General features: G+C 72.0%; 52 protein-coding genes (1 of these 52 running past the window's edge). 31 read left to right on the top strand and 21 right to left on the bottom strand.

Features of this window, described 5'->3' with window-relative positions:
* Positions 1–2,198: cobyrinic acid a,c-diamide synthase CobB (locus tag Air01nite_RS41790; protein ID WP_203705675.1), on the bottom strand; the 2,198-nt coding region annotated here is incomplete at its 3' end.
* A gap of 142 nt (positions 2,199–2,340) precedes the next feature.
* On the opposite strand from Air01nite_RS41790, the gene Air01nite_RS25030 reads away from it, so the two are divergent.
* The 3 genes from Air01nite_RS25030 (at position 2,341) to Air01nite_RS25040 (ending at position 4,338) form a co-directional block, all read left to right on the top strand.
* Positions 2,341–3,141 carry an SURF1 family cytochrome oxidase biogenesis protein gene (locus tag Air01nite_RS25030; protein WP_203705677.1) on the top strand — a complete coding sequence of 267 codons (801 nt, stop codon included), beginning with the start codon at positions 2,341–2,343 and terminating at the stop codon, positions 3,139–3,141.
* A gap of 73 nt (positions 3,142–3,214) precedes the next feature.
* A complete protein-coding gene (locus tag Air01nite_RS41285) occupies positions 3,215–3,799 on the top strand; it encodes a hypothetical protein (RefSeq protein ID WP_239090959.1) in 585 nt (194 codons plus the stop codon).
* Between the two features lie 86 nt (positions 3,800–3,885).
* A complete protein-coding gene (locus Air01nite_RS25040) occupies positions 3,886–4,338 on the top strand; it encodes a protein-tyrosine phosphatase family protein (RefSeq protein ID WP_203705679.1) in 453 nt (150 codons plus the stop codon).
* 6 nt (positions 4,339–4,344) lie between these two features.
* Here Air01nite_RS25040 and cobC read toward each other — a convergent pair whose 3' ends face one another.
* The gene (cobC, locus tag Air01nite_RS25045) at positions 4,345–5,382 is read right to left on the bottom strand and encodes an Rv2231c family histidinol phosphate aminotransferase CobC (protein ID WP_239090960.1); all 1,038 of its coding nucleotides are present in this window, start codon (positions 5,380–5,382) and stop codon (positions 4,345–4,347) included.
* Positions 5,383–5,475: 93 nt separating this feature from the next.
* Between cobC and Air01nite_RS25050 the strand changes: the two genes are divergently transcribed.
* The 3 genes from Air01nite_RS25050 (at position 5,476) to cobA (ending at position 10,044) form a co-directional block, all read left to right on the top strand.
* Positions 5,476–7,632 carry a transglycosylase domain-containing protein gene (locus Air01nite_RS25050; protein WP_203705684.1) on the top strand — a complete coding sequence of 719 codons (2,157 nt, stop codon included), beginning with the start codon at positions 5,476–5,478 and terminating at the stop codon, positions 7,630–7,632.
* A gap of 53 nt (positions 7,633–7,685) precedes the next feature.
* Positions 7,686–8,744, top strand: coding sequence for a nicotinate-nucleotide--dimethylbenzimidazole phosphoribosyltransferase (gene cobT, locus Air01nite_RS25055; protein WP_203705685.1), 1,059 nt, complete (start codon positions 7,686–7,688; stop codon positions 8,742–8,744).
* 73 nt (positions 8,745–8,817) lie between these two features.
* Positions 8,818–10,044: a uroporphyrinogen-III C-methyltransferase gene (gene cobA, locus Air01nite_RS25060; protein WP_203705686.1), complete on the top strand. Its 1,227-nt coding sequence runs from the start codon at positions 8,818–8,820 to the stop codon at positions 10,042–10,044.
* 50 nt (positions 10,045–10,094) lie between these two features.
* On the opposite strand, the gene otsB is transcribed toward cobA, so the two are convergent.
* Positions 10,095–12,695, bottom strand: a complete 2,601-nt coding sequence (otsB, locus tag Air01nite_RS25065) for a trehalose-phosphatase (RefSeq protein ID WP_203705688.1) — start codon at positions 12,693–12,695, stop codon at positions 10,095–10,097.
* Positions 12,692–14,095 (bottom strand): alpha,alpha-trehalose-phosphate synthase (UDP-forming), encoded by a 1,404-nt coding sequence (locus tag Air01nite_RS25070; protein ID WP_203705689.1) that lies wholly within the window; start codon positions 14,093–14,095, stop codon positions 12,692–12,694. The genes otsB and Air01nite_RS25070 overlap by 4 nt, the downstream gene beginning before the upstream one ends.
* Before the next feature lie 159 nt (positions 14,096–14,254).
* Here Air01nite_RS25070 and Air01nite_RS25075 point away from each other — a divergent pair, with 159 nt between their 5' ends.
* Entirely contained in the window at positions 14,255–14,791 is a 537-nt protein-coding gene (locus Air01nite_RS25075; RefSeq protein WP_203705691.1) for a hypothetical protein, read from the top strand.
* On the opposite strand, the gene Air01nite_RS25080 is transcribed toward Air01nite_RS25075, so the two are convergent.
* Positions 14,788–15,174, bottom strand: a complete 387-nt coding sequence (locus tag Air01nite_RS25080; RefSeq protein ID WP_203705693.1) for a hypothetical protein — start codon at positions 15,172–15,174, stop codon at positions 14,788–14,790. The two genes, Air01nite_RS25075 and Air01nite_RS25080, sit on opposite strands and share 4 nt — an antisense overlap.
* Positions 15,171–15,443, bottom strand: a complete 273-nt coding sequence (locus Air01nite_RS25085) for a hypothetical protein (protein WP_203705694.1) — start codon at positions 15,441–15,443, stop codon at positions 15,171–15,173. Before Air01nite_RS25085 ends, Air01nite_RS25080 begins: the two co-directional genes overlap by 4 nt.
* Before the next feature lie 151 nt (positions 15,444–15,594).
* On the opposite strand from Air01nite_RS25085, the gene ettA reads away from it, so the two are divergent.
* The 4 genes from ettA to Air01nite_RS25105 all read left to right on the top strand — a co-directional run bounded on the left by ettA (position 15,595) and on the right by Air01nite_RS25105 (position 19,056).
* Positions 15,595–17,271, top strand: coding sequence for an energy-dependent translational throttle protein EttA (gene ettA, locus Air01nite_RS25090; protein WP_203705695.1), 1,677 nt, complete (start codon positions 15,595–15,597; stop codon positions 17,269–17,271).
* A gap of 4 nt (positions 17,272–17,275) precedes the next feature.
* Entirely contained in the window at positions 17,276–17,677 is a 402-nt protein-coding gene (locus Air01nite_RS25095) for an acyl-CoA thioesterase (protein WP_344388012.1), read from the top strand.
* Positions 17,593–18,333, top strand: a complete 741-nt coding sequence (locus Air01nite_RS25100; protein WP_373310464.1) for a DUF8185 domain-containing protein — start codon at positions 17,593–17,595, stop codon at positions 18,331–18,333. Before Air01nite_RS25095 ends, Air01nite_RS25100 begins: the two co-directional genes overlap by 85 nt.
* Positions 18,334–18,462: 129 nt before the next feature.
* Positions 18,463–19,056, top strand: a complete 594-nt coding sequence (locus Air01nite_RS25105; RefSeq protein ID WP_203705697.1) for a type III secretion system chaperone family protein — start codon at positions 18,463–18,465, stop codon at positions 19,054–19,056.
* A gap of 4 nt (positions 19,057–19,060) precedes the next feature.
* Here the strand turns inward: Air01nite_RS25105 and Air01nite_RS25110 are convergent, their stop codons facing one another.
* From Air01nite_RS25110 to Air01nite_RS25130, 5 genes are all read right to left on the bottom strand, one after another.
* The gene (locus Air01nite_RS25110; protein WP_203705698.1) at positions 19,061–20,320 is read right to left on the bottom strand and encodes a PKD domain containing protein; all 1,260 of its coding nucleotides are present in this window, start codon (positions 20,318–20,320) and stop codon (positions 19,061–19,063) included.
* Positions 20,321–20,391: 71 nt separating this feature from the next.
* Positions 20,392–20,808 (bottom strand): globin, encoded by a 417-nt coding sequence (locus Air01nite_RS25115; RefSeq protein ID WP_239090961.1) that lies wholly within the window; start codon positions 20,806–20,808, stop codon positions 20,392–20,394.
* Positions 20,809–20,875: 67 nt separating this feature from the next.
* Positions 20,876–21,376: a DUF5130 family protein gene (locus tag Air01nite_RS25120; RefSeq protein WP_239090962.1), complete on the bottom strand. Its 501-nt coding sequence runs from the start codon at positions 21,374–21,376 to the stop codon at positions 20,876–20,878.
* Entirely contained in the window at positions 21,363–21,692 is a 330-nt protein-coding gene (gene ctaJ / locus Air01nite_RS25125) for an aa3-type cytochrome oxidase subunit CtaJ (RefSeq protein WP_203705778.1), read from the bottom strand. The genes Air01nite_RS25120 and ctaJ overlap by 14 nt, the downstream gene beginning before the upstream one ends.
* Before the next feature lie 26 nt (positions 21,693–21,718).
* Entirely contained in the window at positions 21,719–23,161 is a 1,443-nt protein-coding gene (locus Air01nite_RS25130; protein ID WP_203705701.1) for an amidase, read from the bottom strand.
* Here Air01nite_RS25130 and kynU point away from each other — a divergent pair.
* The 3 genes from kynU to Air01nite_RS25145 all read left to right on the top strand — a co-directional run bounded on the left by kynU (position 23,160) and on the right by Air01nite_RS25145 (position 25,826).
* Positions 23,160–24,443, top strand: a complete 1,284-nt coding sequence (gene kynU, locus Air01nite_RS25135; protein WP_203705703.1) for a kynureninase — start codon at positions 23,160–23,162, stop codon at positions 24,441–24,443. The two genes, Air01nite_RS25130 and kynU, sit on opposite strands and share 2 nt — an antisense overlap.
* Positions 24,444–24,506: 63 nt before the next feature.
* Complete coding sequence (locus tag Air01nite_RS25140) at positions 24,507–25,079, top strand: hypothetical protein (protein ID WP_203705705.1); 573 nt, start codon at positions 24,507–24,509, stop codon at positions 25,077–25,079.
* 6 nt (positions 25,080–25,085) lie between these two features.
* Positions 25,086–25,826 (top strand): class F sortase, encoded by a 741-nt coding sequence (locus tag Air01nite_RS25145; protein WP_203705707.1) that lies wholly within the window; start codon positions 25,086–25,088, stop codon positions 25,824–25,826.
* Here Air01nite_RS25145 and Air01nite_RS25150 read toward each other — a convergent pair.
* Positions 25,823–26,356 carry an HNH endonuclease gene (locus Air01nite_RS25150; RefSeq protein WP_203705709.1) on the bottom strand — a complete coding sequence of 178 codons (534 nt, stop codon included), beginning with the start codon at positions 26,354–26,356 and terminating at the stop codon, positions 25,823–25,825. The two genes, Air01nite_RS25145 and Air01nite_RS25150, sit on opposite strands and share 4 nt — an antisense overlap.
* A 265-nt stretch (positions 26,357–26,621) precedes the next feature.
* Here Air01nite_RS25150 and Air01nite_RS25155 point away from each other — a divergent pair, with 265 nt between their 5' ends.
* Both Air01nite_RS25155 and Air01nite_RS25160 read left to right on the top strand, forming a co-directional pair.
* Complete coding sequence (locus Air01nite_RS25155) at positions 26,622–27,614, top strand: mechanosensitive ion channel family protein (RefSeq protein WP_203705712.1); 993 nt, start codon at positions 26,622–26,624, stop codon at positions 27,612–27,614.
* Between the two features lie 213 nt (positions 27,615–27,827).
* Positions 27,828–29,177: an MFS transporter gene (locus Air01nite_RS25160; RefSeq protein WP_203705715.1), complete on the top strand. Its 1,350-nt coding sequence runs from the start codon at positions 27,828–27,830 to the stop codon at positions 29,175–29,177.
* Here the strand turns inward: Air01nite_RS25160 and Air01nite_RS25165 are convergent.
* Complete coding sequence (locus Air01nite_RS25165) at positions 29,174–30,127, bottom strand: NAD-dependent epimerase/dehydratase family protein (protein ID WP_203705718.1); 954 nt, start codon at positions 30,125–30,127, stop codon at positions 29,174–29,176. The genes Air01nite_RS25160 and Air01nite_RS25165 overlap by 4 nt on opposite strands.
* 87 nt (positions 30,128–30,214) lie before the next feature.
* On the opposite strand from Air01nite_RS25165, the gene Air01nite_RS41660 reads away from it, so the two are divergent.
* Complete coding sequence (locus Air01nite_RS41660) at positions 30,215–30,790, top strand: TetR/AcrR family transcriptional regulator (RefSeq protein ID WP_203705720.1); 576 nt, start codon at positions 30,215–30,217, stop codon at positions 30,788–30,790.
* Positions 30,791–30,850: 60 nt separating this feature from the next.
* Complete coding sequence (locus Air01nite_RS25175; RefSeq protein ID WP_203705722.1) at positions 30,851–32,020, top strand: MFS transporter; 1,170 nt, start codon at positions 30,851–30,853, stop codon at positions 32,018–32,020.
* On the opposite strand, the gene Air01nite_RS25180 is transcribed toward Air01nite_RS25175, so the two are convergent.
* Both Air01nite_RS25180 and Air01nite_RS25185 read right to left on the bottom strand, forming a co-directional pair.
* Positions 31,964–33,754 carry a glycosyltransferase gene (locus tag Air01nite_RS25180; RefSeq protein WP_203705723.1) on the bottom strand — a complete coding sequence of 597 codons (1,791 nt, stop codon included), beginning with the start codon at positions 33,752–33,754 and terminating at the stop codon, positions 31,964–31,966. The two genes, Air01nite_RS25175 and Air01nite_RS25180, sit on opposite strands and share 57 nt — an antisense overlap.
* A gap of 65 nt (positions 33,755–33,819) precedes the next feature.
* Entirely contained in the window at positions 33,820–34,341 is a 522-nt protein-coding gene (locus tag Air01nite_RS25185) for a hypothetical protein (protein ID WP_203705724.1), read from the bottom strand.
* A gap of 78 nt (positions 34,342–34,419) precedes the next feature.
* On the opposite strand from Air01nite_RS25185, the gene Air01nite_RS25190 reads away from it, so the two are divergent.
* Both Air01nite_RS25190 and Air01nite_RS25195 read left to right on the top strand, forming a co-directional pair.
* Positions 34,420–35,649: a GNAT family N-acetyltransferase gene (locus tag Air01nite_RS25190; protein WP_203705725.1), complete on the top strand. Its 1,230-nt coding sequence runs from the start codon at positions 34,420–34,422 to the stop codon at positions 35,647–35,649.
* A 210-nt stretch (positions 35,650–35,859) separates the two neighbouring features.
* A complete protein-coding gene (locus Air01nite_RS25195; protein WP_308439983.1) occupies positions 35,860–36,195 on the top strand; it encodes a hypothetical protein in 336 nt (111 codons plus the stop codon).
* Here Air01nite_RS25195 and Air01nite_RS25200 read toward each other — a convergent pair.
* The 4 genes from Air01nite_RS25200 to Air01nite_RS25215 form a co-directional block, all read right to left on the bottom strand.
* Positions 36,192–36,659: a ribose-5-phosphate isomerase gene (locus Air01nite_RS25200; RefSeq protein ID WP_203705727.1), complete on the bottom strand. Its 468-nt coding sequence runs from the start codon at positions 36,657–36,659 to the stop codon at positions 36,192–36,194. The two genes, Air01nite_RS25195 and Air01nite_RS25200, sit on opposite strands and share 4 nt — an antisense overlap.
* A 13-nt stretch (positions 36,660–36,672) precedes the next feature.
* Positions 36,673–37,863: a DUF1015 family protein gene (locus tag Air01nite_RS25205; protein WP_203705728.1), complete on the bottom strand. Its 1,191-nt coding sequence runs from the start codon at positions 37,861–37,863 to the stop codon at positions 36,673–36,675.
* A gap of 55 nt (positions 37,864–37,918) precedes the next feature.
* A complete protein-coding gene (locus Air01nite_RS25210) occupies positions 37,919–38,167 on the bottom strand; it encodes a hypothetical protein (RefSeq protein WP_203705730.1) in 249 nt (82 codons plus the stop codon).
* 76 nt (positions 38,168–38,243) lie between these two features.
* Complete coding sequence (locus tag Air01nite_RS25215) at positions 38,244–38,870, bottom strand: mycothiol-dependent nitroreductase Rv2466c family protein (protein WP_203705732.1); 627 nt, start codon at positions 38,868–38,870, stop codon at positions 38,244–38,246.
* A 160-nt stretch (positions 38,871–39,030) separates the two neighbouring features.
* On the opposite strand from Air01nite_RS25215, the gene pepN reads away from it, so the two are divergent.
* Positions 39,031–41,589, top strand: a complete 2,559-nt coding sequence (gene pepN / locus Air01nite_RS25220) for an aminopeptidase N (RefSeq protein WP_203705733.1) — start codon at positions 39,031–39,033, stop codon at positions 41,587–41,589.
* Here the strand turns inward: pepN and Air01nite_RS25225 are convergent.
* Positions 41,586–42,893, bottom strand: a complete 1,308-nt coding sequence (locus Air01nite_RS25225; RefSeq protein ID WP_203705734.1) for a serine/threonine-protein kinase — start codon at positions 42,891–42,893, stop codon at positions 41,586–41,588. The genes pepN and Air01nite_RS25225 overlap by 4 nt on opposite strands.
* A gap of 153 nt (positions 42,894–43,046) precedes the next feature.
* Here Air01nite_RS25225 and Air01nite_RS25230 point away from each other — a divergent pair, with 153 nt between their 5' ends.
* On the top strand, positions 43,047–44,261 hold the full coding sequence (locus tag Air01nite_RS25230; protein ID WP_203705735.1) for a YncE family protein: 1,215 nt from the start codon (positions 43,047–43,049) through the stop codon (positions 44,259–44,261).
* On the opposite strand, the gene Air01nite_RS25235 is transcribed toward Air01nite_RS25230, so the two are convergent.
* Complete coding sequence (locus tag Air01nite_RS25235; RefSeq protein ID WP_203705736.1) at positions 44,192–45,931, bottom strand: enoyl-CoA hydratase-related protein; 1,740 nt, start codon at positions 45,929–45,931, stop codon at positions 44,192–44,194. The two genes, Air01nite_RS25230 and Air01nite_RS25235, sit on opposite strands and share 70 nt — an antisense overlap.
* Before the next feature lie 127 nt (positions 45,932–46,058).
* Here Air01nite_RS25235 and Air01nite_RS25240 point away from each other — a divergent pair, with 127 nt between their 5' ends.
* The 9 genes from Air01nite_RS25240 to Air01nite_RS25280 form a co-directional block, all read left to right on the top strand.
* Complete coding sequence (locus Air01nite_RS25240; protein WP_239090963.1) at positions 46,059–46,841, top strand: SDR family NAD(P)-dependent oxidoreductase; 783 nt, start codon at positions 46,059–46,061, stop codon at positions 46,839–46,841.
* Positions 46,842–47,427: 586 nt separating this feature from the next.
* A complete protein-coding gene (locus tag Air01nite_RS25245) occupies positions 47,428–49,611 on the top strand; it encodes an Agd3-related carbohydrate deacetylase (protein ID WP_203705737.1) in 2,184 nt (727 codons plus the stop codon).
* A complete protein-coding gene (gene pelF, locus Air01nite_RS25250; protein WP_203705738.1) occupies positions 49,608–51,233 on the top strand; it encodes a GT4 family glycosyltransferase PelF in 1,626 nt (541 codons plus the stop codon). Before Air01nite_RS25245 ends, pelF begins: the two co-directional genes overlap by 4 nt.
* Entirely contained in the window at positions 51,230–52,738 is a 1,509-nt protein-coding gene (locus Air01nite_RS25255) for a hypothetical protein (protein WP_203705740.1), read from the top strand. Before pelF ends, Air01nite_RS25255 begins: the two co-directional genes overlap by 4 nt.
* Before the next feature lie 17 nt (positions 52,739–52,755).
* The gene (locus tag Air01nite_RS25260; RefSeq protein ID WP_203705742.1) at positions 52,756–53,487 is read left to right on the top strand and encodes a sugar phosphate nucleotidyltransferase; all 732 of its coding nucleotides are present in this window, start codon (positions 52,756–52,758) and stop codon (positions 53,485–53,487) included.
* Positions 53,484–54,377, top strand: a complete 894-nt coding sequence (locus Air01nite_RS25265) for an NAD-dependent epimerase/dehydratase family protein (protein WP_203705743.1) — start codon at positions 53,484–53,486, stop codon at positions 54,375–54,377. The genes Air01nite_RS25260 and Air01nite_RS25265 overlap by 4 nt, the downstream gene beginning before the upstream one ends.
* 17 nt (positions 54,378–54,394) lie before the next feature.
* Positions 54,395–55,387: a glycoside hydrolase family 191 protein gene (locus tag Air01nite_RS25270; RefSeq protein ID WP_203705744.1), complete on the top strand. Its 993-nt coding sequence runs from the start codon at positions 54,395–54,397 to the stop codon at positions 55,385–55,387.
* A gap of 16 nt (positions 55,388–55,403) precedes the next feature.
* A complete protein-coding gene (locus tag Air01nite_RS25275; RefSeq protein WP_203705745.1) occupies positions 55,404–56,714 on the top strand; it encodes a nucleotide sugar dehydrogenase in 1,311 nt (436 codons plus the stop codon).
* A protein-coding gene (locus Air01nite_RS25280) for an NAD-dependent epimerase/dehydratase family protein (protein ID WP_203705747.1) crosses the window boundary here: on the top strand, positions 56,711–57,671 show its 5' portion. 5 nt of this gene lie beyond the right edge of the window; only the first 961 of its 966 coding nucleotides appear in the window; its start codon is at positions 56,711–56,713; its stop codon lies off the right edge, out of view. Before Air01nite_RS25275 ends, Air01nite_RS25280 begins: the two co-directional genes overlap by 4 nt.

Here is a 57,671-nt window from a genome sequence, read left to right on the forward strand (position 1 = left end):
CGGCGCTGGTCATGGCTCATTGGGAGCGGGCTTGGTTGGGCTGTCGAGCCGGGCCGGGCGCCTGCGCCGAACGGGCCGAAGCCGTCGAAGACCGGGTGCGGCTGGGCCGCCGGTGCGGGCCCGCCGAGGGCGACTGTCGGCTGGGCGGACGGCGAGCCGCCGGGTCCGAACGGGCCAAAGTCGTCCGGAGGTCTGTGGGCCGATGCGCCCCCGGCCCAGGCCGGGTCGTGGTCGCTGGTGGCCGCGGCGTCAGGCCCGAACGGACCGTAGCCGTCGGAAATCGGCGGCGGATGGGCGACCGGGCGAGACCCGCCAGTGGTCGGGACCGCCGACGCCGGCATAGCCGGGCCGAACCCGCTCCCGGCCGCCGGAATGCCGCCGCGACCCAACGGGAAGCCGAACTCCCGACCCGGCTCACCGCCGGCCTGCCGCCGCGCTCCGTCCGGGCCTTCGTCGGCCATCACATACGCGTATCCGTCAGCCGCACCCCCGCGCGCACCCGGCACGCCGGCGAAACCGAACCCGTCCGTCACGTGCTCGGGCGGCGCGAAACCGCGCCCGTCCGTCGGATCGTCGTCGTCGGGCAGCGGCGGCACCACCCGCAGCCGCGGCGGGTCCGCGGGGGGTGCGCCCTCGCCGGCGGGCTCCGGTGTCGCGCCGCCGGGGACCGCGCGCAGTCGGGGGGCGCCGTCGACCGCCGGGAAGCCGCGCCCGTCGGTCGCCGCCTCCGTCGGTGCCGTGCCGTAGTCGATCTCCGCTCGCGGCCCGATCACCGGCACCGCTCCCGTCGGCTGACCCCACGACCCACCCGGCGCAGGACCCGCACCGGGACGTGCCGCCAGCACCAGCCGCCGCGCGATCTCCGGGAACCCCGCCCAATGCAGGCTGAGTTGTGACGCGTGCACCCGTCGCCAGACGAAGCCCTCAGGTGTGCCGCCGTTCCACGTCCAGGCCGGTGTCTGGCCCGCGCGGGGGCTGACCACGCCGCGGTGCTGTTTGTAGCCGACCACCCGGGCGCCGATCTCGGCCACCGCCGTGGTGGCCCGGGCCGTCGCGTCGCGGTAGCCCACGATCATCTGGTCGCCCGTGGTCCCGGTCGCGTCGAGGACGCCGCACATCGGTCGGCCGTCGAACGCCTGGGTGAGCCAGAGCAGGCCGGCGCCCTCGGCGATCACCGGGCGGCCCGAGCGGGCCAGGTCGGCGACATCCGCACAGAGGCGGCGGTTGGCGGACAGCTCCTCCGCGTACGCCTCGGGCAGCGCGCCTCCGATGACCAGCGCGTCGGTGCCCTCCGGCAGCAGCTCGTCGCGGAGCGGGTCGACCGCCACTACCGTGGCGCCGGCCGCTTCCAGCAGCTCGCGCGTCTCCGCGTACGCGAACGACAGCTCGAGCCCACCGGCGAGCGCGACCACCGGGCGGCGGCCGACCAGGACGGCGGCCGTGTCGTCGGGGGTGGCCGCCAGCTCGGTCGCCGGTGACCACGGCGTCGTCGGCAGGTTTGGCGCGGAGCGCGCCAGCGCCAGCAGGCCGTCGAGGTCGACGGCACCGGCGATCGACTCGCCGAGGCGGCGGATGCCGCGCAGCGCCTCGACCTCGCGATGAAGGACGGGCACGACGCCCTCGTGGCGGGGCGGCAGGGTCGACGGCAGGTCGCGGCGGCGCAGCGCGCCGTAGACGGGCACGCCGATGTCGTCGAGCGCCTCGCGCAGCAGTTGCTCGTGGCGGTCGGAGGCGACCCGGTTGAGGATCACGCCGCCGAGCCAGGTGAGCTCGTCGTAGGCACGGAAGCCGTGCACCAGCGCCGCCACCGACTGGCCCATGGCGCCGACGTCGACGACCATGATCACGGGCGCGCGCAGGGCGGCGGCGACGCCCGCGGTGGAGTCGGTCTCGACGCGGCCGGCGAGGGAGTCGAACAGGCCCATCGTGCCCTCGACCACGGCGATGTCGTGACCTTCGGCACCGTGCGCGAACAGCGGCGCGATCCGGTGGGCTCCGACGAGTCGCGGGTCGAGGTTGCGGCCGGGGCTGCCGGCGGCGGCACCGAGATAGGCCGCGTCGGTGTGGTCGGGGCCCACCTTGAAACCGACCGCGGTGAGGCCTCGGCCGGCGAACGCGGCGAGCAGGCCGACGGCCAGCGCGGTCTTGCCATGGCCGGACGACGGCGCGCTGACCACCACCCGGGGCACGGCGGACATCGGCGACTCCTTGGCGGAAATTGGTGAGCCGTCCGACGATACCTAATGGGCCCGACAACATCAGGCTGACGACACATCGACGCATGGGGTACGTCCGGCGACCGCCAGCAAACCCGTCATACCCCCGCAGTAGCCTCTTGGCGTGTACCGGTTCCTGCTGACCCCCCGCTGGCTGGGCTTCCTCGCTCTCGCGCTGGTCGCCGCCACGGTGATGGTGCTGCTCGGCAACTGGCAGCACGGGCGCTACGAGCTGCGCAAGGACGTCAACCAACGGATCGACGTGACCGACACCGCCACGCCGGTGCCGCTCGACTCCGTGGTCGCGCCCGGTGGCAGCCCGGGCACGCCCGGTCCGGGGCCGCAGCGCACGACCGAGTGGACCCGGGTGACCGCCACGGGTGTCTACGACCCGGCCAACGTGGTGCTGGTCCGCGGCCGCACGGTCGACAACGAGGTGGGGTTCGAGATCGTCACCCCGCTTCGACTATCCGACGGCTCCGCGGTGCTGGTCGACCTGGGCTGGGTGCCGGCGGTGCCGGGCGGCGGCGCCTACGCGCAGCCCGAGGTCCCGCCGATCCCGACCGGCCAGGTCACGGTGACCGGCGCCGTCAAGCTGTCCGAGAGCCGCGGCACGGGCGTCGACCGCGCCGAGGGCAAGCTGGAGACCCGGCGCATCGCGGTGCCGCGGATCGCCGCCGAGCTGCCCTATCCGCTGCGCGGCGCGTTCGTCCAGCTCGACAGCCAGGTGCCGGCCGTCGACAAGGGCTTCTCGGCCGTGCCGCCCAACCGCGAGAACGACTGGCTCAACCTCGGCTACTCCGTGCAGTGGTGGTTGTTCGCGGTGATGACGCTCTTCGCGTTCGGGTGGGCCGCCCGGCGTGAGGCGCGCGGGCCCCGCGAGGAGGCACCGCCGCAGGAACGGCAACTCGCCGGCACCACCTGATGTCGCGGCGCGCGGTGGCGGGCACCGCGCAGTATGGTGCCTGGGGAGCCGCCGCGACGAAGGGTGCTGCGTGATGGGCACAGAGCCGACGCTGCCGCTGCCGGGTGCCGGCGATCCGGGCCAGTTTCCGCCGCCGACCGATCCCTGGTCGACGCCGGACCTGGGTCCGCTGCCCGACCCGACGTCCGACCCCGGGCCGGTCTACGCACCACCGCCGCAGCCGACCAGCGGGCCGCCGGTGGCTCAGTCGAGCCCGGCCGGGCCCGGCGTCACGGGTCCTTTCCCGCCCGGCGGCGCGCACGGCGACGGCACCGTGGTCGCGCAGATCGGCGAGATCCGGGTGACCTCGCAGCTCGTGCACACGCCGGCCGGCAGCTTCCCGCTCGCCGGCTCCCACTGGCAGGTCAACGACTTCTGGCAGAGCACGCAGAAGACGCCGACGTGGGCCGTACTCGCGGCGATCTTCGGTTTCTGTCTCCTGACGGTGTTCAGCCTGTTGTTCCTGCTCTTCAAGGAGACCGTCTACAGCGGCACGGTGCAGGTCACCGTGACCAACGGGCGGCACCAGTACGTCGCGCGGATCGCGGTCGCCGACCAGAACCAGGTCCAGCACGTGCACCAGCAGGTCAACTACGTGCGGGCGCTCGCCGCGCTGTGAGGCCGGCCACAACCTCGCCCGGTGCGGTGCCGTCGCAAAACGGCTGAATCAGCCTCGAACACGCAGGTGGCCATTATGGTGGGCTCATGATCGACTCGTGGGATCCAGCCGGCGCCGGTGTGCTGCGGCTGCCCTCGGGCCGGCTGGTCCGCGGGCGTGGACTGCTGCGGGCGTACCCGATGGGTCCGCCGCCCACGTTCGGCCTTTATCTGCTCGGCAAGCCAGCCTCACTCACCGCCTGGGAGAGCCGCTGGGTCCGCTGGCCCGATCTCTGGCTGCCCAGCGACCCGGCCGACGCCGGGCGCGCCCTCCAGGAGGCCTGGGAACGCGCCGCCACCGACCGGGTCGAGCTGGCCTGCCGCGGCGGGCGCGGCCGCACCGGCACCGCGATGGCCTGCCTCGCGATCATCGACGGCGTGCCGGCCCGGGAAGCGGTCGCCTACGTCCGCGAGAACTACGACCGCCGCGCGGTCGAGACCCCCTGGCAGAAGCGCTTCGTCGCCCGCTTCGCCGCCCCAGGCGGCCCGGACCTGAACTGATCAAGATCAGGTGGCCAGCGTCGCCTTCAGGGCCATGACGAACGCGTCGGTCGTCGCCCGGTCGCGGACCGCCACCCGGACGTAGTCCGTGCCCAGGCCGGGGAACGTGTCGCCCCGGCGGACCGCGTAGCCGCGGTCGCGCAGCGCCAGCCGGACCTTGTCCGCGTCTGCCATCCGCAGCAGCACGAACGAGCTCGACGGCACAGCGGCAAGCGTCACCCCGGGCAGCTCGGACAGGCGGGCCACCAGGTGAGCGCGGTCCGCGGCCAACGAGTGGGCAATCGCGTGCTCGGCCGCGACCGCCACGGGCCCGGCGCAGGCGACGGCGGCCACCAACGCGGGGGTCGAGACCGGCCACAAGGGCTGGACCGCGGCCAACCGCGCGATCACCGACGGCGCCGCCAGCGCGTAGCCGATGCGCAGACCGGCCAGCGCCCACGTCTTCGTCAGGCTGCGCAGGACGATCAACCCCGGAAGGTCGGTCCGGGAGGCGAGCGACTCGGGCTCCGAAGACCCGGACGGACCCAGGGTGGTGTCGGCGAACGCCTCGTCGACCACCAGGATCCGACCCGGCCGAGCCAGGGCCGCGACGTCCGACGCGGGGTGCAGCACCGAGGTCGGGTTCGTCGGGTTGCCGACGAAGACCAGGTCTGCGGACTCCGGGACCAGGGACGGGTCCAGGACGAACGGGGACGGCAGCACGACCCGGGAGACCCGATGGCCCGCCGCCAGCAGCGCCGCCTCCGGCTCCGTGAACTGTGGATGCACCACGACCGGCCGGGCCGCGGACCGGAACGCCTGTGCGATCAGGACGAACGCCTGCGCCGCGCCCGCGGTCAGCAGCACCGACGACGCCGGCAGGCCGTGCCGGGCCGCGACCGCCGCACGGGCCGGGCCCGCATCGGGATAGGCACCGAGCGCGGACAGCGACGCCGCCAGCGGTGAGGCGAGCCACGGCGGCAGCGGCGCCTGCCGGACGTTGACCGCCAGGTCGACCAGACCCGGCCCTACCTCGACGTCGCCGTGATGGCCCAGCTCGAACACACGGACGACCGTACCCGGCTTCCAGGAACATGAGACGTAGACGTTGTTCACTTTCAAGTACGGACATATCCTCTTATGTCCTAACTTGAGCTAGTGATTAAGCGCGCCCTCTCCACGACCAGCCGGTTCGCTCCGTTGCTGCGGGCCGGGCTCATCGCCGGTGTCGTCGTGGCGGCGGTCGCCTATCCGCTCGTTGCCGTCGGTGGGCTCGGAGCCAAGAAGGGCGCCGAAGCCTTCAACGCCATGCCGACCAAGCTCAACGTCAAACCCCCGGCCCAAACCAGCTATGTGTACGCCGCGGACGGCAAGACCCTGCTGACGATGTTCTACGAGGAGCACCGCAAGTACGTACCCATCTCGCAGATGTCGCCGTATATCCAGCAGGCCATCGTGGCCTCCGAGGACCAGCGGTTCTACGAGCACAACGGCGTCGACCCCAAGGGCATCGCGCGCGCGTTCGTCGCCAACCACCAGAGCGACGGCGTCCAGCAGGGCGCCTCGACCCTGACGATGCAGTACGTCCGGATGGCACAGCGCGACGGCGCCACCACACCCCTCGAGGTGCAGGAGGCCACCGAGCAGACCAGCGCCCGCAAGCTGCGCGAGATGCGGCTGGCGCTCGAGGTGGAGAAGCAGTACACCAAACAGGAGATCCTGGAGCGCTACCTCAACTCGGCCTACTTCGGACACCGGGCGTACGGCATCTACGCCGCCTCCGAGGTGTTCTTCTCCAAATCCCCCGCGGACCTGACGCTGGTCGAGGCCGCCACGCTCGCGGGTCTGGTCAAGGCGCCCACCGAGTACGACCCGGCGACGCAGGACAAGCTCGCGGCGACCGCCCGGCGCAACTACGTGCTCGACAACATGCAGAAGATGGGCTACCTGAGCCCGCAGGACAACGCGGCCACCAAGCAGCTGCCGATCGAGCTGCACCTCAGCACGCCGGCCAACGACTGTGTCTCGGTGCCGCAGAACCTCAACAGCTGGGGTTTCTTCTGCGACTACCTCAAGGCGTGGTGGGCCGAGCAGCCGGCGTTCGGCGAGAACGCCGCGCAACGCGAGGACGACCTGCGCCGCGGCGGCTACAAGATCGTCACGTCGCTCGACCCGAACATCCAGGCCATCGCCGAGAAGAACGTGATGGACAAGGAGAAGGCGAACAGCAAGTTCGCGCACGGCCTGGTGGTGATCCAGCCGGGCACGGGCCTGGTCAAGTCGATGGCGGTCAACCGCGTCTACTCCCTGGACCAGAGCAAGAACGGCACGCACTCGGACCCGGCGAAGGCCGCGAAGATCAAGGGCAACTACCCGAACACGGTGGTGCCGCTGCTCGGTGGCGGTGACATGCCGGGCTACCAGGCGGGTTCGACGTTCAAGATGTTCACGATGCTGGCCGCGCTGGACGCCGGGCTGCCGCTGTCGACCGCGTTCGACTCGCCGATGAAGCTGGTGTCCCAGTACCCGGGCGAGGGGCCGGGCTCGTGCGGCGGCCGCTGGTGCCCGTCGAACGCCTCCGGCGCGATGACCGGCAAGCACGCCATGTGGTCCGGCTTCGGCAAGTCGGTGAACACGTACTTCGTGCAGCTCGAACAGAAGGTCGGCGCCGACAAGGCGGTCAAGATGGCCGAGCGCCTCGGCCTGCGCTGGCGCACCGACGTCGACCAGATGATGGCCAAGCCGCCGCGGTCGAAGACCTGGGGTGCGTTCACCCTCGGCGTCTCCGACGTGACCCCGCTGGAGATGGCGGGCGCGTACGCCACCGTCGCCGCCGACGGCGTCTACTGCGAGCCGCTGCCCGTCACCTCGATCCAGACGCCCGACGGCAAGGAGGTGACCTGGAAGAACCCGAACGGCGACGTGGTGGACGTGTCGAAGCCGCGCTGCCGCCAGGAGGTCACCCAGGACGTCGCCCGCGCCGCCGCGGACGCGGCCGTCTGCCCGACCGGCGGCAAGGCGAAGACCGGCTCCTGCCAGGAGTGGTCGACCGCGCCGAGCGTGACCGGGACGGTGGGTCGCCCGGTCGGCGGCAAGACGGGTACCACCGACAGCACCCGGTCGGCCTGGTTCGTCGGCTTCACGCCGGAACTGTCGGCGGCGAGCTTCATCGCCGACCCGGACAACCCGTTCAACGCGGTGGGTGACGGGCAGTCGCAGAAACCGATCGACTCGGTGGCGCAGACGCTGCGCGACGCGCTCAAGGGACAACCGGTCCGCGACTTCCCCGCACCGTCGCCGGCGATCGTGAGATGAGCCGAAGGGGCCCCGCGAGGGGCCCCTTCCCCGTTGGACGGGATCATGGGGGCATGAGCCTCCTCGCTGAGACCGTTCGCGCGATCCGGCCGCTCGATGCCGCCGCCATGGCGGCCGCGCACGCGCGGCACGCCACCCTGACCAAACCGCCGGGTTCGTTGGGGTCGCTGGAGGATCTGGGTGTACGCCTCGCGGGGCTCGCCGGCGTCAACCCGCCACCGCTGCCGGAGCCGGCCGTGGTGGCCGTGTTCGCGGGCGACCACGGCGTGCTGGACCAACGGGTCAGCCCGTGGCCGCAGGAGGTGACCGGGCAGATGGTCGCCAACTTCCTGGCCGGCGGGGCGGTGGTCAACGCTTTCGCCCGCCAGACCGGCGCGTCGGTCGTGGTCGTCGACGTCGGTGTGGCCGCGCCGCCGGTCACCTCGGCGGAGAACCTGATAGAGGCCAACGTCCGGCGGGGTACGCGCGACCTCAGCGTCGAGCCGGCGCTGACCCGCGAGGAGGCGACCGCCGCCGTCGAGGTGGGCATCCGCGTCGCCGCCGACCTGGTCGACCGGGGCGCCGGCTGCCTGGCCACCGGCGACATGGGCATCGGCAACACCACGCCGGCGGCCGCGCTGATCGCCGCGTTCACCGGCGCCGCGGCGGCCGACGTGACCGGGCGCGGCACCGGGATCGACGACGAGACGCACGGGCGGAAGGTGGGCGTCGTGCAGCGGGCGCTGGCCCTGCACCGGCCGGACCCGGGCGACCCGATCGGCGTGCTGGCGGCGGTGGGCGGGCTGGAGCACGCCGCCATCGCCGGGTTCGTGCTCGGTGGCGCGGCGCGGCGCGTACCCGTGATCCTGGACGGGGTGATCGCCGACTCGGCCGCGCTCGCCGCCGCGGCGCTCGCGCCCGACGCGGTCGGCGCGATGGTCGCCGGGCACCGTTCCGCCGAGCCCGGCGCCTCGGTCGCGCTGCGGCACCTCGGCCTCGAACCTCTGGTCGACCTCGGGCTGCGGCTCGGCGAGGGCACCGGCGCGGTGCTCGCCTGGCCGATCGTGGCCAGCGCGGTCCGCGTGCTGCACGACGTCGCCACCTTCGACTCCGCCGGGGTGGCGGAGAAGTGAGCGAGCGAAGCGAGCGAGCTAGCCAGCTCAGTGACCCGGGTCGTTGCTGTGCCTCGCGCAGCGAGGCGCGGCAATGACGGAGCTCTACCCCTTGGCGCTGGTGCTCGACGGACGGCCGGTGCTGGTCGTCGGCGGTGGCGCGGTGGCCAGCCGGCGCGTGCCGGCCCTGCTGAACGCCGGCGCCGAGGTGACCGTCGTCTCGCCCGAGCTGACACCGACCTTGCACGGGCTGGCCGACGCGGGCCGGATCCGCTGGGAGCGGCGCCGCTTCGAGGAGTCCGACGTCGACGGAAAATGGCTCGTCCAGGTCGCGGTCGACGACGCGGACGCCGCGGCGCGGGTGTCGGCGGCCGCCGAACAACACAGAGTCTTCTGCGTCCGCGCGGACGACCGCACCGCCGCCACCGCGTGGACGCCCGCGGTGACCCGGCGCGGCCCGGTCACCGTCGCGGTGCTCGGCGGCGGCGACCCCCGCCGGGCGGTGGCGACCCGGGACGCGATCGCGGGGTTCCTCTCGGGCTGGACCGGAGCGGCGGCCAGCGCCACCGCCGCCGTCGCGCCCGAGGCGCACGCGGGCGGCCGGGTCGCGCTGGTCGGCGCCGGGCCCGGCGACCCCGAGCTGATCACCGTCAAGGGCCGCCGGTTGCTGGCCGAGGCCGACGTCGTGGTGGCGGACCGGCTCGCGCCCGGGCTGCTCCTGGACGAACTGCGGCCCGACGCCGAGGTGGTCGACGCGGCGAAGAACCCGTACGGGCCGGCGCGTACCCAGGAGGAGATCAACGCGATCCTGGTCGACCGGGCCCGGCAGGGTAAGGCGGTGGTCCGGCTCAAGGGCGGCGACCCGTTCGTCTTCGGCCGCGGCGGCGAAGAGGTGATCGCCTGCGCCGAGGCCGGCGTGCCGGTCACCGTCGTGCCGGGCGTGACCAGCGCGGTCGCGGTCCCCGCCGGCGCCGGCATCCCGGTCACCCACCGCGGCGTCGCGCACGAGTTCACCGTGGTCTCCGGTCACCTCGCGCCGGACGACCCAGAGTCGCTCGTGCACTGGCCGTCCGTCGCCAAGCAAGGTGGAACGGTCGTGATCCTGATGGGGCTGCGCCACCTGCCGGCCATCGCGGCGACCCTGGTCGCCAACGGCCGGCCTGGCACGACGCCGGCCTCGGTGATCCAGGAGGGCACGACGGCGGCGCAGCGGCAGGTCACCGCGACGCTCGAGACGATCGCCGCGGAGGTGGCGGAGGCAGGCTTGCGGGCCCCCGCCATCACCGTGGTCGGCGAGGTGGTCGCCGCGCTGCGGCGTTAGGAACGGTCCGTTCCTATGCGGAAAGCGTTAGTAACGGACCGTTCCTTGCCTTAAGGCTTGACCAAGCCGGAGAGCAGCAGCGCGCACCGGATGAGCCCCAGGTGGCTGTACGCCTGCGGGTGGTTGCCCAGCCCGCGTTCGGCCAGCGGGTCGTACTGCTCCGGCAGCAGGCCCGTCGGGCCGGCCGTCGTGACCATCTGCTCGAACAGCTCCTCGGCGTCGGCCCGCCGCCCGGTGCGCAGGTAGGCCTCCACCAGCCACGACGTGCAGATGTGGAAGCCGCCCTCGCGGCCGGGCAGGCCGTCGTCCCAGCGGTACCGGTAGACCACCGGGCCGCTGCGCAGGTCGGCCTCGACCTTGAGGACGGTCGCCAGGAACCGCGGGTCGTCGTCGGCCAGCAGCCCCGACAGGCCGATCCACAGCGACGACGCGTCCATCTCGTCGTAGCCGTACGCCACCGTGTAGGCGCCCGCCTCCTCGTGCCAGCCGTGCTCCAGCACGTTGTGGCCGATCCGGTCGCGCAGCGCCACCCAGTCCGGCCGGTCCTGCCCGGCGTGCTTGCGCACGACGTGCAGCGCCCGGTCGACGGTCATCCAGCACATGACCTTCGAGTAGACGTGGTGCCGCGGCTGCAGCCGGGCCTCCCACAGGCCGTGGTCGGGCTCGTGCCAGCGGCGCTCGACCGCCTGCACCATCGCCTCGAGGACCCGCCACTCCTCCTCGCGGACCGCGCCGCGGGCGTCCGCGACGGCGGCCAGCAGGTCGGCGACGGGGCCGAAGACGTCGAGCTGGAGCTGGTGGTTGGCGAGGTTGCCGACCCGCACCGGGCGGGACCCGGCGTAGCCCGGCAGCGTGTCGATGACCGCCTCCGCGCCCAGCTCGTAGCCCTCGACCGTGTAGAGCGGGTGCAGCCGCTCCGGGTGGCCGCCGGTGCGCTCGACGCAGCCGTCGACCCACCGCAGCAGCCCCTCGGCCTCGTCCAGCGAGCCCAGGTCGACCAGGGCCCGCGCGGTCATCGCCGCGTCCCGCAGCCAGCAGTAGCGGTAGTCCCAGTTGCGGACCCCGCCCAGCTCCTCGGGCAGCGACGTGGTCGCGGCCGCCAGGATCGCGCCGGTCGGCTCGTGGCACAGGCCCTTGAGCGTCAGCGCGCTGCGGGCCACCAGGTCCCGGCTCTCGGTCGGCAGGCGCAGCCCGCGTACCCACTGCTTCCACGGATCCTCGGCCGCTTCCTGCCGATCCCCGGCGACCACCGGGTGCGCCTCCAGGCTGTGCGTCCCGAAGCGCAGCTCCAGGAGCTGCTCGCCGCCGAGCGCGGTCAGGTCGACGCTGGCGCGTGCCGTGTCGTACCCGCCGTCCTCGGAGATCTTCCAGGCGACGCCGGGGGAGTAGAGCGCGACCGGCTCGTTGGAGCCGAGCACGAGCAACCCGTCGCCGAGCGCCTGGAGCCGCACCTGGACCTGGCCGAACTCGGGCCGCGGCGAGAACTCGAGGTCCACGCGCGCGGTGCCGGTGAGGCGGCGGACCAGGGCGGAGTCGCCCGAGATCACGAAGCCCGCCGCGTGCTCGGTGTCCGGCGCCCGGTCGAGCCAGTCGGTGACGGTCAACCCGGACCAGCGGGTCTCCACGGTCATCGTGCCGGGCCGGTAGCGCTGCCCGAGCGGCAGGCCGCCGCGCTCCGGCGCGACCGCGAAGTGGCCGGCCGGGCTGCCGCCGAGCAGGTCGGCGAAGATCGCCGCCGAGTCCGGCCGCGGGTGGCACAGCCAGGTGACCTTGGCGTCCGGGGTGAGCAGCGCCACCGTCTCGCCGTTGGAGAGCAGCGAATGCCGCTCGATCGGCACCGCCCGCTCGCCGAACAGCCAGTGCCGGCGGGTCTGCAGGAGCAGCGCGAGCAGCCGGGCGGCCTCGATCGGCTCGCCGACCCGGTGAGTGGCCTTGGTCTCGCCCTCGCCGATCTTCACGCCGACGTCCGGGCCCTGCAGGGTCGCGAACGCGTTCTCGTCGGTGATGTCGTCGCCGACGAACAGCACGGCGCTGGCCGACATGGAGGTGCGCAGCTGGTGCACCGCGGTGCCCTTGTGGGTCGGCACGACGGAGACCTCGATCACCTCCTTGCCGTGGGTGATCGTCACCTCCGGCCACTTCGCCGGCCCGTCCGCCACCCGCGCCTTGACCGCCTCGGCGACCGCCCGTTCCGCCGCCCGGTAGTGGACGGCCACGCTGGCCGGCTTGTTCTCCAGGCGTACGCCCGGCTTGCCTGCCACGATCTCGCGCAGCTCCACCTGCAGCCGGGTGCGGACCTCGACCAGCTCGGGCGTCAGCCGCTCGACGAAGCCGATGTCGAACTCGGAGCCGTGGCTGCCGACGAGGTGCACCTCGCTCGGCAGGCGGGACAGCGTGGCCAGGTCGCGCAGGGCGCGCCCGGACACGACCGCCACGGTGGTCTGCGGCAGAGCCGCCAGTGCGCGGATCGCGGCGACGCTTTCCGGCAGGGGTACGGCCTGCGTGGGGTCGGCGACGATCTCCGCCAGCGTGCCGTCGTAGTCGCACGCGATGAGAAGTTGCGGAACCCGCGCGATCCGGCCGATCGCCGCGCGCAGCTCCGGGTCGATCAGGCCGGCGGCCTTCTGATCGACCTCGACCAACTCGGTCACGCGACCTCCACGTCAGGCACGCCCAGCTCGTTGAGGAAGGACCGGGCCCAATGGCCGACGTCGTGCGTCCGCAGGTGCCGCTGCATGAGCCGCATCCGGCGGCGGGCCTCCGGATGCTCGACATGTACCGCGCGCAGCAGCGCCTCCTTGACTCCGTCGGGGTCGTGCGGGTTACACAGGAACGACTGTCGTAGTTCCGTCGCGGCGCCGGCGAACTCGCTCAACACCAGCGCACCGCCGGTGTCGGCGCGCGCCGCCACGTATTCCTTTGCCACCAAATTCATCCCGTCTCGCAGCGGGGTCACCATCATGACGTCGGCCGCGCAGTAGAGCGCGGCCAACTCGTTGCGACTGTACGACTGGTGAAGGTAGTGGACGGCGGGAACACCGACGCGACCGAACTCGCCGTTGATGCGGCCGACCTCACGTTCGACCTTCACCCGCAGCGTCTGGTAGTGCTCGACCCGCTCCCGGCTCGGGGTGGCGACCTGCACCATCACGGCCTCGGGCACCGAGAGCTTGCCGTCGGAGAGCAGCTCGCGGAACGCCTTGAGGCGCAGCTCGATGCCCTTGGTGTAGTCCAGCCGGTCGACACCGAGGATCACGGTGCGGGGGTCGCCCAGCTCGGCCCGGATCTGCTTGGCGCGGTTCTGCACGGCCGGGTCCGCGGCCATCCGCTCCATCTCGGCGACGTCGATCGAGATCGGGAACGCGCCGGCCTTGACCGGGCGGCCGTCGACGTCGATGACCTGGCCCTCGTAGCGCAGGCCGAGCAGGTGCCGGGCCAGGCGCACGAAGTTCTGTGCCGCCAGGCGCTGCTGGAAGCCGACCAGGTCGGCGCCGAGCAGGCCGCGCAGGATCTCGGCCCGGAACGGCATCTGCATGAACAGCTCGATCGGCGGGAACGGGATGTGCAGGAAGAAACCGATCTTGAGGTCGGGCCGGCGCTCGCGCAGCATCGCCGGCACGAGCTGGAGCTGGTAGTCCTGGATCCAGACCGTCGCGCCCTCGGCGGCGACGTCCGCCGCGGCCTCCGCGAAACGGGCGTTGACCTGGCGGTACGACTCCCGCCAGCGACGCTTGAACACGGGCGTCTCGACGGCGTCGTGGTAGAGCGGCCAGATCGTGGCGTTGGACATGCCCTCGTAGTAGCGCTCGAGGTCGAGCGAGGTCAGCGGCACCGGGTGGATGTGGATGCCCTCGAGGTCGAACGGCTCGGGAGCCTCCTCGCTGGTGCCGCCGGCCCAGCCGACCCAGGTGCCCTTGTGTTCCGCCAGCACCGGGTGCAACGCGGTCACCAGCCCACCCGGGCTGCGCCGCCACTGCCGGCCCTCGTCGGTGGTGACCTCGTCCACCGGTAGTCGGTTCGCCACAACGACAAAAGAGCTACGAACCGTCACGCTCCGCACACCTCCGGTGATCACGGGTCCGCCGTCGAGCCTACCTGCGTGGCGTTGCGGCGCTTACGGGCCCGGCTGGCCCCCGATGGACGGGATACCCGCTACCCCGGAAGTAATGATCCTTCCGTTCGGTTGCTGTTGGATGACAGGCTCATAGGCGTGTCGACACCAGGGCCGAAACCACCCAGACGCGGTTGGGGACCGTTCCTGGTCGCATTGGTGCTGCTGGCGGTGATCGGCGCGGCGGCGGGCTGGATCTACGGGACGCGGGTCGCGGACGACCGCGCCGCGGAGAAACAGAGCCAGGAGTCGCCCCCAGAGACCGAGAGTCCGCTGCCGCCATCCGGGGAGGACTGCCCGTCGGCGACTCAGGAGGCGGCGCAGGGCGCGGGCTCGTCCGGGAACCTGACGGAGGTCCTCTACATCCGCACCGACGACGACCGGCAGGTCTGGATCTGCCGAGACCAGGCCGGGACGCTGTTCTACCAGGGCTATATCGGCCCGGCGGACGGCGCTTTCATCCAGGGCGAGAACGCCCTGTTCCTGACGACCGTCGAGGAAACCGGCGGCGGCTACCTGGCCACGAACCAGACGGACGAGGGCACGACCACCTACAGCGTCACCCCGTACCGCCTGACCCAGTCGACAAACGGCAAAGAGTCCACCTTCGCCGTGGCGGAGCGCCGCCCGGGCTAGAGGTCGATGATCGGCCACTCCTTGGCCAGGATCTGAGTCAGAATCTCTCGTCGGTCCGTGACGATCGGCAAGCGATGGGTGGCCGCCTCCAGCGCGGCCTGCGTGGCGTCGAAGGTGCCAAGTCGTCGGGACCAACCCCCGACCATTACCGCGTCGTCGCCCAACACAGGCGTGATGTGGACAGCGGGCTGAGCGTGCAGCAAGTCGAGCATCAAGGCTTGCTCTGGCGTCGCGCGACGGTGTGCGTCAGCAAAACACAACACGGGAACGATGACCCGCTGGTCGTTTTTCGAGGCGCCAGCGAGCATGCGGCCGATTCGGATGATGCCGTCGACGTAACCGTCGACCGCCGCGGTGTCGAACACCGCGAAGTAGCCCGTCATCGCGGCGGCCTTCGGCCAGCCGCCAGCACCTCCTCCGCGTGCCGCCGTAGGCTCGCCGTCATCGTCCGCTTGGCGTCCTGGATCTCCGAGAACGCGTCGTCCATCTCTTCATCGGTGATCGAGTAGCCGCTCTCCGCCAGCAGAGCCATGGTGCGCTCGTGCGTGATTTGGCGTCGAACGAGTTCCGAAACGAAGTAGGAGACGTTTCGTTCGGATCCAAGTCGCTCCGCGACATCGTCGGGAACGCTGACGGTGACCTTCTTCGTCATACCAAGATTCTAAAGCCGTCATACTTGTGGTGGCTACCCTTGCGGTGTTGCCAGATTGCGCTGGGGTGATGTGGGCGATCCCGGGGCTACCTGTCAGGATTGACGACGGCGTTCTGCCGGTATCGACCATTACTCGGAGGTAGGCCGCACCGTGGCCCAGTACATCTACGTCCTGGAAAAGGCGCGCAAGGCGCACGGCGACAAGGTCGTGCTCGACAACGTGACGCTCAGTTTCCTGCCGGGCGCCAAGATCGGGGTCGTCGGTCCCAACGGCGCCGGTAAGTCGAGTCTGCTCAAGATCATGGCTGGGCTCGATCAGGCCAGCAACGGTGAGGCGCGGCTCATGCCGGGCTACACCGTGGGCATGCTCGCTCAGGAGCCGCCGCTGAACGACGCGAAGACCGTGCTCGGCAACATCGAAGAGGCGGTCGCCGAGACCAAGAACAAGCTCGAGCGGTTCAACAAGATCGCCGAGCAGATGGCGACCGACTACTCCGACGAGCTGATGGAGGAGATGGGCAAGCTCCAGGAGGAGCTCGACCACGCCGACGCGTGGGACATCGACTCCGCGCTCGAGCTGGCCATGGACGCCCTGCGCTGCCCGCCGCCGGACGCCGACGTGACCACCCTCTCCGGTGGTGAGCGTCGCCGCGTGGCGCTGTGCAAGCTGCTGCTCGAGGCGCCCGACCTGCTGCTGCTCGACGAGCCCACCAACCACCTCGACGCGGAGAGCGTCCAGTGGCTGGAGCAGCACCTGGCCAAGTACGCCGGCACCGTCCTGGCGATCACCCACGACCGGTACTTCCTCGACAACGTCGCCGGCTGGATCCTCGAGCTCGACCGCGGTCGCGCGATCGGCTACGAGGGCAACTACTCGACGTACCTCGAGAAGAAGGCGGCCCGGCTCGCGGTCGAAGGGCGCAAGGACGCCAAGATGAAGAAGCGCCTCTCCGAGGAGCTCGAGTGGGTGCGGTCCAACGCCAAGGCGCGGCAGACCAAGTCGCGCGCCCGGCTCGACCGCTACGAGGAGATGGCGACCGAGGCCGAGAAGACCCGCAAGCTCGACTTCGAGGAGATCCAGATCCCGCCGGGCCCGCGCCTGGGCAACACGGTGATCGAGGCCAAGGACCTGACCAAGGGCTTCGGCGACCGTACGCTCATCGAGCACCTGTCGTTCTCGCTGCCCCGCAACGGCATCGTCGGCATCATCGGCCCGAACGGCGTCGGCAAGACCACGCTGTTCAAGACCATCGTGGGCCTGGAGCAGCCGACCGACGGCGCGGTGAAGGTCGGCGAGACCGTGTCGCTGTCCTACGTGGACCAGAACCGCGAGGGCCTCAACGGCGACCAGACCGTCTGGGAGGTCGTCTCCGACGGCCTCGACCACCTGATGGTCGGCAAGGTCGAGATGCCGTCGCGCGCGTACGTCGCCGCCTTCGGTTTCAAGGGTCCCGACCAGCAGAAGCCGACCAAGGTGCTTTCCGGTGGCGAGCGCAACCGGCTCAACCTCGCGCTGACGCTGAAGATCGGCGGCAACGTGATCCTGCTCGACGAGCCGACCAACGACCTCGACGTCGAGACCCTCTCGTCGCTGGAGAACGCGCTGCTGGAGTTCCCCGGCTGTGCCGTGGTCATCTCCCACGACCGGATGTTCCTCGACCGTGTGGCGACGCACATCCTCGCCTGGGAGGGCGACGAGGAGAACCCGGCCAAGTGGTTCTGGTTCGAGGGCAACTTCGAGGCGTACGAGAAGAACAAGGTGGACCGGCTCGGCGTCGAGGCCGCCCGCCCGCACCGGGTGACGTACCGCAAGCTGACCCGCGACTGACGTCGTGGCCAGATTCGTCTACGAGGCCGCCCTGCGGTGGTCCGACATGGACGTCTACGGGCATGTCAACAACGCGCGCTTCCTCACGCTGTACGAGGAGGCGCGCGTTGCGCTCATGTTCACCGCGGCGCGCAAGCACGGGCTGACCACGCTCGAAGAGGGCGTGGTCATCTCCCGGCACGAGATCGACTACCTGCGGCCGGTCGACTACGGCGACGCGGTGCGGATCGAGATGTGGGTCGAGGAGATCCGGCCGTCCCGGTTCGTGATCGCGTACGAGCTGTTCGACGACGGCCTGGTGGCGAGCCGGGCGCGCTCGGTGTGCGTGCCGTTCGACCTGGCCGCCCAGCGCCCGCGCCGGATGACGGCGGGCGAGCGCGAGTTCCTGGAACCGTACGCGCCGTGACACACGGCCTGGCCTCCCGCAGCGACGTCGGCGCGTTCCTGAGCCGCCTGGTGCGCCTCGACGCGGCGTCGGTGGTCCGGCTGCGCCCCGGTGACGGCCACACCCAGCTCTGGGCCCCGCTGCCGTGGGGCGTCCTCGTGGGGCGCTCGGTGGCCGGCGGCGCCGGTGTCGACGCGACGGTGTCGGCCGCCGCGCTGTTCGAGGAGGTCGCCCGGGGCGGCGCCAACCTGCCGCCGCGGCGCGACGCCGACTGGCGCTGGCCGCTGCCGCCGCCGGCCGGCGGGCGCGTCGTGGAGGCGATTCCGGCGGCCGAGATCCGGCGCGTGGCGGCCGCCGCGGCGGGTACGTTGCGCACCGCGACGCGCGAAGGGGTCGGCGGCCGCGCGGTCGGCCAGCGGGCTCTGCGCGACGCGCTCCTCGACCACGTGCCCATCGTGGTCAGTGCCGAACAGGCGACGGTGGATGTGTCGCAACGGTTGATCCAGGCCGTCGTACGAATGGGCTTTTTGGGCTCCCCCGACGCCGATCCGGCCCCTGCCATCGATGTCAGGGTCTCCGGGAGATGGACGGGGCTCGCTGCACCGTACGGGGTCGCCTGGCTACCGCCCGTTCAGCAATTCTCCCTAAAACCGACATCGCCTCGTACTTTCGGATGATCTGAGGCTGTCCATTCGGGTCCGGCGTGCCGTTGGGGGGATGCCCTCGGCGGACCTTCCGGGTACCGTCACCCCGGGTCCAACGCAACGTACGCGGACGGATTCGCTGGGGAGTGAGGTGCGCGAGCGATGCCTTGGTGGTCATGGCGTCCCGGTCACGCCGGTGGGGTTGAGTCCGAGCTTCGGACAGAGGACGGCACCGTCCGATTGGGAGTGCCACCACAGCGCGATCCGAACGCGATAGTGATCGATCCGCTGGCTGCCCTCGCCGTGCCCCGAGAGACCCCGTCCGACCAGCCGGCCACGGTCGAGCCGGTCTGCCTCCGCCGCTTGGGCGAGGCGCTCGACCTGCTCGACATCCGCTATCTCGCCGACGGTGACGGCAGCCTGCTGGCGATGTGGGAACGCCACGCGGTGCTGTTCACCCTCGAGGGCCCCGAGGACGAGATCCTGGTGATCCGCGCGCGTCCACACTCGACGGTCCCGCCGGACTGGGCCGACCGCGCCTACCGCGTCGTCAACGAGTGGAACCACACGCGCCGCTTCTGCAAGGCCTACGTGGGCGACCCGACCGAGCGCGGCCAGCTGCCCATCTACGCCGAGATCCAGGTGCCGCTCGGCGCCGGCGCGCACGACGCGCTCCTCGTCGAGATGCTCGACTGCGGCGCCGCGGTCTCCAGCACCTTCGTCGACTGGCTCCACGACGAGGGCGCGCTCCTCTGAAGACTCAGGGCAGCGGGAACATGCCGATCCGGCCGTGGTACTCCTTGCCCAGCTTGTCCGTGTCCGAGCCGACGTAGAGGCCGTAGGACGTCGCGACGATGGCGCGGGCGCCGACGCCGCGGCTGCGGGTCGGGTTCCACGGCAACGCCTTGCCGGTCTTCGGGTTGATGGCGCCGATGCCGGGCCGGTCGACCGCACCCTTGCCCTTCGTCTTCTTGCCGTACGGGTTGTCCAGCCACTGCTGGTGCCCGCCCACGTAGACCGCGACACCGGTCACCGAGACCGAGAACAGCGTGTTGCCGCCCGTCTGGTTGACCCACGTCGGCTTGTGCGCGCCCGCGCCGGCGCTCTCGAACCGGGCCGCGCCGTCGCACATCCGGCCCGGGCCCGTCAGGGCGCCGGTCGTGACCGTAACGAAGTACGAGCCGTCCGGCGCGAAGTCGACGCCGCGCAGGTAGGTGTCCAGCGACTGGTCGCACGGCGACCGGAACGCGTCCGTGTGCCAGTTGGCCACCACCGCCTTCGGGCCCGCGACGTCCAGCATCGCGAGCTGGTAGCGCGGCTGGCCGCCCGCGTGGGTCAGCGCGCCCACCGCGACCAGGCGGCGCCCGTCGGGGGACAGGGCCATGTCCTCGACCCGTACCCGGGCCATGTTCTTGGCCGTCAGCTTGGCGTCGAAGCCCGCGTCCACCGCGCCGGTGCCGCCGTCCAGGCGGGCCAGTCCGGCCCGGGCCACGCCGTTGATCGCGGAGAACGGTCCGCCGGCGTAGAGGCGCTTTCCGTTGACCGCGAGCGTACGCACGTCCCCCCAGTTGATCTCCGCGCTGAACCCGCGGACGCGGGCGCCCGTCGACACCGACAGGCGGGTCAGGCCGCGCGACGAGGCACCGTTGACGGTGCGGAACGCGCCGCCGACGTACACCGTGTTGTCCGGCCCCGCGGCCAGCGCGTAGACCGCGCCGTCGACCCGCGGCGCGAAGCTGCCGCGCACCACGCCGGTCTTCGCGTCGAAGGCGAACAGGTAGGGCCGGCGCTGTGGCGGCCGCATCGTGCCCTCGTCGGCGACGGAGGTGAACGTCCCGCCCACCACGACCGTCCGCCCGACCACGGCGATCGCGCGGACGGTCCCGTCCAGCGCGTGCGGCGTGAAGTCGACCGGGTCCGCCGTCACGACGGTCGGCTGGGCCACGTCGGCGACGGCGGGGAGCACACCGGCGATTCCGGCGGCGACGAGCACGGCGGCGGCGATGAGGCGGCGACGCATGCGGGCGGGGCTCCTCGGGTGAGGCTGCGGTGGTCGTGCGGATCAACGACCGAGAAGTGCCCGCGACGCGCTTATGTCGGATTTGTGCCGGCTGGGTCCATCGTGTTGACCATGAAGTACGCGGCCCGCTCGAGATACTCCCAGAGTGTCCGTTCCTGGTCCTCGGGCAGGTCGAGCGACTCGACCGCGTCCCGCATGTGCCGCAGCCAGGCGTCCCGCTCGTCGGGACCCACCCGGAACGGGGCGTGCCGCATGCGCAACCGGGGGTGACCGCGGGTCGCCGAGTAGGTGTTGGGGCCGCCCCAGTACTGCATCAGGAACAACCTCAGCCGCTCCTCCGCCGGCCCGAGGTCCTCCTCGGGGTACAGCGGCCGCAGCAAGGTGTCGTCGGCCACGCCCTCGTAGAAGCGGGCGACCAGCTTGCGGAAGGTCGGCTCACCCCCGACGAGCTCGTAGAACGTCGGCTGGTCCGATCCGGGTGCAGTCACGCCCTCAATCCTGCCAGGCCGGGATCCGAGATCCATTCACGCCGGACTGTGCCGTGCCCCACGAACCTCAGCCGCGGCCGGCCCGCGTGGCGAGCTGGTCAAGGCCGCTGATGATGCCGCCGGCCAGGTCGCCGCCGCCGAACGCCGCCACCATCGACAGCGCGGCCAGCTTGGCGTCGCGGTCGGGGATGCGCCGCCGGGCGTCGCCGCCCGTGACCACCTCGAGCACGCGCTGGTTGGGGCTCACCGCGACCAGCACGGCCGACGCGACGTGGGGCAGCTGCTGGTGCATCCGCTCGGCGTGGTCGCGCACCGGCTCCTCCAACTCTCCGACGTAGACGGAGAAGGTGAGCCCGGTCGCCCGGTCGGCGGTGCGCAGCGCCTCGTCGAGCCGGAGCAGCTGGCGGGTGCTGAAGGGGCCTTCGAGCACCTCGGGCTGGCCGTAGTGGTGCTCCTCGATCAGCTCGGCGCGGTGCTCCGCGGCGGCGAGCTGGCTGGTCTCGGCCGTGGGCTCGGGCTGCTGCGCCAGCATCGGGCCGGCCGTCAGCTCGCGGTCACCAGCGGTCACTTGCGCCTCCAACCTTGCCCGCCGGCGCCGCCGACGGCACCGGCTCGATGGCACCGGTCGGGCCGCCGAAGGCCGAACCGGCGGTGGTCAGCGCGCGCGTCTCACCGACCTCGATGTTGTGGGAGTCCGCCTCCTCGGGCGCGTGGGAGAGCAGCTCCGGCGCGGAGAGGAACCAGACAGGCCGGAAGTCGTACGGCCGGCCCGGCCGGTAGCGCTTGGGGCGGGGTCCACCGCCCGCGGCCGCCAGCCCGGCGATCACCAGCACGGCGGCCGCCGGTATGACGACGAAGTAGAGCACCGTCTCGGTAACTGACAACGCCACAGCCCTTTCAAGCCAGCCGGCTAGACGCCGTTCACGGTAGCGGAGGGCGTGTCCGTCCAGATCGCCGGGTGGCGATCACCACGCACGGCGAGCCGCTCGAGCTGTGCCGCCGCGGCCAGCAGCCGCGCGTCGTCGCCGTAGCGCCCGCTCAGTAGGACACCGACCGGCATCCCGTCGCCGGTCGCGCCGACCGGCACGCTCACCGACGGTTGCCCGGTCACGTTGAAGATCGCACAGTACGGCGAGAACCGCCGTTGCCGGTCGAAGTCCTCGGCCGGTTCGTCCGCCGACGTGAACCAGCCGACCTCGGCCTGCGGCACCGCCAGCGTGGGGCAGAGCAACAGGTCGTAGCCGGCGAGCCGGGCCAGGCCCTGGCGCACCCGGGTCTGCAGCTCACCGAGCACCGCCATGAGCTGCCCGGCGCCCACGGTCTCGGCCCGGGCCCGCAGGTAGCGGGTCAGCGGCAGCAGCAGGGGCTCCTTGGCGGGTGGGATGGGTGCCAGCGACAGGACGTACCAGAGCGTCTCGAACAGCGGCCACATCTCGGGCGTGAGCGGCGCGGCGACCTCTTCGACCGTGTGTCCGGCGCCGGCCAGCGCTGTGGCGGCGGTGTCGACGGCCGCCACGCAGGCCGGGTCGACCGGGGTGTCGACCAGCATCGGCGTGGTGAACCGGCCGATCCGCAGCGGCCCGGGGTCGGCGGTGAGCGCGGCACCCAGGTAACCGCCGCCGGGTATCGGCGGCGCCAGGTAGGGCTCGCCGATCGTCGGCACGGCCATCGCGTCGAGGAAGGCGGCGGCGTCGGTCACCGTGCGGGCGAGCGCGCCGTGCGTCGGCAGGCCGAAGCCGGCGAAACCGAGCGGGCCGCCGGAGACCACGCCGCGGCTGGGCTTGTAGCCGACCAGGCCGCAGATCGCCGCCGGGATGCGCACGGATCCGCCGCCGTCGGAGCCCTGCGCGACCGCGACCAGCCCCGCGGCGACCGCCGCCGCCGCGCCACCGCTGGAGCCGCCGGCGGTGAAGCCCAGCCCCCACGGGTTGCGGGCCGGCGGCGCCACCAGGGTCTCCGCGTGGCACGAGGTGCCCAGCTCCGAGGTCGTGGTCTTGCCGAGCGACACCGTGCCGGCCGCGCGCAGGTAGGTCACCACGTCGGCGTCGATCGGCGGCACGAGGTCCGCGAACGCCGCCGAGCCGAACGTCGTGCGTACGCCCGCGGTCATGGTCAGGTCCTTGATCGCGGTCGGCACTCCGTGCAGCGGCCCGCGGTGCGCCGGTGGGGCAGCGTCGCGGGCGGCCGCGTCGGCGCGCGCCTGGTCCGCGGTGACGGTCACGAACGCACCGACCCGGTCACCGAACGCGGCCGCCCGCGCCAGGTAGTGCTCGACCAGCTCGGCACTGGTCACCTCACCGCGGGCGATCGCGGCGCCCTGATCGAGCGCCGTCAGGTCGTGGAGGTCCGCCATGCCTCTCATCCTGCCCGGCTACGGTGTCGGCGTGCCCGTTGATCGCCTCACCCAAGCCCGCCGGCTCGACGCCGAGGACCCGCTCGCCGCGTTCCGCGACGAGTTCGTCATCGCGGAGCCAGACCTGGTCTACCTCGACGGCAACTCGCTCGGGCGGCTGCCGAAGGCGACCCGCGAGCGCCTGCACGCCGCCATCGACCAGGAGTGGGGCGTCGACCTCGTGCGCGGCTGGGACCGCTGGATCGGGCTCGCCCGCGAGGTCGGCGACCTGCTGGCCGGCGGCGTCGTCGAGGCGGCGCCGGGCGAGGTGGTGCTGGGCGACTCTACGAGCGTCAACCTCTACAAGCTCGCGGTGGCGGCCTGCGACGCGCGGCCCGGCCGCCGGGTCGTCGTCACCGACGACGACAACTTCCCGACCGACCGGTACGTGCTGGAAGGCGTGGCCGCCGCGCGCGGCATGACGTTGCGGGTGATCCCGTCCGGCCTGGACACCGGGGTCACGCTGGCCGCCGTGCGGGACGCCCTCGACGACGACGTCGCGCTGGTCTCGCTGTCACACGTCGCCTACCGGTCGGGCGCGATCGCCGACCTGCCCGGGATCACCGCCGCCGTGCACGAGGCCGGCGCACTGATGCTCTGGGACCTGTGCCACTCGGCGGGCGCGGTCCCGGCCCCGTTGCGCTCGGCCGGGGTCGACCTGGCGGTCGGCTGCACCTACAAGCACCTCAACGGGGGCCCGGGTGCACCCGCGTTCCTCTACGTCCGGCAGGACCTGCAGGCGGAGCTGCGCCAGCCGATCTGGGGTTGGTTCGGACAGCGGGACCAGTTCGCGATGGGTCCGGCGTACGACCCGGCGCCGTCCGTCGACCGGTTCCTGGTCGGCACGCCGCCGGTGCTCGGCGGCTACGGCGCCCGGTGCGGGATCGAGCTGTCGGCGGCGGCCGGCATCGAGCGGATCTTCGCCAAGGGCACGGCGCTGGGCGACTTCGCGATCGAGCTGTACGACGAGTGGCTCGCACCGCACGGCTTCACGCTCGCGTCACCGAGGTCGGGCCGGGGCGCCCACGTGACGCTGCACCACCCGGCCGCCTGGCAGATCAGCCAGGCGCTGCGGGACGCCTCGGTGATCCCGGACTACCGCACCCCGGACCGGCTCCGGCTGGGCTTCGCGCCGCTCTACACCCGCTTCGAAGAGGTGCACGAGGGCTTCCAGCGGCTCCGGACGATCATGGAGGCGGAGTCCTGGCTGCGGTTTTCCGCGAATCGTTCTCGGGTTACCTGACCGATTTCGGGCTTTTGCTGCGATAGGCGGGGTTATCGTCTCCCCAGGCGGAGGGGGGCTTTCGTGTCTGTCGTTTCGTTTGCCGCACTTAACCGGATCGTGCTCGCTGGTGCCGCGGTGGCGGCCGGGGCCGCGCTGATCGCCGGCGCACCGGCCTACGCGGAGCCGGCCCCGGGTGGCCCGCCTGCCGGCGACCAGTCGGGGCCCGCCGCCGAGCCGGGCCGCGCCGAGGGCACCTGGATCGAGGTCAGCCCGAGCACCGTCCAGGCCGGCGAGCAGGTCGAGATCAAGGCGAGCTGCAAGGAGCGGGTCGACGAGGCCAAGGCGCATTCCAAGGCCTTCGGCGAGATCGTCCTCGTGCCGCAGCGCGGCTTCCTGGTCGGTGACGCGACCGTGCCCAGGGACACCCGGGCCGGCGAGTACGAGGTCAAGCTGACCTGCGTCAAGAGCGGCAAGGCGGAGACCACGCTGCGGGTGATCGAGAACTCCCGGCCGTCACACGGCCCGCACACCGGCGGTGGCGGTCTCGCTGACAACGGCGGCGACGGCACCATGGCGCTGGCCGGCGGGCTGGCCTCGGTCGTGGCGGGCGCCGGCCTCGCCGTCGCGCTGCGCCGCCGCCGGCGGCTGGCCTGACCCGCGATGTCCGGTGACGAGGAGCGGGTCCCGGTCATCCGGGACCTGCTCCGCCTGCCCGGGGCCGGCGCACCACCCCCGCTGACCGAGGTGCGGCTGCGCGTCCCGGCCGCGCCCCGGCGCCGCTCGCCGCTGGGCGTACCCGGCGTCGTGGTCCTGGTTCTGCTCGGTGTCTTCCTCGCCGGTCTCGGGCTCGGCCAGGCGACCGGCGGCTTCTCGGTCTCGCTGCCGCACTGGTTCGGCTCACGCGACAAGCCGCCGCCCCGCGAGTTCCCCGTGCTGGAGCCGAGCCGGCCGACCCGCGTCACGATCGCCTCGATCGGCGTCGACGCGCCCGTGCACGACGTGGGGCTGGCCAAGGACGGCACGATCGAGGTGCCGCCGGTCGACGAACCCAACGAGACCGGTTGGTACGAGGACGGCCCGACACCCGGCGAGTTCGGGCCGGCCGTGCTGGTCGGGCACGTCGACACCAAGACCGGGCCGGCGGTGTTCGCGAAGCTGTCCACCCTGGATCCCGGCGACCGGGTCGAGGTGACCAGGCGCGACGGCTCGGTGGCCGTGTTCGAGGTCAACTCGGTGGAGCGCTACGACAAGTCGGAGGTGCCCGCGGACCGGGTCCACGGCGACTTCAGCCGGCCAGGGCTGCGGCTCATCACCTGTGGTGGGCGCTGGGTCGGCGGCGCGACGGGCTACGCCGACAACATCGTGGTGTTCGCGTCGCTGATCTCAGCGCACGACGTTTAGGCGGCCTCGGCGGCAGGCAGGTCGAGCCAGCTGGCCCAGCGCGGGTCGGGGGCCCGGTGGCCGAGCACGCGCCACGCGACTCCTTTGGGCGCCGCCGGCTTGGTGTGCAGCCGCCAGCCGAGCTCGGCCGGGGTCTTGTCGCCTTTGCTGTGGTTGCACCGGGCGCAGGCGGCCACCACGTTCTCCCAGGCGTGCCGGCCGCCGCGGCTGCGCGGGAACACGTGGTCGATGGTCTCCGCGGGCCCTTTGCAGTAGGCGCAGCGCCAGCCGTCGCGGGCGAATATCGCGCGCCGGGACAGCCCGACGGTGGCCCGGTAGGGGACGCGGACGTAGCGGGTCAGGCGAACCACGGACGGGACCGGTAACTCGTGGCGAACGCTGTGCAGGAACCCGTCGCCATCGGCGACGCAGACGGCCTTGGCGGATAAGACGAGGATCGCGGCTCTTCGCACTGACACGACGCACAGGGGCTCGTAGGTGGCGTTCAGGACTAATACCCCAGAGCCCACAGTCGGTCGTATGTCAGGCATCCCGCTCACCTCTCGGTCGTTCTCTCGCCCGCTCCACAGGTCTGCGTGTGTGTGGCCGTGGTGCGCGTGCGCCACGACCGGCGCCGGCGGAGTGCCTTCGCCCGTGCAGCAATCGTCCCTGATGGGGAACGCGATTGCACGTACTAATCCGGGGTCGGGAAGTGAAGCTTTGGTTTCGTGTGGTGAGATGGTCGGTTCCGTCCGGTTGCATCCGGGGTTGGGCCCGCTGGATCAACCGATCGGCCCATGAGGTACGAACACACGTGTGACTGTCTTCGCCGCCCCCGCCCCGACGCCGAGCTGTGCCGATGGGGAGTTCTGTACCTGGGTATACGATTTGACCGGTTCGACCTGGGCAGCCGAGGGCAGCTACTACTTCTTCCTCAAACCGCTGCGGATCATCGCGATCCTGCTGCTCGCGATCGTCGCCCGCTATCTCCTGCACAAGCTGATCAGCCGGCTGGTCCGGAGCACCTCCGAGGGCTCCGTGCCGGCGATCCTCAAGCCGCTGCGCAACCGGATGCCCACCGCCGGGCCCGACCCGTCGACCGTCGTGCCCGAGCGGCGCCGCCAGCGTGCCGAGGCGATCGGCTCCGTCCTGCGCAGCCTGGTCACCGCGTTCGTGTTCTCGATCGCGCTGCTGATGATCCTCGAGGAGCTCAGCTTCAACCTGGGCCCGCTGCTGGCCAGCGCCGGCATCCTGGGCCTCGCGATCGGCTTCGGCGCGCAGAGCCTCGTCAAGGACCTGCTCGGCGGGCTGTTCATGCTGCTCGAGGACCAGTACGGCGTCGGCGACACGGTCGACCTGGGCGAGGCGACCGGCATCGTCGAGTCGGTCGGGCTGCGGATCACCACGGTCCGGGACGCCCGGGGCGTGCTCTGGTACATCCGCAACGGCGAGATCATCCGGGTCGGCAACAAGAGCCAGGGCTGGGCCATGCTCATGATCGATATGCCGATCGGGTTCGCCGACGCCGAGCAGGCGGTCGAGGTGCTGCGCGAGGCGGCGGCCAACGTGTACGCGGACCCGGAGCTGGCCGAGCACTTCGTCGAGGCGCCGGAGGTGCTCGGCGTCGAGACGGTGACCGTCGAGGGCACGGTCATCCGGACGATCGCCAAGACCACAGCGGACGGTCAGTACGTGGTCGGCCGCGAACTGCGCCGCCGGCTGACCGAGGCGCTCGCCGGCTCCGGCATCACGGCGCAGCTCGCGGCCCGGGCCTTCCCGCGTCCGGCCACACCGGAGGATGGTTCCTGACGCCCGTCTCGTATCGAAGGTCGTGCGGGTCGGGGTCGCGCGCCGCTCGAACGGTCGGGTATCGTCCGATCGTTCAGTCGGACAAGCGACGCCCTGCCCGTTCGCCCTAGCCAGTTGTCAGACGATCGGGCAGAATCCGTCCCAAGCTCACTTCACCCCGACGTTCGACAACGTTGCTCGGTCGCACCGCCACAAGTGGGCTGGCCGAGGGCGATGGAGGCTTACCCAGTGTCCGACGAGACACGACCGTCTGACCGGCCGGCAACCTTCCGTGAGGTTTTCGGCCAGCGCGAATATCGGGCGGTCTTCGCGGCGAGTGCCCTCTCCTGGCTGGGTGACTACATCTCCAAGGCCGCGGTCACGGTCATCGTCTACCAGGAGTCGCAGTCGGTGGCCCTGTCGGCCGCCGCGTTCGCGATCAGTTACCTGCCCTGGCTCGTCGGCGGTCCGCTGCTGGCCACGTTGGCCGAGCGCCACCCGTACCGCAACGTCATGGTCGTCTGCGACCTCGCGCGGATGGCGCTCATCGCGCTGATCGTGATCCCCGGCCTGCCGGTGCCGGTCATGCTCGTCATCCTGTTCGTCGCGACGCTGGCCAACCCGCCCAGCCAGGCCGCCCGGTCGGCGCTCATGCCGCTGATCCTGCCGGGCGACAAGCTGGTCGTCGGGCTGTCGCTCAACAACAGCACGGGCCAGGCGGCCCAGGTCGTCGGCTACGCGGTCGGCGCCGGCATCGCGGCCTTCAACCCGCGCGCCGCCATAGTGCTCGACGCCTGCACGTTCCTCGCCTCGGCGCTGCTGATCTGGTTCGGCACCCGGCACCGCCCGGCCGCGATGACCCACGACCACCGCTCCAACCTGCTCCGCGAGACCGCCGAGGGTTTCCGCGTGGTCTTCGGCCAGCGGGTGCTGCGCGGCATCGCGCTGCTCGTCTTCTCGGCGATGCTGTTCTCGATCGTCCCCGAGGGTCTCGCCGCCGCCTGGGCACAGGAGAAGGCCTCGGGGAGCGCGGCCGGCGGCTACCAGGCGCTGATCATGGCCGCCAACCCGGTCGGCTTCATCGTCGGCGGCCTGACGATGGCGCGGCTGATCCCACCGGACGTCCGGCGCATGCTGGTGCGCCCGTTCGCGGTGATCTCACCGCTGGTGCTGGTGCCGGCCCTGTTCAACCCGTCGCCGGTCGTGGTGGCGGTGCTGGCGGCGGTCTCGGGCTTCGCGGTGGCCGGCCTGATGCCGGTGGCCAACGGCCTGTTCGTGCAGGCGCTGCCGCACGGCTACCGCGCCCGCGCGTTCGGCGTGATGGCTACGGGCGTCCAGATCACGCAGGGCGGCGCGGTGCTGGTCACGGGTCTGCTCGCCGAACATTTCGAGATCCCCCTGGTCGTCGGCGTCTGGAGCATCGGCGGCGTGCTGCTGATGCTGGTCATGGCCGGCAGTTGGCCGAACACGCACCAGTTCGACGCGGCGATCGCCGAGGCGGCCAAGTCCCGCCCGGACGCCGAGGAGCGCCCACCGGCCCAGCGCGGCCCGTCGAGCCACCGCCCGGCCCACGCCCAGCCTTAGGCGCCCAGGCTCCGCGCACAGTCGAGGATCGTTTCCGCGGCCGGACGGGGTGTGAAGCCGAGGACCCGTTGGGCTTTCGCCGAGGTGAAGGTCAGGTCCCGGCCCAGCAGCGGTGTCAGCGCGCGTAGCTGTGGCACCACGCGGGCCAGGCCGCGGACCAGGCCGTCCGGGACCGGCCTTCGGGGCACCTTGCGGGCGCGGTCGCCGAGGTGCTCGCTGAGGGTGCCGGCGATCTCGGCCAGCCAGCGGAACTCGCCGGCCCCGATGAAGCGTTCGCCGGCGGCGGCCGGGTCGGTCATCGCGCGGAGGTGCAGGTCGGCCAGGTCGCGCACGTCCACGATGGTGAAGCCGAAGCGGGGCAGCACCGGCGGGCGGCCGGCGAGCAGGCGGGCGATCACCTCGACGGAGCCGGCGTTGCCGGGGGAGCGCAGCGGGCCGAAGACGGCGGCGGGCAGCACGGTGGTGAGCTCCAGGCCGTTGTCCGCGGCGAAGTCCCAGGCGGCGCGCTCCGCGAGGAGCTTCGAGCGGCGGTACGGGGTCAGGTTCGGGTCGGCCGGGTCCGTCCACACGGTCTCGTCGGCGACGCCGTGCGGATCCGGTGGCGTGGTGGCGGCGGTCGAGGAGGTCAGCACGACCCGGCGCACGCCCGCCTTGCTCGCGGCACGCAGCACCCGCAGGGCGCCGTCGCGGGCCGGGGTGATCAGGGCGTCCTCGCCGGATCGCCCGTCCAGGCCGAGGGGCGAGGCGACGTGCAGGACGTACGCGCAGCCGTCCACCGCGGCGTCCCAGCCGTCGTCGCGGGTCAGGTCGGCCTGGACGACCTCGACCGGTGCGTCGACCTCCTGGGGCCGCCGCACCGTCGTGCGCACGGCGTAGCCGCGCTCCAGCAGCCCGGCGATACACCAGCCGGCGACGAAGCCCGTCCCACCGGTCACCAACACGCGTTCCATCGCTGATCAACTCCCCTTGTCTACAGCCGTAGACTAGCTCGCGACGGATCGGGTTGTCTACGGTCGTAGACTTGGTGGGGAGGGCTCATGGCGGAGACCAGGCGCCGGGACGCGGCGGCCACGAAGGCGGCGATCCTGGCCTCGGCCCGGCGGGGCTTCGCCCGGTCGGGCTACGACGGCGTGGGCGTCCGCGAGATAGCAGAGGGCGCGGGCGTCACGGCGATGATGGTCAACCGCTACTTCGGCTCCAAGGAGCAACTCCTGGGCGAGGTGATCGCCCAGATCATGGCGGAGCCGACGATCCTGACCCGGGAGAACATCGAGGCGCCGGACTTCGCCGCCCGCATCGCGACGCTGCTGGTCGACATCACGGCCGCGGGCGACACCCCGCTGGACGGCTTCCTGATCATGCTGCGCTCGTCGAGCGAGGAGGCGGCCGCGATCGCCCGCGGCCAGATCGAGGCCCACTACCACCGCCGGCTGACGAACTCCCTCGCCGGCGACCTGGCACCACAGCGCGCCGCGATCGTGCTGGCCGTCGTCGCGGGCTTCCAACTCATGCGCCAGGTCATCGGCCTCTCGGCCCTCGCCGACGCCGACCCGGACGACCTCCGCACCCTCCTCGAACCCCTGTTCCGCCAACTCCTCGATCGCCACCGGTAAGCGCGGCCAGTAAGCGGGAGCACATCCGGTCAAGATCGATTGGTGGATAGGCTGGCGGGCGTGCGCAATGTCGGGATCACGGCCTTCGTCTTCTGGACCGTCATGGTCGGGACGACGGTGCCCACGCCGCTGTATCCGCTCTACGAGCGGTCGTTCGGCATCGTGCCGGTCGAGGTCACGGTGCTCTTCGCGGTGTACGCGCTCGGCGTCGTCATCGGCCTGCTCACCCTCGGCCGGCTCTCCGACCAGATCGGGCGCAAGCCCGTGCTCGCCATCGCGCTGCTGCTCGCCGCCGCGGCCGCCAGCCTCTTCCTCGTCTCCGACAACCTCGGCCTGCTGCTCGGCGCCCGGGTGATCTCCGGCTTCTCCGCGGCCCTGGCCACCGGCGCCGGCACGGCCGCGATCGGTGAGCAACTGCCGGCCGACCGCAAGTGGCTCGGGCCCGTGCTCGCCCTGGCCGCCAACATGGGCGGCCTGGCCTCCGGCACGATGCTCTCCGGCATCCTCGCGCAGTGGGCCGGCCACCCGCTGCGGCTGAGCTGGATCGTCGTCCTGGTGTTGATCGCAGTCAGCCTCGTCGGCCTGGCCACGGTCGCGGAGACGGTCCGGCGGACCAGGGCCACCTTCCGCTTCGAACGGCTCGGCATCCCGCACGAGATCCGCGGCGAGTTCCTGCGCGCGTCGGCGGCCGCCGGTTCCGGCTTCGCGGTGCTCGGCGTGCTCACCGCGGTGACGGGCATCCTGCTCGGGACCGAACTGGGCCGCGACGACCCGGCCTTGACGGGGTTCGTGGTCTTCCTGGGCTTCGTCTTCACGGGCATCGGCCAGCTCGTCGACCGCCGGTTGCCACCCCAGGTCTCCCTGCCCGCGTCCTGCGTCGCCCTGATCGTCGGCGCGGCCCTGATCGCCATCGCCGTGCTCAGCCCGTCGTTGCCGGCCCTGCTGGCGTCCGCCGTCGTGATCGGCCTGGCCACCGGCAGCGCGGTCAGTGCGGGCCTGCGCGCGATCACCACCGGCGTGCCGGCCGCCCGGCGCGGCGGTGCCTTCTCGTCGTTCTTCGCGATCCTCTACACGTTCCTGGCCCTGCCGGCCATCGGCGTGGGGATCGTCATCGAGTACGCCAACCTGCGCTGGGCCGCCGGCGTCTTCACGCTGGTCGTAGGCGTCCTCGCACTAACCGTCCTGATCAGCCTGAGCCGCACCCGCGACCGCCAGCCCAGCCACGCCTGACCGGCCGGCCGAAGCCGCGCCGAACTCGCCGTAGGGCGGCAGGCCCGGCCAGGTCCGCAGCGCCTGGTCCAGGAAGTACTGCTGACCCGGATCCCAGGTGTGCCCCTTGGCGCGGCGGTGGTAGACGTACCCGAACGGGTGTGTCCGATAGATCAGGCCACCGTCGGCCTTGACCCGCGTGATCACGCCCAGGTCGACCGAGCGCGGCACCGGCCGCCAGCCGCCGGCGTTCTCCAGGTCGCCGCGGCCGATCAGGATCGTGCCGCCGGCCACCGACTCCGCGTAGGACTCCGCGTTGCCGAACCGCCGGCGGATCGTCTCCGCGCGCTCCTCCAGGTGCACGAACTCGGCTCCCTTGCCGACCATCGTCGCGCCCGAGTAATGCCGGGCCAGGACCAGGTCCCAGACGTGTTCCGGGCCGTACGTGTCGTCGTCGTCCACCTTCGTCACCAGGCTGCCGTGCGAGCGGGCCGTGACGATGCCCAGGCCCGTGCCGAAGTCGACGCCGGCCGGCACCTCGACCACCTGGACCGGCCGCGCGCAGCGGGACACCCAGGCGGCCAGCGCCGAAGGCGGCGGGCAGCCGTGCAGGCCGACCACGATCTCCAGCTCCGGGTACGACTGCTTCTCCAGCGCGTCCAGCACCGGCACGAGCAGCTCCGGGCGCCGGGTCATCAGGATCGCGCTGACCGCCGGCAACGCCCGCAGTTGGGGGAAGGCGGCCAGGCGGGGGAGCACCAGTTCGGCGGCGTGGCCGCGCAGCGCGGCCCGGCGCTGCCGGATGCTCCGCACCTCCAGAGCGACCGGGTCGGTGCCGATGCCCACGGGCTCGGCCAGCACCGCGGCCAGTTCGGGGGAGAGCAGCTTCACCACCGCCGGCGGCAGGTGCGGCGCCCGCAGCACGGCACCCGTCGCGGCGATCTGCACGAGCAGGGCCGCCGCCGCGGCGGGGTCGCCCGACCAGCCGGCGAGATCCGCGGCGACCGTGGCCCGGCGCCGGACCGTCTCCAGCGTGAGCTGGTCCAGGCCGATGCCGTCGAGCGGACCGGAGCGCACCGTCGGGCCCGACCGGGCCTCGCCGAGCACCAGGGTCAGCTCGCCGGTCGCCGTGCGGTCCGGGCGGCCGCGCGGGTTGATCCTGATCGCGTCGAGCAGCACCGCGCCGCCGGCCGTCAGCCGATCGCTGGCGAAGACCACGCCGGCCGCCGACGGGTCGGCCGCCGGGTCGTCGGTGAGCAGCACGTCCGTCGGGCGGATCTCGTCGGGTGGCGGCAGCGGGCGGACCCGCGCGGCCGGCGGCAGGAAGGCCGGCAGGACGCCCGTCGCGGCGATGTCGGGGCTCGCCGGCATCGGCAGCCGCCGCACCGGCAGCAGCGCGCTGAGCCCGCTGCGCACGATGTCGCGCAGCGGCAGCGGCTCGTGCAGCGCGAACGTCACCGACGCCAGGCCGCGGCGCCGCAGGGGCAGCGAGATCCGGTGTCGGCGCAGCCGGGGCAGCGGGTCGATCGCGCCCGCCCAGCCGGGCCGGACGGCCTGCCAGTAGACCATGATCCGCACCGACCGCGCCGGCACCGCCGAGGACGGCTGGGCCAGCAGGTCGCGCAGTTGGCCGGGGCCGGCCGCGACGATCACCACCCGTTGCCGGGGGAGCCTGATCACGCGTACGCCCAACCAGCGCTTGAGCCGGCCGGCGGGCGCGGGGCAGTCGAGCAGCGACCAGGAGGAGGACGGCACGAAAGCTACGTTACGGGCACCGGCCTCGGGTGCTTTGCCTGACGTGACCGTTTTGCGGTGGCGATCTAGAAGAGCCCGGCGAACCAGCTCCAGGCGTCGACCACCCAGTCGATCTGCCGGAGGTACGCGAGCCCGACCCCGGCCAGGAACACCGCGGTGACCAGGTGCGCGCCGCGGGCCGACCGGCGCACCCGGCCTAGCTGCTTCTCCAGCACCACCCGCCCGACCACCCTGGCGAGGGCGTAGAGGCCGAGTGCGACGAGCCCGGTGAGCACGAACAGCGCCACCGGCGTGCCGAGGCTGCCGCCGTCGGAGATCGCCCAGAGCCCCCAGCAGACGAACGCGAAGAGCGCGCCCATCAGCATCAAACCGGCGCCGCGCCGGAAGAGCCGCAGCTCCTCGGAGAAGACCGGGCGCGGGATCGCACTGGTGTCGCCGGGCCACCCGGTCCCGGTCGGGACATGCGGTTGCGCCGGTTGGTCCGACCGGGCGTGGCCCACCTGTGCCCGACCCCGGCGGAACGGATTCTGGTCCCCCGGCGGCATCTCGACGGTGCGCTCCGCCCAAGGCTCGCGTTGCTCGCTCATCGTTTTCGCCTCCCGACGCCAGGGTAGCGACCCGACAAACCGGTCGACCGTATGGCGGCGATCAGGTACGCAGATGGCATGACTTCCCCCGACGTGACGCTGCGGACGGCCACCGCCGACGACTTCGACGCGATCGCCGCGATGCTCGGCGTCGTCTTCCACCACACCCAGGACCCCGACGCGCTGGCCGTCGAGCGGCCGCTGCACGACCCGGCGCGCGGCCTGGTCGCGGTCGACGGCGACACGATCGTCGGTGCGGCCGCCGCGTACGACCGGGAGATGGCCGTGCCCGGCACCGTCCTGCCGTGCGCGCACGTCACCGGCGTCGGCGTCCTGCCCACCCACCGCCGGCAGGGCATCCTGCGCAGCATGATGGAGCGGCAGCTCCGGGACGTGGCCGCCGCCGGGCGCGAGCCGATCGCCGCGCTCTGGGCCAGTGAGACGGCGATCTACCCACGATTCGGGTACGGCTTCGCCGGCGCACGCCTGTCCATCGAGGCCGACCTGACCAGCACCGGGCTGCCCGAGCCGGCACCGGGTCGGCTGCGCGCCGGCCTGGTGGCGACGCTGCGGCCCGAGCTGGTCGCGCTCTACGACCGGCTCCGCGCCCACCGCCCGGGCTGGTCGAGCCGCGACGAGCATTGGTGGAGCTACCTGCTCGCCGACCTGCCGTCCCAGCGCGACGGCGCGACCGAGCGCATGGCGGTCGTGCACGAGGGCACCGACGGCACCGTCGACGGCTACGGGATCTGGCGGGTGCGCGGCGACTGGGGCACCACCGGCCCCGACGGCCAGGTCCGGGTCAGCGAGGTCGTCGCCGGCGACCCCGAGGCCTACCGGGCGATCTGGCGATTCCTGTTCTCGCTCGACCTGACCAGGCGGCTGACGTACGGCATGGCGACGCCCGACGAGCCGCTGCTCTACCTGGTGCCGGAGCCGCGCCGGCTCAACCCGACGGTGGTCGACGGCCTCTGGGTGCGGGTGGTGGACGTGCCGGCGGCGCTGTGCGCCCGTTCCTACCGCGCGCCGCTCGACGTGGTGGTCGAGCTGACCGACGGGATCCTGCCCGACAACGCCGGCCGCTGGCGGGTGACCACCGACGGCGTGAAGACCACCTGCGACCGCACCACGGACGCCGCGGACCTGGTCTGTGACGTGCGCGAGCTCGGCGCGGTCTACCTCGGCGGCACGTCGCTGGCCGCGCTGGGCCGCGCCGGCCTGGTGCGCGAGCTGAGCCCGGGCGCCCTGGTCGCCGCGGACACGGCGTTCGGCTGGCACCAGGCGCCCGGCGGCATGGAGGTGTTCTGACGGCGTCACGGGGTAGCGTCAGCGGACGACGCACGACGGGAGGCGCGGATGGGTGACAACGAACGGCGCCGGCGGCGCCTGCGCCATCCCGCGGCCCGGCCGGCACCACCGCCACCGGCGGTGGAGGTCGACGACGAGGGCTTCCCGTCGGCCGTCACCGCCGAGGTGCACGACCCGGAGCCACCACCCGCACCGCGCCGCCCCGACCCGCTGGAAAGCCGCCCGGCCGAGAGCACCCGCCCGGCCGAGAGCACCCGCCCGGCCGAGAGCACCCGCCCGGCCGAGAGCACCCGCCCGGCCGAGCACAGCCGACCGCGCCGCGGTGGCCTCCCGCCGTCCGAGGACCGGGAGGCCGAGCGCGGCCTGCGTGGCCTGGTCGGCTCCGGCGCGTCGCAGGTGAGCCCGACGGCCGGCATGCGCGCCCGCGACGCCTCCCGGCCGAGCCCGGCCGAGGAGGCGGAGGCGATGGAGCGCCTGGTGGTCGTCCGCCGCAACTGGGTCCCCCGCGAGGACCTGCCCAGAGGCGGCGGCCGACCCCGCGGCTAAGGGAGTGCGGGCAGTTCCTGGGACGCCTCGTAGTCGGAGACCTCGGAGATCCGGCGGGAGTGCCGCTCCGCGCCCGAGAACGGGGTCGACAGGAACGCCTCGACCAGCGTGGTCGCCTCGTCGAGCGAGTGCTGGCGTGCGCCGATGCCGGCCACGTTGGCGTCGTTGTGCTGCCGGCTGAGCTGGGCCGTGTCGAGGTTCCAGATCAGCGCTGCGCGTACACCCTTGATCTTGTTGGCGGCGATCTGCTCGCCGTTGCCGGAACCGCCGATCACCACGCCCAGGCTGCCCTGGTCGGCGACCACCCGGGCGCCGGTGTGCAGGCAGAACGCCGGGTAGTCGTCCTCGGCGTCGTAGGTGTGCGCTCCGACGTCGACCACGTCGTAGCCCTGTGCGGCGAGATGGTCGACCAGATGGGACTTGAGCTCGTAGCCGGCGTGGTCGGAGCCGAGGTAGACGCGCATGGTCAGCAGTCTCTCAGTGCGTGCCTAGCTCGGCGAGCACCAGGCCACCGCGGGCCTTCGGGGTGAACCACGTGCTCTTGCGCGGCATCTTCGCCCGGGCCAGGTTGACCGCCACGAAGTCGTCGACCGTCACCGGCGCGACCAGGATCGCCAGCTCGGCCCGGCCCGCGTCGACCTCGCCGGTCAGCCACGACGCCGGGTAGTCGCCGCCGACGTACGTGATCCGTTTGTCGCCCGGCTCGAGGCCGAGCGCGTCGCGCAGGATGATCCGCTCGACCAGCGCGTGGTCGAGGTTGTCGACCCGGTTCACCCCGGCGTCGTGCGGGAGCGCGACGGCGTGCGCGGCGCCGGCGGCGTACACGATCACCGAATCGGGGTCGAGGCCGGTCGCCGGCGAGATCGTGGCGCCGGCGGCGCGCAGCGCGTCGAGCAGCTCGGCGGGCGAGCTGGTGAGCTCGCTGACGAGCCGGTTGTAGGGCTGGATCGCGACCGACGCGGGCGTCGTGATCACGGCCAGGAAGCGGGGCAGCCCGCCGGTCTGTGCCGCGAGGCTGCGGTGGTTGCCGTCGGCGACGACCAACTCGCCGCCGCCGGCCAGCTCCGTCAGCCGGTCCTGGGTCTCGCCCGGGCCGAGCGGCCAGATCGCGTGGGTGCGCCCGGCCTGGTCGAGGTCGGTCGCCGCGGGCGCGCCGGCCGCGTCGCAGGCGGCGGCCAGGGCGGCGTGCAGGTCCGCGCCACGCCCGGTCTGCAGCAGGAGTACGGGCGACAGCAGGTGCCCGACCGCCTCGGCGAGGGCGACCCGCTCGCGCACCTTCTCGATGAAGACGTCCTCGTTGCGGATCACCAGGCCCGGCTCGTCGGCGCTGGTGGAGATCTGGTCGGTGTCGACCATGGCCCACAGGCCGTACGCCGGCTCCTGGCCGGGCGCCGTGATCCGGTAGAGCACGACCACCTGGTCGGCGGGCGTGTAGCTGCCGTCGTCCTTGGCGTCGGCCAGGCGCTGGGCGGCCGCGGGCAAGGAGGCCAGGAAGGACCGGCCGGCGGCGTCCGGGGCCTTGTGCGGCATCTCGATCGCGAGCGCGCTGCGCGGGTTGTCGGCGATGATCGCGGTGATCTCGCTGTCGTCGGCGAACTCGTCGTAGTTCTGCGCGCCGGTGCCGCCGGTGGTGATCCAGGCCCGGGCGATCGGGTGCACGATCGTCATGTCCGAAACGCTACCGATGAGCGATCGCGTGACGCCGCACACCCGGGGCCGTGTCTCAGGCTGTGACCATCATGTCGAGCCGGTCGAGCGCGGTGGGGGCGTCGTCGGGGTCCGGGCCCAGCCAGGCGGGCAGCGTCAGGACCGGATCGGTGCCGCGGGGTGCCGCGCCGACCAGGATCGGCGGGGCGAGCAGGTCGGCGCAGTCGTCGGGAAGGGTGGGCGCGAGTGTCTCCCAGCGGCCTTCGTCGACGGACCAGTAGGCGCCGCCGATGCTCTCGGCGACCTCGGAGTTACTCCCGGACATGGGGGATCCTTCGCTGCGTAGGGTGACGTGCGACACCCTACGCAACGAATCGGTCGGCCAGCGAGAAAGGGTCCGATCAGTCGAAAATCGGACGCTGGTCGCGAGTGCGCTTCAGCTCGAAGAACCCGGGGGTGCCGGCGACCAGTACGACGCCGTCCCAGAGCCGTCCGGCGGCTTCACCCTTGGGTGCCGGCGTCACCACCGGGCCGAAGATCGCGACCTGCTCGCCGTCCGGCCCCGGCGCGTGGATCACGGGAGTGCCGACGTCCAGGCCGACGGGCTTCATGCCGGCGTTGTGGCTGGCCCGCAGCGCCTCGTCGTACTCGGTGCTCTCAGCGGCCTCGACCAGGGCGGCGTCGAGGCCGACCTCGGCCAGCGCGGCCGCGTACAGCTCCGGGCCGCGCTCCTGCTTGCCGGGGTGGATCCGGTTGCCGAGCGCGGTGTAGAGATCACGGAGCACGGCGGTGCCGTACTTCTGCTCGGCGGCGATGCAGATCCGCACCGGCGCCCAGGCGGTGCGCAGGAAGTTCTTGTAGTTCTCGTCGAGCATGTCGCGGCCCTCGTTGAGCACGGCGAGGCTCATGACGTGGAAGGTCACGTCCAGCGGGCGGACCTTCTCCACCTCCAGCAGCCAGCGGGAGGTGATCCAGGCCCAGGGGCAGGCAGGGTCGAACCACATGTCGACCTTTTGACGATCGGACATCACGGCAACGTCCTTACGGGGGTTGGGTACGTACCCTGATGTTCACCCTCGTCCGACCCTTTCGCACGATCCGGGGGTCGTGACGTGGGTTACCGTGGTTGGCCCTGACGGGCGTGGAAGACTCGACTGATTGCCGGATTGTCGAAGTGGAGAACAGATCGTGGCTGGTGTTCGCAACCTGACCCAGGCGGAGGCAGCCGAGCGCGCCCGACTGCTCGACGTCACCTCGTACGACATCAGCCTGGACCTGGCCTCGGCCGGGCAGGGCGACGCGCGCACGTTCCGCTCCACCACGACGGTCGTGTTCTCCTGCACCGAGCCCGGCGCCACCACGTTCGTCGAGCTGGCCGCCGCGTCGGTGCGCTCGGCGACGCTCAACGGCGCGCCGGTCGACATCAGCGGCTGGGCGGCCGACAAGGGCCTCACGATCACCGGGCTGGCCGTGACCAACGAGCTGGTGGTCGACGCCGACTTCGCGTACTCGACCTCGGGCCAGGGCCTGCACCGCAGCGTCGACCCGGTCGACGGCGAGACCTACCTCTACAGCCAGTTCGAGACCGCCGACGCGCAGCGCGTGTACGCGGCGTTCGACCAGCCCGACCTCAAGTCCGTCTACACCTGGCACGCGATCGTGCCGGCGCACTGGCGGGTCATCTCCAACATGCCGGTCTCCGAGGTCGACGAGGCCGGTGAGACCAAGACCGTCCACTTCGCACGGTCTGAGCGGATGTCGACGTACATCACCGCCCTCTGCGCCGGGCCCTACCACGAGGTCCGCTTCGCGCACGACGGCATCGACCTGGGCTACTTCTGCCGCGCGAGCATGGCGACCTACTTCGACGCCGACGCCCTCAACCTGATCACCACGCAGGGCTTCGACTTCTACCACGCGCAGTTCGGCGTCCGGTACCCGCTGCCGAAGTACGACCAGCTCTGGGTGCCCGACTTCAACGCCGGCGCGATGGAGAACTTCGGCTGCGTCACCCACGCCGAGTCGGCGTACGTCTACCGCTCGCAGGTCACCGACTTCGAATACGAGCAGCGCGCCAACACGATCCTGCACGAGCTGGCCCACATGTGGTTCGGCGACCTGGTCACCATGCGCTGGTGGAACGACCTGTGGCTCAACGAGTCGTTCGCCGAGTGGGCCAGCCACTGGTGCAACACCAACGCCACCCGGTTCACCGACGCGTGGACGACGTTCCTGTCGATCCGCAAGAACTGGGGTTACCGGCAGGACCAGCTCAGCTCCACGCACCCGGTCTACTGCGAGATGCCCGACCTGGAGGCCGTGGAGGTCAACTTCGACGGCATCACGTACGCGAAGGGCGCGTCGGTCATCAAGCAGCTCGTCGCGTACGTGGGCATCGAGCCGTTCCTGGCCGGCCTGCGCGCCTACTTCGGGCGGCACGCGTGGGGCAACGCGACGTTCGACGACCTGCTCGGCGAGCTGGAGGCCGCGTCGGGCCGCGAGCTGCGCAAGTTCGCCGCGCAGTGGCTGGAGACCGCGCAGGTCAACACGCTGCGCCCGCAGGTGGCCATCGACGCTTCCGGTGCCTACGAGTCCGTCGTCGTCCTGCAGGAGGCGCCGGCCGGTTACCCGACGCTGCGCACCCACCGGATCGGGGTCGGCCTCTACGACCTGACCGCCGAGGGCAAGCTGGTCCGTCGCGAGCTGCTGGAGATCGACGTCACCGGCGAGCGCACCGCGGTGCCGCAGCTCACCGGCGTGCGCGCGCCCGACGTGCTGCTGCTCAACGACGACGACCTGACCTACGCCAAGCTGCGCCTCGACGAGCGGTCGATGGCCACGGTGGTGCAGCACATCGACGGCTTCGAGTCGTCGCTGGCGCGCGCCCTGTGCTGGGCGGCCGCGTGGGACATGCTGCGCGACGGCGAGCTGGCGGCCCGCGACTACGTCGCCCTGGTGGCGGCCGGCGCGCCGGCCGAGGCCGACATCAACCTGGTCACGGCGACGCTGCGCCAGGCGGCGGGCGCGCTGTCCTTCTACGCCGACCCCGAGTGGGCGCCGACCGGCTGGACCCAGCTCGCCGACACGGCCCGCACCGCGATGCTCGCGGCTGCGCCCGCGAGCGGCTTCCAGCTCGCCTGGGCCCGCGCGTTCGCGTCGGCGGCCCGCTCCGACGAGCACCTGGCGGAGCTGCGCGGCTGGCTGGGCGGCGACAACGTCCCCGCCGGCCTGCCGATCGACACGGAGTTCCGCTGGTCGCTGCTGCGCGCCCTGGTCGCCAACGGCGCGGCGTCGGCCGCGGAGATCGACGCGGAGCTGGCCCGCGACCGCACGTCGAGCGGCGAACGCGAGGCGGCGGAGACCCACGCCCTGATCCCGACGGCGGAGAACAAGGCCGCGGTGTGGCGCCAGCTCACGGAGTCCAAGGAGTTGCCGAACTGGCGCAACCGGGCGCTGTTGTCGGGCTTCCAGCACCCGGCCCAGGTCGAGCTGACGGCACCGTACGCGACACGCTTCTTCGAGTCGGCGGCCGCGGTCTGGTCGATGCGCGACAGCGAGCCGGCACAGGAGTTCGTCGTGTACGCGTACCCGACGTACACGATCGGCACTGACGTCGTCGCGGCGGCGGACGCGTGGCTCGCGGAGCCGGGCCACCCCGCGGCCCTACGCCGCCTGGTCGCCGAGGGCCGTGACAGCACCGAACGCGCCCTCCACGCCCGCACCCGCGACATCGCGGCCTCCGCCTAGGACGCAGCGATCCGCTCGACGGCCGAGGCGGGCAACGCGGCATTGGCCGCGGCCGCCTCGGCCACCAGGTGGTCCTCGTGATCGATCAGCGCGGCCAGCGTGTCCGGCGGCGTGCGGGGATGCCGCGCGATCTCGCGGTTGACCCGCGCGCTGCCGTGCCGCGCGGCCAGCGCACCCAGCAGATCACTCGGACAGCCGGGATTGCCGGCGATCCGGGCGGCAACACGTCCGCCGCGATGTCGCGCCGCCATGTCCCGCAGTTGATCGGGCGTCACCAGCGGGTTCGCGGCGATCGCCCGCGCCACCCCCGCATCCGCATCCTCGGCTAGGGCGGACACCAGATCGGGTGGCAGGTCGGAGCGTAGGGCGACCAACGGTCGCAGCGGCCCGGCCGCGAGCCGGCGGACCTCGTCCTCGGTCGCGGCGCCGAGCCGTGGCGGCAAGGTGTCACCGATGCGGGTGTGCACGGCCAGCCCGGCCATGACCTCGACGGGCACGGCGGGGTTGTGCGCGAGCGCCCGCCGCGGCCCCGGCGCCGGGTCGGCGGCCAGCGCCCGCATCAACGGCTCGCCGAGCGCCGGGTTGCCGGCCACACTCGCCCGGACGGCCGCCGCGGCGTCCACGGCGAACGCGGCGTAGACCTCCGGCGTCAGGTCGGGCCGCTGCGCCAGCGCCATGCGGACGAGTGGATACGGATGGCCGACGAGCGGCAGCAGGACCGCCGCCGGCGTCGCGGGGTTTCCGGCCGCGGCCAGTTGGACCTCGTCCACCGGCTCGACCGCCAGCTTCGCCAGCAGCCCGGGCGGGGTCCGTTCGTTGCCGGCCAAAGCGCGGCGCACCGCGGAGTCCGGGTGCCGAGCCAGTTCGGTCGCGAGTTCCGGCGTGAGCGCGTCCGAAGCGGCGGCCGAGGGCGCGACGTCGGCGTCGAGGGCCAGCGACCGCAGCAGGTCGGCCGGGCACCTGACGCTCAGCGCCAGCTCGGCGCGGAGGTCGCTGTCTGGGTCGGCGGCGACGCGGCGTAACCATTCGGCCGGAACGTCGTGGTCGTCGAGCAACGCGATGATCGCCCACGGCTGATCCGCTGCGGCGGCGAGCGGCGCGTGGCCGCGCCGCACCAGGGTCGCCAACGTGCCGGCTTCGCCTCTGCCGACGAGCAGGTCGACGTGCCGTGGGGCCAGGTCGTCCCGTTCGGCCAGCTCGTGGTCGACGGAGTCGTCCCCGACCGCGACGAGGCGGTCCAACGTGGTCGCGGTCAGCGCGGGGTTCCGTGCCAGGCCGTACAACAGGGTCCGGTGGTTCCGCACGTGTCGTCCGTTTCGTCGGCCCGTCAGTGTGACACAGCGCGACGTCCACACGCTGTACCCCGGTAACCGAAGATCATTGAACGGGGAGAAATGACACTGAGGTTGGGTAAGCGCGCGCGTCTGTGGTTGGTGGCCGGTGGGACCGTAGCCCTGTTGGCGGCCGGCGGAGGGGTCGCCGTCGCGGCCAAGGCCGGGTCCGGGGACGACGGCGGTGCGGGCAAGCAGGGGATCGGGGCCGCCACGGCCGGCAAGGGTGCCGACCGGACCGCGCCCCCCGGTAAGAAGCCCAAGCCCGGGCAGAGTCCGACCGGCGGGCCCACCGCCGCGCCGACGACCGTGCCGCCCACGACGCCGCCGGCGACCGACCAGGACAACGTGCGGATTCCCATGCCCGGGTACGAGCCTTATTTCTACTCCGGCGACGTGGTGGTCGACGCCGCGCACGGGAAGGTCTACCTGACCGCCGGCAAGAACACCAAGGACGTCGTCGCGACCGATCTCGACGGTGGTAACCCGCGCACCGTCGCCCAGGTGGACGGTGGCGCCGGGATGACGCTGAGCCCCGACGGGAGCAAGCTCTACGTCGCCGCCAGTGCCGGTTCGTGGGTTTCCGTCATCGACACCACCACCTACGAGACGACCGGGCTCTGGATCGGTAAGACCGACGGGACCGACACCTGCCCGCGCGACGTCGCACTCGCCGCCGGGCTGCTCTGGGTCGCGTGGGGCTGCGACAACGCGCCCGCCGGCGTCGGGCGGATCGACCTCGAGACCAGGCAGTACGAGCTGAACGTCACCGTCGGCGACGGGTCCACGCGCAATCTCGTCTCGTCGCCCGCGCTGCTCGCGACCGTGCCGGGCGAGCCGAACACCCTGCTCGTCGGTGAGACCGACGCCAACCCGGCCCCGCTCTACCGCTTCGAGATCAGCGACAACATGCTGGTGCTCGACGCCACCGGCTCGACCGACGGCGGCTCCGTGCGGCAGTTGGCGGTCACCCCGGACGGCAGCGGCGTCATCGTCCCGTCGGGCGCGCCGTACTACCACCAGGTCTTCCGCACCTCCGACCTGACGCTCGCCGGCAGGTACCAGACGACCAGCTACCCGAACGCCGTCGCCATCCGCGACGACGGGCTGGTCGTCGCCGGCATCGACGGGTCGTACGAGGACGACCTCTGGATCTTCGAGCCGGGCGGCACCGAGCCGATCCTCACCTACGACTTCGGCCACCTGCCCAACCAGACGACGTGGGCCCACCACCTCCAGGACGGCGCCCTGGCGGTGCACGGCAACCGCGCCTACGCGCTCACCGACCAGCTCTCCGAGCCCGGCATGCTCACGTTGCGGATCCGCGAGCTGCCCGCGTAGGCACCGCGGTATTCCGTCGCCGCTCGCGGCGGCGGGCCGGGGTGTTTGAGGACGAAGGCGGCCAGGGCCGCCTGGAACTCCTGGCTGGCGAAGTCCGCGTCGATGCGGCGGAGCTCGCGGTCCTGTGTGGCCGCCAGCTCCGCCTCCGTCGGCAGCGGGCGCCAACGCTGGCGGTCGGCCCGCTTGCCGGTGTCGCGGTGGTTGACGGCGAACTCGTGCGTCCACTCGGTGAGGTCCTCGCCGGCCAGGCCCTCCGGGGCCAGGTAGTCGACGAGCCCCTGCCGGTGCGCCTGGTCCGCGCTGAGCGGCAGGCAGTCGTGCAGCAACGCCGACCGGGCCTCCTCGTCCGGCATCCGGGACGGCAGCGTCAGCGTGTGGAACTCCGAGCCGGTCAGGCCGCCCATGCCCACGTAGTGGTAGTTGAACGTGCGACCCGGCACCGCCACCACGACGTCGCCGCAGAGTGACAGGAACGCGCCGCCCGCGCCGGCGTCGCCGTCGAGCAGGACCAGCACCGACACGCCGTCCCGGCGCGCCTGGAACAACGCCAGCCCCACCTTGTTGATCGCCCGGATGTTCGCGCGCGCCGACGCCACGACGCCGGCGGGTGCGCCGTACACGTGGTTGAGGTTGATGCCGTTGCCGAACGGGCCGGTCCCGCCGCCGCGCAGCACGATCTGGTCGACGTCGGTCCGGCGCGCCGCGGCGGTGACGGCGGACGCGACCGCGTGGCAGAAACCCGTCGACCAGGCGCCGTTGTACGCGGCCGCGGTGATCACGGCAACCGACCCCCGCAGCGTCGTGGTCACGGGCCGGTAGGGGATCGGCGCGTCCTGCCACGCGGACACCCGCCCGCCCAGCCACCACGCGGCCGGCTGCTTGAAACCGCGCGCCTTCACGTGACCGACCCACACGCTGTCGCGCAGCCCGTCGCCGCCGGCGGGACCGCACACCACCCGGACCGCGCTGTCGGGCAGCCAGGCCACGACCTCACCGGGCTCTCCCCGGGCCGGCCCGGCCGGGTGCACGTCGAAGACGCTCACGACCTCGCCGAGCAGTTCGGCACGCACACCGGGCGCACCGTCGCGCGCCGCGACCCGCCACACCACCTCCTCGGCCGCCAGCGACCAGTCCACCGTGGAGTCGCCCGCCCGGAGCACGTCGTTCCACCGTCCGAGCACGTCGGCGTGCGCGTAGTCGAGCGGCCGGGGCACCGGCGCGTCCAGCAGCCGCTCGAGCCCGCGCAGCAACGCACCCCTGTTGAGATGCGAGTAGATCCAGCTCTTCGTGGCAGGCCCGGTCGGGTAGCCGAACGTCGTCGTGTGCACGACGTCCCCGGTGTCCCACCCGTCGGCGGCCAGCAGCAGCGTCGTGCCGCCGAACCGCTCCCGGCGCCACCGGCCCCAGTCGATGGACGACGCACCGCGGTCACCCAGCCGCCCCGGGTGGTTGATCACCACCTTGCCGAACAGCTCGGCCGGCACCCGGGTGGTCAGCGTCGGCGCGAGGATGAGGTCGGGCGCGTACCAGAGGTCCGCGTCGAGCATCGCCGCCGGCGAGGTGGCGGGCTGGAAGGCGGTCTCGATGCCGCGGTCCCGCAGCCAGCAGTAGGCGGCCATCGTGGCGCCGCCGAAGGCGTTGGACATCAGCAGCACGCGTCGTGAGATCACGCTCGATTAACTCCCACCTCTCGACACCCGCAACGGACCAAATGTCCCTCTGCCCACACCGGTTGCGCAGCGGTTCGGCCGAACCAACGTCTCGGCCCGGCCCGTTCGGGATGATGGCGGTTTGGGGGTGAGCGTGGTGGATCTCGGCCTGGCGGGGAAGACAGCGGTGGTCACCGGTGCGGGCAAGGGCATCGGCTTGGCGGTGACGAGGGCGCTGGCCGAGCAGGGAGCGCACGTCGTCGCCGGCTCGCGCACGGTCACAGCCGAACTGGCCGCACTCGACCGCGTCTCGCCGTTCGCGCTCGACCTGGCGACGAACGACGGCGTGACCCGGCTGATGGCCGAGGCCGCGAACCGCGGTGGCGTCGACGTCCTGGTCACGAACGTCGGCGCGACCCGCCCGCGCCCGGACGGCTTCGCGTCGATCACCGACGACGACTGGCTCGAGACACTGACGATCAACTTCATGTCGGCGGTACGCGCGACGCGCGCGGCGCTGCCCCAGTTGCTGGAGAAGCGGGGCGCGATCGTCACCGTCTGCTCGGTCAACGCGACCCTGCCGGACCCGCTGGTGATGGACTACTCCGCGGCCAAGGGCGCGCTGCTGAACTTCTGCAAGGCGTTGTCCAAGGAGGTCGGCCCGCGCGGCGTTCGCGTCAACACCGTCAGCCCCGGCCCGGTGGAGACCGACCTGTGGCTCGGCGAGCACGGCATGGCCCAGTCGGTGGGCGCGGCGACCGGTGCGGCGCCGGCGGACGTCCAGGCGGGCGCCGCGGCCCAGTCGGTGACGAACCGCTTCACCCACCCGCAAGAGGTAGCTGACCTGGTGGTCATGCTGGCCAGCGAGCGGGTGGCCAACATGACCGGCGCGGACCACATCATCGACGGCGGCCTGACCACCTCTTTGTAGCCGCAGAGTCGAATCCCGTGCGCTGATTTCGAATGCAAGCGCGGTCATCGGCGTCACTGCGATGTATTCGCGGCGCGCACGTGCGAGTGAAAGCTCCACATCGGAGTTTTGGCTCCAAGCTCGGGAAAATCAGACGTGAACATGCGTCAATTCATCTGACTCATCGCCCGCTCGAATGATCCTTTAGCCCGCCCGGGTGATCGTGGGCGAACGCAAGACTCCTTCGCGTTCTCAATTCTGATCTTTGAGTTTTGGCTGCCCGCAACGCTTTTATGGCTGATCAATTCCGCGATCATGTGAGCTGGGCCTATACACGGTCCGAAGTGGATTCGCCACCCCCGGATGTGCCTGAGTCCGGTGTGGAGAGTGCTCATTAACGGATCATGTCGGGCGGACCGGCCCATCGGCGAAGGCGATTGGGCACACGGCCGCAAATCTGCCGACGAACGGCCACACGCTCCGTCGGTTACCCGACTTTGATTAGCTGATCCTTAGGTGACTGATGCAACGCTTATCCGCGCCGCGGCATTCCGGTCGAATTCCGCGGCTGTTTGCGACCACCCCTGTTGAAATTCCTGGAGTCACCATGAGTGGGGTTACTGGTCAATCGGTCCATGGTCGATTGCTGCGCCTGTCGTCCGCCGTGTGCGTGGCGTTGCTGCTCACCGCGGGTGCGACGCCCGTCAAGGCGCAGCCGCCGGCCCGCGGGGACGGCCACGGGCACGGCGTCATCCGAGGTGAGGTCGCGCCTGTCCGCGGCAAACCCGGCAAACCGCTACCCAAGATGAAGGGCACGGTCACCCTCCAAAAGGGTCGGACCCTGCTGTCGCCGCTCAACAAGTCCACCGCCGCACCCAAGGCCGCCGCGGCCGCCGGCGCCGCGGCCCTCGCGGTCGTGCCGCCCAAGGTGCAGCTCCGGGCCCTCATCGTCGGCGTCGACGAGGCCGACTGGGGCGTGGCCACCTGGAAGCAGACCGTCGACCGCGTCGGCGCCGCCTACGACGTCCTGTACTCGAAGACCGCGCCCCTGTCCGCGGCCGACCTGGTGCGTCCCGACGGCGTGGGCAAGTACAACGCGATCCTGCTGACCAGCAGCATGCTGCTCTACGACGCTGGCGGCGGCAGCTTCCTGTCCGGCCTCGACGCCAACGAGTGGAACACCCTCTGGGCCTACGAGCGCGACTTCGCCGTGCGCCAGGCCACGCTCTACACGAGCTACGGCACCTGGCCCGAGAACTACTGCCTCAACGCGTCGAGTGAGACCTCCGTCGGTGACACCCCGCTGAACGCCACCCTTCCGGCGGCCGGCCAGGCGCTCTTCGACGACCTCAAGACGACCGCCGTCGTCAAGATCCAGCAGTCCTATGTCTACAAGACGCGGATCGCCGCGGGCTGCAGCGCGAGCTCGATCCTGCAGAGCGGCGCCGACATCCTCGGCGTTCAGACGACGTCGACCGACGGCCGTGAGCGCGCGGCGCTGACGTTCACGTCCAACCAATACCTGATGCAGACCAACCTGCTGGCGTACGGCCTGTTCCGCTGGGCCAGCCGCGGCCTCTACCTCGGTGACCAGCGGCACTACCTCGAGGTCGACATCGACGACTGGTTCAACACGGCCGACCACTACACGCTGCCGAACGGCACCATCGACAGCGACCCCGGCTACCAGGTGACCGGCCACGACGCCTACAACCTGCGGCAGCGGATGAACAACCTGCGCTCCTGGTTCCCGCTGGCCAACCAGTTCACGTTCAACCTGGCCTACAACGGCGCCGACGCCGACATGACCGCCGGCACGGGCTGCAGCCCCAACGGCGGCATCGAGACGTTGACCGCCACCAGCCGGTGCCTGCGCAACTACTTCCGGTGGATCAACCACACGTACACCCACCAGGAGATGAACGCCAACACGTACGCCGAGGCCGCGGCCGAGATCACCCAGAACCGCACGGCGGCGACCCAGCTCTGGCTGACGCAGCCGAACACCGTCCTCAAGACGGGTGAATACTCGGGCCTCGGCGTCTACAACCCGGACCCGAACAACGACATCGACCCGCCGACCGACTTCGGCCTCGGTGCGTCGAACGTCAACTTCCTGCAGGCCGCGAAGGACAACGGCGTCCAGTACGTCCACGGCAACATGTCGTTCGCGAGCCACGTGCCGTCGTGCTTCAACTGCGGCATCGACCACCCGCTCGAGCCGAGCATCATGATCGTGCCGGACTGGCCGACGAACATCGCCTACCACACGACCACGCCGGACGAGCAGACCCACTTCTACAACTCGTTCTACGGCCCGAACGGCAAGTTCCCGTTCTTCCCGGTCAACCAGACGTACGCGCAGATGCGGGACTTCGAGACCAACGTGGCGCTCAACCACGTGGCCACCGGCTCGATCTACGCGCACACGTTCCACATCGCCAACGTCAAGGACTACGGCGCGGGCGAGACCCTGGTCACCGACTGGACGTACACGGTGATGCAGAAGTACTCCGCGCTCTACAAGGTGCCGCTGCTCGGGCCCGACTGGGTCAACCTCGCGGGCACCGTGAAGAACCGGACCCGGCACATGTCGCTGAAGTCGGCGGGCGCGAACGCCGTCTACGATCCGGCGACCGGCACCATCGAGGTCAGCTCGCCGACCGCCGGCCCGCTGATCGTCACCGGAGCCACCGCGGCCGGTTACGTCTCGTACGGCGCCGAGCGCACCTCGACGCTGACGATGACCGCCGGCGGCACCGTCACGGTTCCGGCGAGTCCGCGGTCATGAAGGTAGCGCTGGTGTCGGAGGGCACCTACCCGTACGCGATGGGTGGCGTCAGCGTCTGGTGTGACCAGCTGATGCGCGGTCTCTCCGACTACCGGTGGGAGATGGTGGCACTCACCGTCGACGGCTCCGAACGGGCACTGTGGAGGTTCCCCGAGAACCTCGACCGCCTGATCTCGATTCCGTTGTGGGCCCCCGGCGGCGGTCGCCGCCGGGGCGCCCCGCCCGCCGAGTTCACCGAGCCGTACGGGGATTTCCTGCTCAGCCTCGTCAGCTCGCTGGACCCGCGGCCCGACCGGGCGGCCCGCGAGCGCGTGCGTTTCATGGGCGCGCTCGCCGGGCTGCACCGCTACGCGTCGTCCGGCGGCGACCTGTCGCAGGCGATGATGTCCAACCTGGCGCTGGCGATGATGATGGACGCCTGGCAGGCCATCCACGCCGACGGGCTGACGCTGGCCGACGCCACGCAGGCCGCCTGGTTGCTGGAGCACATGCTCCGGCCGCTCTCGGCGCCGGCGGTGGAGGCCGACGTCGTCCACGCGTCCATGAACGGGCTGTCGATGCTGGTCGGCCTGGTCGCCAAGTGGACGCACGGCACGCCGCTGCTCCTCTCCGAGCACGGCATCTACCTGCGCGAGCGCTACATCTCGTTCCTCGAGGAGGACACGCCGCACCCGGTGAAGGTGCTGGTCCTCAATTTCTTCCGGTGCCTGGCCGGCGGGGCCTACATGGCCTGCGACGCCCTGGCACCACACTCCGGCTACAACCGGCGCTGGCAGCTGCGCAACGGGGCCGACCCCGATCGCATGTGGACGATGTACAACGGCGTCGCACCCGAGTCGTTCCCGCCCGCGCTCGAAGAGCCGGCGGAGCCGACGATCGTGTTCGCCGGCCGGATCGACCCGCTCAAGGACCTGCACACCCTGATCCGGGCGTTCGCCGTCGTGCGGGAGAAGCTGCCGGACGCGCGGCTGCGCATGTTCGGCGGCACCCCGCACGGCAACGAGGCCTACCGCGACAGCTGCCTGGCCCTGATCGAGGAGCTCGGCCTGTCCGGCGCCGCCGTGCTGGAGGGCCGCATCGACGACATGGTCGAGGCCTACCACAGCGGCAGCATCGTGGCGCTGACCAGCATCTCCGAGGGTTTCCCGTACACCGTGGTGGAGGCGATGGCGTGTGGGCGCGCCGTCGTCTGCACCAACGTCGGCGGTGTGTCCGAGGCGGTCGGTGACGCCGGGTTCGTGGTCGCGCCCCGCGACCACGTCGCCGTCGCCGAGGCCTGCGTCCGGCTGCTCGACGACGAGAAGCTGCGCCACGAGCTGGCCGCCAAGGCCCGCGACCGGGTGCTCGAGCGGTTCACCCTGGCCCAGTCGCTCGACGCGTACCGCAACCTCTACGAGCGACTCTCCAACCCGGAGCTCACCGCCGAGCCGGCCGAGGCACCCGCGGACGTCGTGTACGTCGGCCGCGTGACCGTCTCCCGCTTCGTCGGCCGGGTCGCCAAGGAGATCGCCGACCGGCCGGCCCCCGAGGCCGACAAGGTCTACGTGGGTCGTGCCGCGATCGAGCGGTACGTCGGCCGCGTCGCACAGGACTCCATCGAATCCGAGGAGCGGGCCGCATGACCCTCACCGCGGGCCACTCCCGCGCCCCCATCATGGCCGCCGCCCGATCGGTGGCGGCCGACGCGACCATCGCCATCACCTCGAGCATGGTCGCGACCGGGGAGCCCGGCACCCGGGCACCGTCCGGTGACCCGCTCGACGCCCTCGTCGACCGGGTCCGTGAGATGGCCAACCAGGCCGTCGACTCCCTCCAGGTGGCGGCGCTGCTCGAGGCCGACGGGGTGACCGACCGCGCGGCCCGGGCGGTGTTCGGCTACACCGACGTGTTCGACCTCGCCGACGCGGTGTTCCGCCGCGCCGGCGGGGGTGTGCGCCGGCTCCGGCCGGTCGGCCCGCCGGTCCGCGACCCCGCGCGGGCCACGCGGGAGATCGCACACGGACCCCTCTACCTCCTGCCCGGTGCGCTGTTCCCGGCCGTCGCCGCGGTCATCGCACCCCAACCCCTGCTGGTCTCCCTCGTGGTGGCCGGCGCGCTCGGCTGGGTCTGGGCGGCCGGGGCGACCTGGCTCGCCTACCAGTGCCTCAACGTCGACGACCAGCGGACCGCCGGGCGGGTGCTCGCGTGGTCCACCGTGCTCGGTCTGGTGGTGGCCGGGCTCGCCGGCGTCGGCGTGACGATGGCAGTCGGCGGCGGGCTCGTCGCGGCAGCCCTCGTGCTGGGCGTCATGGCGTACCAGATGGCCAGCACCGTCCTGGTCTTCTACCGCCTGGAAGCGTGGCTGGCGGTGCTGATCGCGCCGGCCGCCGCCGTCGGCGTCGCGTACGTCCTCGAGGAGGTCGTGCTCGCCGCGGCGCTCGCCGCCGTCGCGGTCTGCGTCACCGCCGCGCTGTGCTTCGGCGTCTGGCGGGCGTGGCGGGCCGGCGCGGGCCGCACGATCTCCGTCGTCGGCGGTGTGCGCGGCCTGTTCCGCGGTCGGTTCGGCGCACTGACCTGGATCCTGCTCTACAACGTCCTCGCGGCGGCGTTCCTGCTCCACGCCCAGATTCCCTACCTGTTGTCGCAGGTGAACGTCGTCGTGGTGGGCCTCGCGCTCATCGTGACGATGGGCGTGGTGGAGTGGCGGGCGCGGCGCTTCACCGAGGAGTCCCGTCGGCTGCTCACCCGGGTGCGCTACCCGCGCGAGTTCCACCGCCGGGTCTGGTTCCTGCTCGCCGGCAACGTGGTCGCTTGTTGGCTGACCACGGCCGTGTTCTCCGTCGCCGTCACCTGGCTGCTGTGGACACTCGACCGGCTCACCCCTGCCGTCCTCGCGATGGCCGGCGCTCAGGTGGTGATGGCCGGCGCTTATCTCACGGCCTTCGTGCTCGCCAACCACCTGCGCTACGGGTGGCTGTGCGGCGGCCTCGCGGTGGCCCTGGCGGCCAGCCTGGGCGCGTCGCACGTGATCGGGGCGTCCGCCGACGTCCCGACGACCGCTTTCTACCTGGGCAGCACCGTACTGCTGCAGATCCTCCTGTTCGCGGGTCTGGCGCCGGTGCTGGGTCAGGTCTCCCGATACCGATGACCTTTGGGGGGACAGACATGCACGCGGTGATCCTTGCGGGTGGCAAGGGTGTGCGGCTACGGCCGTACACCACGGCACTCCCGAAGCCACTGGTGCCGATCGGCGACCGCTACGCGATCCTGGAGATCATCCTGCAACAGCTCGCGGACCAGGGCTTCCGCTCCGTGACCATTGCCATCAACCATCTCGGTGAGCTCATCCGCGCGTTCGTCGCGGACGGGGCGCGCTGGGGCCTGCGGATCGACTACGTCGAGGAGACCGTTCCACTGTCGACGGTCGGACCGCTGTTCGGCATGACCGACCGACTACCCGAGCAGTTCCTGGTGATGAACGGCGACGTGCTCACCGACCTCGACTACCGGGACCTGATCGCCCGCCACACGCTCTCCGGCGCACCGCTGACGGTGGCGACGTTCACCCGCACCGTGAAGATCGATTTTGGCGTGCTGGGCCTCGAGAGCGGCCGGATCGTCGGGTTCACCGAGAAGCCGACCTACCGCTACCCGGTCAGCATGGGCGTCTACGGGATGTCCCGCAAGACGCTCACGCCGTACCCGGAAGGCCTGGCGTTCGGCTTCGACCAGCTCATCACCGACCTGATGAACCAGGGCGCGTTCCCGTCGACGTACGCGTTCGACGGCTTCTGGCTCGACATCGGGCGGCCCGAGGACTACGACGAGGCCAACCGCACGTTCGGCGAGCTCGAGCCGATGCTGCTCCCGTCGCGCACCCGGGCGGCCGCCGCATGAGGGTGCTGCTCTTCGGTGCGTCCGGGTTCCTCGGCGGGCACGTCCGCCGCGTGCTCGCCGCCGACCCGCGGGTGGACGAGGTCGACTGCCCGGGCCGGGCCCGGCACGACCTGGTCGAGGGCGGCGTCGACGCGCTCACCGACCTGATCCGCTCGGTCCGGCCGGACGCGGTGGTCAACTGCACGGGCCGGCTCAGCGGCACGGGCCACGACCTGACCGTGGCCAACACGCTGGTCACCGCGAAGCTGGTCGAGGCCGTCGCCACGGCCGCACCCGGCGCGCGGCTGGTCCGGCTCGGCTCGGCCAGCGAGTACGGCGTGGTGCCGCACGGCGTCGCGGTGGCCGAGACCGACCCGTGCGAACCGGTCAGCGAGTACGGCGTGACCCACCTCGCCGCGACCCGCCTGCTCGGCCTCGCCACGGCCGCCGGCCGGGTCGACGGCGTGACGATGCGGGTGTTCAACCCGGTCGGCGCCGGCATGCACCCGGACAACCTGCTCGGCCGGGCCGCCGCCCTGATCCACGGTGCCGCCCGCGACGGCGTCGACCACGTCACGCTGGCGTCGCTCGGCGCGTACCGCGACTTCGTCGACGTCCGCGACGCGGCCGCGGCCGTGGCGGCCGCGGTGACCGTGGTCGACCCGGTCGACCGGGTGTTCAACGTCGCCAGCGGCACGGCGGTCACCTGCCGTGAGGCGATCGACGTGCTGGTCAAGGTGTCGGGCTGGGCGGGGGAGATCCGCGAGCGCGGCCTCGGGCCGGCCCGCTCGATCGCCGTCGACTGGATGCTCGGCGACATCTCCCGTTCCACGGCCGTCCTCGGCTGGCAACCGGCACACACCCTCGGCGACGCGCTGTCGGACGTGTGGGCCGGGGTCGGCGGTAATTGAACATGTGGGGTCGTCGCATGCTGGCATCGCTGTGGGTGTGTCTGCTCGCCGCGGCGGTGCCGGCGTGCTCCGGCTCCGACGGCGCGGAACCGCCGGCGACCCCGCCGCCGACCTCGGGCGCCGTGCCGGCGTCGCCGACCCCGGCTGGCGGGGTCGCCGGCCTGGGCTCGCAATCGTCGCCGCGGTCGTCCGGGTCACCTCGGCGCGCTGCCGACTGGACGTCGGTGAAGACCTGGCTCTACCAGCTTCAGGGGTACGACGGCGGCCGGCTCGACGCGATCGCCCGCGCACCCGGTGACCTGGCGGTCGTCGACCTCGCCCGCGACGCCAAGTCGGACCTCTTCCGGGCCGACGAGGTCAAGACCGTCCGAAACTCGGGCAAGCGGGTGCTCGCCTACTTCGAGATCGGCAGCATCGAGGACTTCCGGCCCGAACACCGCCCGACCGTCGACGCCGGCCTTGTGCTCAACCGCTGGGACGACTGGCCGGAGGAGCATTTCGTGCGCTTCTGGGAGGAGCGCTGGTGGGAGATCGCCGTCCGGCCCCGCGTCGACCAGGCGCTGCGGGCCGGGTTCGACGGCGTCTACCTCGACACACCCCTCGCGTACGAGGAGATCGACCTCAAGCTCGTGCCCGGCGAGACCCGGGAGAGCCTGGCCAGGCGCATGTCCGACCTGATCGTGCGCATCAGCGGATACGCCAAGGAACGCGCGCCCGGATTCGGCGTGTTCCCGCAGAACTCGCCCGAGCTCCGGAAACAGCCGGGCTACACGGCCGCCGTCGACGGCATCGGGATGGAGGAGCTGTTCTTCCTCGCGACCGACGAGCCGTGCACCCAGAGCTGGTGCACGGAGAACCTGGCCGAAACGCGGGCCCTGCGTGCCGCCGGCAAGCTCGTGCTCGCCGTCGACTACGCCGTGGACCGCGACAACGTCCGCACCGCGCGAGACCGGTACGCCGCCGAGGGATTCGCCGGCTGCGTCACCGTCCGCGAACTCGACCGAATCTAGTTCGGAGGAACTACACATGCCCACGTCTGTTGGTGTCGTCGGGATGGGCTACGTCGGCCTCACCCTGACCGCCGCCCTCGCCAACAAGGGTTTCATCGTCCACGGGGTGGACGTGCAGCCCGCCGTCATCGACCTACTCAACAGCGGCAAGCCGCACATCTTCGAACCCGGTGTGGCGGAGGCCTTCCGCGAGCACGTGGGCAAATCCATCTTCGTCGCCGCCGACCTGCCGAAGTCCGGTGTGGACGTCGCGGTCATCTCGGTCTCGACGCCGGTGGACGAGCACACCCACCGCCCCAACCTCACCAACCTGGCCGCCGCGGCCCGGTTCGTCGCCGAGCAGTGCGCACCCGGCACGCTGGTGGTCGTCCGCAGCACGGTGCCGGTCGGCACCAGCCGGCGGGTCGTGCTGCCGGCCCTGCGCGAGGCCTGGGGCGACGACGTGCGCCTGGTGATGGCCCCCGAGCGGACGATCCAGGGCCAGGCGCTGCGCGAGCTGGTCGAGCTGCCGCAGGTGGTCGGCGGGCTCGACGAGGTCTCCCGCGAGGCGGGTCTGACCTTCTTCGCCGGCCTCGCACACGAGCTCGTGCCGGTGTCCAGCCTGGAGACCGCCGAGATGGTCAAGCTCTCCAACAACTGCCACACCGACCTGATCTACTCGTACGGGAACGAGATCGCCCTGATCTCCGAGCGGCACGGGCTCGACCCGCTCGAGGTCATCCGTGCGGCGAACCTCGACTACCCGCGGCCGGACCTGGCCAAGCCGGGATATGTCGGTGGCGGGTGCCTGTCGAAGGACCCGTACATCATGATCGACTCGGCTGGCGACCGGGAGCCGTTCCTGGTGGGCCAGGCCCGCGCGCTCAACGAGTTCCTGCCGCCGCACGTCGCCCGCACGGTCGTCGACCGCATCCGCGCGGTCCGCGGCTCGACCCAGGGTGCGCGGCTGGCCGTGCTCGGCTGGGCCTACAAGGGCTGGCCGCCCACCGACGACATGCGCGGCACGCCGATCGCCACGATGATGCCGGTCTTCGCCGAGGCCGGGCTGACCGTGCTCGGCCACGACCCGATGGTCACCGACGACGTCATCCGGCAGTACGGCGGCCTGCCCGTCAGCCTCGACAAGGCGTTCAGCGAGTCCGACGCGGTGCTGGTCATCAACGACCACCCGGACTACCGGGCGATCCAGATCGACTCGGTGCTGGGCGCCAACCCGCCGGCGGTCATCTACGACTCCTGGCGGATCCTGGACGAGGACGCCATCGTCGCGGCGGGCGTGCAGTACGCCGGGCTCGGCTACGTCGGTCGTGCGGGGGTGTCCGCATGAACGTGCTGCTGCTCGGCGGTGCCGGCTTCATCGGCCTGCACCTCGCCCGCCGGCTGCTCGCCGACGGCCACCGCGTGACGATCGTCGACGACTTCTCGCGGGGTCGCGACGACGCGGACCTCGACGCGATCCGCGCCTACCCGGGCGTGTCGATCCGGTCGGCGGACCTCACCGACCCGGCCGCCTGGGCCGCGCTGCCGCACGGCTGGGACCAGGTCTACGTGCTGGCCGCGGTCGTCGGCGTCCGCAACGTCGAGCGCGACCCGTACCGGACGGTCCGGGTCAACGCGCTCGTCGCCCTGCACGCGCTCGACTGGCTGCAGCCGGGGGAGAAGGTGTTCTTCTCGTCGACCAGCGAGGTCTACGCGGGCGGCGTTGACGCCGGCATCGTGGAGGTGCCGACGAGCGAGGACGTGCCGGTCATGGTGCGCGACGTGACCGCGCCGCGGTTCGCGTACGCCATCAGCAAGCTCCTGGGCGAGGCCGGTTTCCTGCACGCGGCCCGCGACAAGGGTTTCTCGGCGGTCGTCGGGCGGTTCCACAACGTGTACGGGCCGCGGATGGGCGCCGACCACGTCATCCCGGAGATGGCGATGCGCGCGTTCGCCGGCGAGGACCCGTTCAAGGTGTGGGGCGCCGACCAGTTCCGGGCGTTCTGCCACGTGGACGACGCGGTCGAGGCGATGCTGCGCCTGATGGACACGCCCGCCGCGTTCGGCCGGATCGTCCACATCGGAGACGACACCCAGGAGACGAACATCGCGGACCTGGCCAAGCTGGTGCTGCGGCTGACCGCGGTCGAGGCTTCGCTGGAGCCGGTGCCGGCACCGGCGGGCTCGGTCGCCCGCCGCCGGCCGGACCTGGGCCTGCTGCGGTCGCTGACGGGCTACCAGCCGTCGGTGGACCTGGAGGACGGCGTGCGCCGCACGATCGACTGGTACAAGGAATGGTCGGGAC

Source organism: Asanoa iriomotensis (genome assembly GCF_016862515.1).
Taxonomy (GTDB): Bacteria; Actinomycetota; Actinomycetes; order Mycobacteriales; family Micromonosporaceae; genus Asanoa; species Asanoa iriomotensis.

Coding starts and splice junctions, on each gene's coding strand:
- Air01nite_RS25145 (WP_203705707.1), top strand. CDS start 25,086: ATGTCCGGTGACGAGGAGCGGGTCCCGGTCATCCGGGACCTGCTCCGC.
- Air01nite_RS41285 (WP_239090959.1), top strand. CDS start 3,215: ATGGGCACAGAGCCGACGCTGCCGCTGCCGGGTGCCGGCGATCCGGGC.
- Air01nite_RS25160 (WP_203705715.1), top strand. CDS start 27,828: ATGGAGGCTTACCCAGTGTCCGACGAGACACGACCGTCTGACCGGCCG.
- cobA (WP_203705686.1), top strand. CDS start 8,818: ATGACGGAGCTCTACCCCTTGGCGCTGGTGCTCGACGGACGGCCGGTG.
- Air01nite_RS25110 (WP_203705698.1), bottom strand. CDS start 20,320: ATGCGTCGCCGCCTCATCGCCGCCGCCGTGCTCGTCGCCGCCGGAATC.
- Air01nite_RS25150 (WP_203705709.1), bottom strand. CDS start 26,356: ATGCCTGACATACGACCGACTGTGGGCTCTGGGGTATTAGTCCTGAAC.
- kynU (WP_203705703.1), top strand. CDS start 23,160: ATGCCTCTCATCCTGCCCGGCTACGGTGTCGGCGTGCCCGTTGATCGC.
- Air01nite_RS25190 (WP_203705725.1), top strand. CDS start 34,420: ATGACTTCCCCCGACGTGACGCTGCGGACGGCCACCGCCGACGACTTC.
- Air01nite_RS25260 (WP_203705742.1), top strand. CDS start 52,756: ATGCACGCGGTGATCCTTGCGGGTGGCAAGGGTGTGCGGCTACGGCCG.
- Air01nite_RS25080 (WP_203705693.1), bottom strand. CDS start 15,174: ATGACGGGCTACTTCGCGGTGTTCGACACCGCGGCGGTCGACGGTTAC.
- cobT (WP_203705685.1), top strand. CDS start 7,686: ATGAGCCTCCTCGCTGAGACCGTTCGCGCGATCCGGCCGCTCGATGCC.
- Air01nite_RS25205 (WP_203705728.1), bottom strand. CDS start 37,863: ATGACGATCGTGCACCCGATCGCCCGGGCCTGGATCACCACCGGCGGC.
- Air01nite_RS41660 (WP_203705720.1), top strand. CDS start 30,215: ATGGCGGAGACCAGGCGCCGGGACGCGGCGGCCACGAAGGCGGCGATC.
- Air01nite_RS25040 (WP_203705679.1), top strand. CDS start 3,886: ATGATCGACTCGTGGGATCCAGCCGGCGCCGGTGTGCTGCGGCTGCCC.
- Air01nite_RS25130 (WP_203705701.1), bottom strand. CDS start 23,161: ATGGCGGACCTCCACGACCTGACGGCGCTCGATCAGGGCGCCGCGATC.
- Air01nite_RS25275 (WP_203705745.1), top strand. CDS start 55,404: ATGCCCACGTCTGTTGGTGTCGTCGGGATGGGCTACGTCGGCCTCACC.
- Air01nite_RS25200 (WP_203705727.1), bottom strand. CDS start 36,659: ATGCGCGTCTACCTCGGCTCCGACCACGCCGGCTACGAGCTCAAGTCC.
- pelF (WP_203705738.1), top strand. CDS start 49,608: ATGAAGGTAGCGCTGGTGTCGGAGGGCACCTACCCGTACGCGATGGGT.
- Air01nite_RS25215 (WP_203705732.1), bottom strand. CDS start 38,870: ATGTCCGATCGTCAAAAGGTCGACATGTGGTTCGACCCTGCCTGCCCC.
- Air01nite_RS25255 (WP_203705740.1), top strand. CDS start 51,230: ATGACCCTCACCGCGGGCCACTCCCGCGCCCCCATCATGGCCGCCGCC.
- Air01nite_RS25270 (WP_203705744.1), top strand. CDS start 54,395: ATGCTGGCATCGCTGTGGGTGTGTCTGCTCGCCGCGGCGGTGCCGGCG.
- Air01nite_RS25185 (WP_203705724.1), bottom strand. CDS start 34,341: ATGAGCGAGCAACGCGAGCCTTGGGCGGAGCGCACCGTCGAGATGCCG.
- Air01nite_RS25245 (WP_203705737.1), top strand. CDS start 47,428: ATGAGTGGGGTTACTGGTCAATCGGTCCATGGTCGATTGCTGCGCCTG.
- Air01nite_RS25265 (WP_203705743.1), top strand. CDS start 53,484: ATGAGGGTGCTGCTCTTCGGTGCGTCCGGGTTCCTCGGCGGGCACGTC.
- Air01nite_RS25105 (WP_203705697.1), top strand. CDS start 18,463: ATGCCTTGGTGGTCATGGCGTCCCGGTCACGCCGGTGGGGTTGAGTCC.
- Air01nite_RS25085 (WP_203705694.1), bottom strand. CDS start 15,443: ATGACGAAGAAGGTCACCGTCAGCGTTCCCGACGATGTCGCGGAGCGA.
- Air01nite_RS25210 (WP_203705730.1), bottom strand. CDS start 38,167: ATGTCCGGGAGTAACTCCGAGGTCGCCGAGAGCATCGGCGGCGCCTAC.
- Air01nite_RS25165 (WP_203705718.1), bottom strand. CDS start 30,127: ATGGAACGCGTGTTGGTGACCGGTGGGACGGGCTTCGTCGCCGGCTGG.